The organism is Stieleria tagensis (assembly GCF_024129865.1).
GTDB lineage: Bacteria > Planctomycetota > Planctomycetia > Pirellulales > Pirellulaceae > Stieleria > Stieleria tagensis.
Window position 1 is genome coordinate 1 of record NZ_JAMYFE010000105.1, and the last position, 57,671, is coordinate 57,671.

General features: G+C 57.0%; 37 protein-coding genes (1 of these 37 running past the window's edge). 12 read left to right on the forward strand and 25 right to left on the reverse strand.

Going from position 1 to position 57,671, the window contains the following annotated elements:
* Window positions 1-500: 500 nt before the first annotated feature.
* From NHH03_RS22830 to NHH03_RS22845, 4 genes are all read right to left on the reverse strand, one after another.
* On the reverse strand, window positions 501-716 hold the full coding sequence (locus NHH03_RS22830; protein WP_253160023.1) for a hypothetical protein: 216 nt from the start codon (window positions 714-716) through the stop codon (window positions 501-503).
* 164 nt (window positions 717-880) lie between these two features.
* The gene (locus NHH03_RS22835; protein ID WP_253160025.1) at window positions 881-1,462 is read right to left on the reverse strand and encodes a flavin reductase family protein; all 582 of its coding nucleotides are present in this window, start codon (window positions 1,460-1,462) and stop codon (window positions 881-883) included.
* 1 nt (window position 1,463) lies between these two features.
* Window positions 1,464-2,264, reverse strand: a complete 801-nt coding sequence (locus NHH03_RS22840; RefSeq protein WP_253160027.1) for an inositol monophosphatase family protein — start codon at window positions 2,262-2,264, stop codon at window positions 1,464-1,466.
* A gap of 2 nt (window positions 2,265-2,266) precedes the next feature.
* A complete protein-coding gene (locus tag NHH03_RS22845; protein WP_253160029.1) occupies window positions 2,267-3,382 on the reverse strand; it encodes a serine/threonine-protein kinase in 1,116 nt (371 codons plus the stop codon).
* A 320-nt stretch (window positions 3,383-3,702) separates the two neighbouring features.
* On the opposite strand from NHH03_RS22845, the gene NHH03_RS22850 reads away from it, so the two are divergent.
* Genes NHH03_RS22850 through NHH03_RS22865 form a run of 4 tightly spaced genes read left to right on the forward strand, consistent with a single transcriptional unit; the run spans window position 3,703 to window position 10,875 of the window.
* Window positions 3,703-6,402 carry a hypothetical protein gene (locus tag NHH03_RS22850; RefSeq protein WP_253160031.1) on the forward strand — a complete coding sequence of 900 codons (2,700 nt, stop codon included), beginning with the start codon at window positions 3,703-3,705 and terminating at the stop codon, window positions 6,400-6,402.
* Window positions 6,399-7,412 (forward strand): ABC transporter ATP-binding protein, encoded by a 1,014-nt coding sequence (locus NHH03_RS22855; protein ID WP_253160033.1) that lies wholly within the window; start codon window positions 6,399-6,401, stop codon window positions 7,410-7,412. The genes NHH03_RS22850 and NHH03_RS22855 overlap by 4 nt, the downstream gene beginning before the upstream one ends.
* Window positions 7,409-9,073, forward strand: coding sequence for an ABC transporter permease (locus NHH03_RS22860; protein ID WP_253160035.1), 1,665 nt, complete (start codon window positions 7,409-7,411; stop codon window positions 9,071-9,073). The genes NHH03_RS22855 and NHH03_RS22860 overlap by 4 nt, the downstream gene beginning before the upstream one ends.
* Window positions 9,074-9,105: 32 nt before the next feature.
* Window positions 9,106-10,875 (forward strand): HEAT repeat domain-containing protein, encoded by a 1,770-nt coding sequence (locus NHH03_RS22865; protein ID WP_253160037.1) that lies wholly within the window; start codon window positions 9,106-9,108, stop codon window positions 10,873-10,875.
* A gap of 161 nt (window positions 10,876-11,036) precedes the next feature.
* Here NHH03_RS22865 and NHH03_RS22870 read toward each other — a convergent pair whose 3' ends face one another.
* From NHH03_RS22870 to NHH03_RS22905, 8 genes are all read right to left on the reverse strand, one after another.
* Entirely contained in the window at window positions 11,037-13,577 is a 2,541-nt protein-coding gene (locus NHH03_RS22870; protein WP_253160039.1) for a beta-L-arabinofuranosidase domain-containing protein, read from the reverse strand.
* Between the two features lie 89 nt (window positions 13,578-13,666).
* On the reverse strand, window positions 13,667-13,837 hold the full coding sequence (locus NHH03_RS22875) for a hypothetical protein (protein WP_253160041.1): 171 nt from the start codon (window positions 13,835-13,837) through the stop codon (window positions 13,667-13,669).
* 66 nt (window positions 13,838-13,903) lie between these two features.
* Window positions 13,904-16,201 carry a glycoside hydrolase family 2 protein gene (locus tag NHH03_RS22880; RefSeq protein WP_253160043.1) on the reverse strand — a complete coding sequence of 766 codons (2,298 nt, stop codon included), beginning with the start codon at window positions 16,199-16,201 and terminating at the stop codon, window positions 13,904-13,906.
* Between the two features lie 197 nt (window positions 16,202-16,398).
* The gene (locus NHH03_RS22885) at window positions 16,399-17,886 is read right to left on the reverse strand and encodes an NAD(P)(+) transhydrogenase (Re/Si-specific) subunit beta (protein WP_253160045.1); all 1,488 of its coding nucleotides are present in this window, start codon (window positions 17,884-17,886) and stop codon (window positions 16,399-16,401) included.
* Window positions 17,887-17,901: 15 nt separating this feature from the next.
* On the reverse strand, window positions 17,902-19,437 hold the full coding sequence (locus NHH03_RS22890) for a Re/Si-specific NAD(P)(+) transhydrogenase subunit alpha (RefSeq protein WP_253160047.1): 1,536 nt from the start codon (window positions 19,435-19,437) through the stop codon (window positions 17,902-17,904).
* A complete protein-coding gene (locus tag NHH03_RS22895; RefSeq protein ID WP_253160101.1) occupies window positions 19,434-21,206 on the reverse strand; it encodes a hypothetical protein in 1,773 nt (590 codons plus the stop codon). Before NHH03_RS22895 ends, NHH03_RS22890 begins: the two co-directional genes overlap by 4 nt.
* 47 nt (window positions 21,207-21,253) lie before the next feature.
* Complete coding sequence (locus tag NHH03_RS22900) at window positions 21,254-22,135, reverse strand: nuclear transport factor 2 family protein (RefSeq protein WP_253160049.1); 882 nt, start codon at window positions 22,133-22,135, stop codon at window positions 21,254-21,256.
* A gap of 185 nt (window positions 22,136-22,320) precedes the next feature.
* The gene (locus tag NHH03_RS22905) at window positions 22,321-24,711 is read right to left on the reverse strand and encodes an arylsulfatase (protein ID WP_253160051.1); all 2,391 of its coding nucleotides are present in this window, start codon (window positions 24,709-24,711) and stop codon (window positions 22,321-22,323) included.
* 291 nt (window positions 24,712-25,002) lie between these two features.
* Between NHH03_RS22905 and NHH03_RS22910 the strand changes: the two genes are divergently transcribed.
* Complete coding sequence (locus NHH03_RS22910; protein ID WP_253160053.1) at window positions 25,003-25,866, forward strand: hypothetical protein; 864 nt, start codon at window positions 25,003-25,005, stop codon at window positions 25,864-25,866.
* Between the two features lie 347 nt (window positions 25,867-26,213).
* Here NHH03_RS22910 and NHH03_RS22915 read toward each other — a convergent pair whose 3' ends face one another.
* Genes NHH03_RS22915 through NHH03_RS22925 form a run of 3 tightly spaced genes read right to left on the reverse strand, consistent with a single transcriptional unit; the run spans window position 26,214 to window position 30,470 of the window.
* Window positions 26,214-27,794 (reverse strand): glycerol-3-phosphate dehydrogenase/oxidase, encoded by a 1,581-nt coding sequence (locus tag NHH03_RS22915; RefSeq protein ID WP_253160055.1) that lies wholly within the window; start codon window positions 27,792-27,794, stop codon window positions 26,214-26,216.
* Between the two features lie 7 nt (window positions 27,795-27,801).
* The gene (gene glpK, locus NHH03_RS22920; protein ID WP_253160057.1) at window positions 27,802-29,295 is read right to left on the reverse strand and encodes a glycerol kinase GlpK; all 1,494 of its coding nucleotides are present in this window, start codon (window positions 29,293-29,295) and stop codon (window positions 27,802-27,804) included.
* The gene (locus tag NHH03_RS22925) at window positions 29,292-30,470 is read right to left on the reverse strand and encodes an FG-GAP repeat domain-containing protein (protein WP_253160059.1); all 1,179 of its coding nucleotides are present in this window, start codon (window positions 30,468-30,470) and stop codon (window positions 29,292-29,294) included. Before NHH03_RS22925 ends, glpK begins: the two co-directional genes overlap by 4 nt.
* Window positions 30,471-30,702: 232 nt before the next feature.
* Between NHH03_RS22925 and NHH03_RS22930 the strand changes: the two genes are divergently transcribed.
* The 3 genes from NHH03_RS22930 to NHH03_RS22940 all read left to right on the forward strand — a co-directional run bounded on the left by NHH03_RS22930 (window position 30,703) and on the right by NHH03_RS22940 (window position 37,505).
* Window positions 30,703-32,157, forward strand: coding sequence for a sulfatase (locus tag NHH03_RS22930; RefSeq protein WP_253160062.1), 1,455 nt, complete (start codon window positions 30,703-30,705; stop codon window positions 32,155-32,157).
* A gap of 443 nt (window positions 32,158-32,600) precedes the next feature.
* Window positions 32,601-36,062: an aminotransferase class I/II-fold pyridoxal phosphate-dependent enzyme gene (locus tag NHH03_RS22935; RefSeq protein WP_390895615.1), complete on the forward strand. Its 3,462-nt coding sequence runs from the start codon at window positions 32,601-32,603 to the stop codon at window positions 36,060-36,062.
* 798 nt (window positions 36,063-36,860) lie between these two features.
* Window positions 36,861-37,505: a hypothetical protein gene (locus tag NHH03_RS22940; RefSeq protein WP_253160066.1), complete on the forward strand. Its 645-nt coding sequence runs from the start codon at window positions 36,861-36,863 to the stop codon at window positions 37,503-37,505.
* A 720-nt stretch (window positions 37,506-38,225) separates the two neighbouring features.
* On the opposite strand, the gene NHH03_RS22945 is transcribed toward NHH03_RS22940, so the two are convergent.
* From NHH03_RS22945 to sucC, 6 genes are all read right to left on the reverse strand, one after another.
* Entirely contained in the window at window positions 38,226-38,939 is a 714-nt protein-coding gene (locus tag NHH03_RS22945; RefSeq protein ID WP_253160068.1) for a PEP-CTERM sorting domain-containing protein, read from the reverse strand.
* A 239-nt stretch (window positions 38,940-39,178) separates the two neighbouring features.
* Window positions 39,179-39,865, reverse strand: coding sequence for a hypothetical protein (locus NHH03_RS22950; protein ID WP_253160070.1), 687 nt, complete (start codon window positions 39,863-39,865; stop codon window positions 39,179-39,181).
* A gap of 34 nt (window positions 39,866-39,899) precedes the next feature.
* Window positions 39,900-40,352, reverse strand: coding sequence for a hypothetical protein (locus NHH03_RS22955; protein WP_253160072.1), 453 nt, complete (start codon window positions 40,350-40,352; stop codon window positions 39,900-39,902).
* A gap of 134 nt (window positions 40,353-40,486) precedes the next feature.
* Window positions 40,487-41,752 (reverse strand): M48 family metalloprotease, encoded by a 1,266-nt coding sequence (locus NHH03_RS22960; protein ID WP_253160073.1) that lies wholly within the window; start codon window positions 41,750-41,752, stop codon window positions 40,487-40,489.
* Between the two features lie 334 nt (window positions 41,753-42,086).
* On the reverse strand, window positions 42,087-42,956 hold the full coding sequence (gene sucD / locus NHH03_RS22965; protein WP_253160075.1) for a succinate--CoA ligase subunit alpha: 870 nt from the start codon (window positions 42,954-42,956) through the stop codon (window positions 42,087-42,089).
* Window positions 42,957-43,040: 84 nt separating this feature from the next.
* A complete protein-coding gene (sucC, locus tag NHH03_RS22970) occupies window positions 43,041-44,228 on the reverse strand; it encodes an ADP-forming succinate--CoA ligase subunit beta (RefSeq protein ID WP_253160077.1) in 1,188 nt (395 codons plus the stop codon).
* Window positions 44,229-44,384: 156 nt separating this feature from the next.
* Between sucC and NHH03_RS22975 the strand changes: the two genes are divergently transcribed.
* Together NHH03_RS22975 and NHH03_RS22980 are read left to right on the forward strand one after the other, a co-directional pair.
* Window positions 44,385-45,929: a UxaA family hydrolase gene (locus NHH03_RS22975; protein WP_253160079.1), complete on the forward strand. Its 1,545-nt coding sequence runs from the start codon at window positions 44,385-44,387 to the stop codon at window positions 45,927-45,929.
* 29 nt (window positions 45,930-45,958) lie between these two features.
* Window positions 45,959-48,229 (forward strand): SulP family inorganic anion transporter, encoded by a 2,271-nt coding sequence (locus NHH03_RS22980; RefSeq protein ID WP_253160081.1) that lies wholly within the window; start codon window positions 45,959-45,961, stop codon window positions 48,227-48,229.
* Window positions 48,230-48,233: 4 nt separating this feature from the next.
* Here NHH03_RS22980 and NHH03_RS22985 read toward each other — a convergent pair whose 3' ends face one another.
* The 4 genes from NHH03_RS22985 to NHH03_RS23000 form a co-directional block, all read right to left on the reverse strand.
* The gene (locus NHH03_RS22985; protein WP_253160083.1) at window positions 48,234-48,695 is read right to left on the reverse strand and encodes a hypothetical protein; all 462 of its coding nucleotides are present in this window, start codon (window positions 48,693-48,695) and stop codon (window positions 48,234-48,236) included.
* A complete protein-coding gene (locus tag NHH03_RS22990; protein ID WP_253160085.1) occupies window positions 48,692-49,792 on the reverse strand; it encodes a hypothetical protein in 1,101 nt (366 codons plus the stop codon). Before NHH03_RS22990 ends, NHH03_RS22985 begins: the two co-directional genes overlap by 4 nt.
* A gap of 1 nt (window position 49,793) precedes the next feature.
* The gene (locus NHH03_RS22995; protein ID WP_253160087.1) at window positions 49,794-50,069 is read right to left on the reverse strand and encodes a DNA-directed RNA polymerase subunit alpha C-terminal domain-containing protein; all 276 of its coding nucleotides are present in this window, start codon (window positions 50,067-50,069) and stop codon (window positions 49,794-49,796) included.
* 133 nt (window positions 50,070-50,202) lie between these two features.
* Entirely contained in the window at window positions 50,203-54,612 is a 4,410-nt protein-coding gene (locus NHH03_RS23000) for a DUF4332 domain-containing protein (RefSeq protein ID WP_253160089.1), read from the reverse strand.
* Between the two features lie 320 nt (window positions 54,613-54,932).
* Between NHH03_RS23000 and NHH03_RS23005 the strand changes: the two genes are divergently transcribed.
* Window positions 54,933-55,811 carry a hypothetical protein gene (locus tag NHH03_RS23005; RefSeq protein WP_253160091.1) on the forward strand — a complete coding sequence of 293 codons (879 nt, stop codon included), beginning with the start codon at window positions 54,933-54,935 and terminating at the stop codon, window positions 55,809-55,811.
* Window positions 55,812-55,920: 109 nt separating this feature from the next.
* Window positions 55,921-57,671: the 5' portion of an alanine--tRNA ligase gene (alaS, locus tag NHH03_RS23010; protein WP_253160093.1), read on the forward strand. It continues 1,078 nt past the right edge of the window; the window shows 1,751 of its 2,829 coding nt (coding positions 1-1,751); the start codon lies at window positions 55,921-55,923; its stop codon lies off the right edge, out of view.

Consider the following 57,671-nt stretch of genomic DNA (forward strand, 5'->3'; position numbering starts at 1 on the left):
CGAATTGAATCGCTGGGCGCCGGATTATTTCCGCACCCGCCAAGCCCAACCACAGGTTCAGTTGCTGGTGACGCCCGAGCAATTTGCCTAGGGCCGTTGCACACTATCTGAGAGCTGTTGATTCAATCTTCAGCGGCGCTGGCGTGGAGGATTTATCCGACTCCGTTGAGAGTTTCCTGTGAAGAATTAAGCCGGTCGGATAAATCCTCCACACCAACTTGCGACCGGCTAAATCTCTCGCTCACGCGTCGGGTTGGATAAAACCGCAACTTCAAAACACGCAGTCGGGATGGGCCAGTTCAATCGACTTGAACTGTACACCCACACAGCACTGAAGAAGTAACCACGACTACCACCACAGAGCTATACTATCAGTCCCAAGGGAGAAGTCAAACGATGGTGGTCGTTTTTGTTGGCGCACGCACAGGCCCTGTCGAAGCGCGCCGCCTGGACTGGCCACGGAAAAAGAAACTTGGCCGCTGTGCAACTTGGCCGTGGCCTTATTCAGTAGGCACGTCAATGGCGCGACTGATCACGCTGTGTGAAACGAACATGGCGACAATCAGCGGAAAGGCGAACGCCATGACCTTTAGAAATCCGCCTGGGCCGTCCGAGAGTGATTCTGCAATCAACGGAAGAATGAAGGCGGCAAGGATTCCAGACACCCAGACCGCAGCGTTCGTCGCTAGCAGTTTCTTTTTGTCTGAATTGGTCATTTGCACGACTCTCTATTGGGGCGCGTGCCGATTGCAATCGAGTGATTGTGTGACGGCTAACGAATCAACAGTCTAGAACATCCGCAACTGGAACTGCAACGGTTGCCTGTTTGGAGAATCGAGAGGTGGAAGAGAAGCGACCGAGACGCCAAGTTGCACCTGGGCTACTGCAGGCGAAAGGTGTCGTTGACTTCGGTGTAGTCGCGACGACCGACGCGACCGATGGTGGCGATCGCAGCTTGGTCGGCGACCGTGTCGTCGATGTGAAAGTAAACGACATTGCCGATGACCAGGTTGGCGCCGCCGGGGCCGGTCCCGAGTTGAATGGCACTGTGAAGTGTGCATTCCATGGCGGCGGCGGCAAGTTTGACACGTGGTGGTGCGACTTTGACGCTCGCAGCCTGTTCCAGGCCGGCCAATTGAAATTCGTCGCTCTCTGGAGGCACATCGTCGGCGGTACGATGCATGGCCGCGGCCAGTGGCAGGGTGACGACATTGACCACAAATTGGCCGGTACGGCGAATGTTTTCCAGCGTGTCTTTGGGACGTCCCTGGCTGTCGTTTGCGGGTGAGAAACAGACGGTCGGCGGCTTGGCACCGATGCCGGTGAAGAACGAAAACGGGGCCAGGTTGGGAATGCCATCGATCGATAGCGTCGACACCCACGCGATCGGCCGCGGCGTGATCATCTGCACCATTCGCAGATAAACTTCTTGCAATGATTGGTTGGCGACGTCCAATTCCATTTCAGTGATCCGCCAACAGTCCGACCATCGTGTCCTGCATCGGCTTGGTCGCCGTGACGCAGAATTTTGGCAGCCAGTCATCCAGATCGGTGCCATCATAGGCGGTCAAATGCGCGCCGGCTTCGCGGGCAATCACCGTTCCAGCGGCGGAATCCCAGGCGGCCACATTGGTCGCCCAGTAGCCATCCAACCGCCCCGCCGCGACGTAGCACATATTCAAGGCGCATGACCCCAGGCGACGCAGCGAGCGACACCGCTCCAACACTTTGACGAACCGAGTCACCTCGGGAGAATCGGATTTGACACCCGCCGGAAAACTGCAGGCGACCAATGCATCGGACAGGGACTCGCAATCACTGGTGTGAATCGGCATGCCATTCAAATGGGCACCCTGGCCATCGATTGCAGTGAACAATTCTTTCGTGACCGGATCCAAAATCACCCCCAACCGCATCTTGCCTGCGTGATACAAGCCGATCGAGACGGCAAAGGATTGCAGACGATGGACATAGTTGACGGTTCCGTCGAGAGGATCAACGACCCAGCATGGCGGGGCATCCAAGTCGCCGTTGCGGACAGTGGCCGGTGGATCGTTTTCGCCTTCCTCTTCACCGACAAACGCATAGCCCTCGAAGGCATCCATCAAGATCTTGCGAATCGCCTTTTGTGACGCCAAATCCGCATCGGTGACCAAATCCTTGGGGGCTTTTTCGGTGACCGTTCGGCTTTCCCAACGGCTCAGGAGTTCGGCGGCACCGGCTCGAGCCGCGGAGATCGCAATGTCCAGATGTTCTTGATTCACAATTAAACTTCAAGGCGTCGGAGTTCTTCCAGCCACAGCCGGATGTCGTTGTTGTATTCAGTGGCCATGTCGCCGATGACCAATTGCCGATGAAAGGCCGCGGCGCCGGTGTCCACATGTTCGGCGGCTTCGGCGTTGGGGAAACGACGATTCGGATCCGGTGCGATCAACCCCTGCAAAAAGTTCATCAACAGTTCGTTGCGGACGATGTCAGCCGGCAACACTTTTTCCAGTCGCCCTGGCAATTCCATTTTGGCTTGGACCAAGTCCATCAATTTTTCTTGGCCGGCAAAAATGTTCCGCCCGCTCAACAACTCGATCAGCACATAGCCAACGCTGGCCAAGTCACTGCGTGGTGTGGCGTGCTTGTTTTCCAGCACTTCGGGAGCGGCATACAGCGGCGTGCATTCACGTTCACGCGGCGGGTTTTTGTACTCGATCGCCGACCCCATGTCGATCAGCTTGGTGTGGCCGCTGCGTTTGAGCATGATATTGGCCGGTTTCACGTCGCCGTGAACAATCCCTTCACGGTGCAGCGCAGCCAGTGCCGCAAGGCATTCTCGCACGATGGCAACCGCCACCCCGGCTTTGAAACGCGAGTGATCGGGGCCTTTGGTGATGATCACTTCGTTGATGTAGCGGACGCGGCGCTTGTCCAAATGGCTTTCGAGCAGTTGCAAACAACTCGGGGCGATCAACTGCCGCAAATCGTAGCCGTCGACCCACTCCATCATCATGATGCGGATTCGGTTGCGTTCAAAAAAGTTCTGGACGGCCAACAAGTTGTCATGCTGGATCAAGGCGACTTTCGACGCGATCGTCGCCACCCGCTGCATCGCTTCGTCGTAGGCGTGGGCACTCAGGTAATGTTCCGGCGAGAAAATCTTCATTGCCACCGGAACGGTGAATCCGTCCGTCCCGCGGTACTCTGTCAAATAGACTTCGCCCTGTCCGCCGCGACCGAGCAACCGCAGCATATGGTGATGCCCGGTCCAACTGACTTTTTGGCGTTTGATCAGACGGTCATACCAATCGACCAGCTTGACATCGCCGGCAGCCTTCAACGCGCCTTGGTGCGTGATCGTTGGATTGGGTTCGAAGCGAGTGGTTGATTCCATTTTCGCGACGGTCCGTCGTGATTTGTTGAATGAGATTGGATGAACAGCAGACAGCTATCTGACCGTTTCGTGATTCCCCCTTTTCATTGGGACGGAAAAGACTCTCCGGTTTTCATACAGTTTACACAGCCCGCCTACTTACAAAAGGCGAGAGGGCACCCCCAGATCCGCACCCCCAATCGGCTGGGAAACTATTTCGGCCATCCGAACCGCTGACGGGGTGATCAGAGCCGCGCGGAGGGTTTCAGAGCGTTAAGATTGCCGCAGCGAAGCATCCGGATGGTTGATGCGGACAAAGGGATTGATCGAGTGACTTTAAAATGATTTTCGAGCACCGCGCGGCCAATCGGGTTGCGATCGTCTGCGACTGGGGATTGCCGTGCTTGATACTAGCATCGCTGGTATTATTGCATTCCAGCAAACTGTGCCCGGTCGCCACTGCCCAGGATGGTCTGGATCCCCCAGATGCAACTATTCCAGACACATCGGTGAATGTCTCGCCGACCGGTGTGCAGCGGTTTGCCAAGGGCAAATGGGCCGCCATGTCGGCTGTCGGTATCAATCCCAGCGATCAAGACACCGAAGAAGTGGTTTCGGTTTATCTGGGTGATCATCCCGACCTACAGTTCTCGCGGCGATTCTGGCTGCCCGCTCACAGTAAACGTCAAACTTGGTTGCCAATCCAAATCCCCCCCGCAACGCCGCTGCGCGACCAACAAATCACCAGCTCGATGATGCGAATCGTCGATTCCGGCGACGGCGAAGTGTTTACCGAGAATAGGCTTGGGATGCCACTGACGAAACGGTCACTGATGTTGACCAATGCCGAAATCAACACCGGATTGATACTGGAACCGCCGCAATGGGATGGATCCGGAATGTCCGAATCGTCTCGGGCCGATTTGTACACGATGCTGTACGCGGCACGCGACTCGGCGATCAATTCATCGTTGGAACTGTCGCTGGTGAATTTCCGTTCGGATTTCTTACCACCGACCCACCGCAGCCTCGATGCGTTGGACCAAATGGTGATTGCCGATGATCATTTGAAACATGACACCAGTGGTTTGCTACAACTGCGTCAATGGTTGCGCGATGGCGGACGGATTTGGATCATGCTGGATCGGGTTGCCTCAGCATCGGTTCAGACCCTGCTGGGAGACGACATGACGTTTTCCACCGTTGATCGCGTGCAGTGGAATGACTTTCAAATCGAAGCGGGCGCCGATCGCCCGGGGCAACCGTTTGAGAGCGAATCTTGGTCATCGGAAATCCCCGTCGAGATGGTGCGTGTGATGGGAGATTTCAACGAGGTTTCTTTTCAAATCAACGGCATGCCGGCCGCATTTTGGCAGCCCGTCGGCCGTGGCGAAGTCCTGTTCACCACCGCGTCCACGCGCGCCTGGATGCAGCCCGATCAAACGCCAGGACGCGCGCTGTATGAATTGTCACAGCGATTCTTCGAACCGCGAATGAAAGCACCGCGATCGGGACCGGCAATGATCCCCATGCTGGATCAAGAAATCGGTTACCAAATCCCACAACGCTGGATCGCCGGCCTGGTGCTGGGGATCAATGCACTCTTGATTCTAGGGTTCGGCTGTTGGTGGGCTTTCCAGCGGCGTCTGGAACGAATGGCCATCCTGATCCCTGTTTCAGCTCTCACGTCAGCCGTGCTGATGATCCTGGTTGGCAATCACTACGCCAAATCAGTCCCCTCGACCGTGGCCACCGGCCAGGTGGTGCGTGTGTTCGACGCCACCGACCAAGCGGAGGTGTCAACCGTGCATTCGGTTTACAGCAGTGATGCCGGCGACCTGGCACTCAAGTCGAACAGCGGAACGTTGACGTTGCCGTTGAATCTCGGTGACGCGTCCCAGCACCAACGACTGGTTTGGAACGACGATCAATCAAGTCAATCGATCGGTCTGACCCAACCGCCTGGAGTGGTGCGGCATTTTTTCTCGGATTCCACCGTTCTCCTGGATCAACCCTTGAAACTGCGAGGCACCTTTGATGCCAAAGGGTTTCGTGGCAAGCTGCAAGGATTGGGCGACCGCAAATGGGAAGATGCCGTGATCGTCGCATCGCCGGGGCCGGCGACAGCGGTCGTGGCCGATCCCAGTGAACGGGCGCCGTCGAGCCAGGATTCAGCAGACCAGCCGGCAACACTGGTTGCCACTACGGACAACCTACTCGCACCCGATCAATTCATTTCCGGCGCCCTGCTATCGGACACCCAGCGGATGCGACAGGAATTCTACCGACGCGTCTTTGCGACGCCCGAGGAACAACCATTCGGCCGCGAAACGTCGCTGTTGATTTGGACCGACCCGTTAGATTTGGGTGATCAATTTGCCGATCGCTTCGCTCGCCGTGGTACGGCACTTCTATCGGTGCCGATTCAAATCGATACGCCGGTCCCGGACGCGGATTTCCAGGTCCCCGCCACGTTCATTCGCACCGAAACCTTTGCCGGTCACCGGGGCGTGTCATTTGTATTCAACCCGCGGACCGGTCGCTGGCTGTCACAATTGACCAAGCCCACGGAAACGGAACTGCTGTTTCGATTCCCTGCGGAATTGGCAACGATGACACTGAAACAGGTGCGGTTGAAAATCAAACTCAATGCGCCGTCACGCTCGTTGATTGTCCAAGCAATGGTCGACGGCCAGCCCACCACGGTCTACGAACAATCCGATCCGTCCGGCACGATTGAATTCACGATCGATCGCGCTGACGCACTGCAGTGGCATCGCGACCATGGATTGTGGTTGTCGATTGGCATCAGCAAAACACAGCAACAGGTGGCGTCGGCCACCACCGATCCGGCCGATGATTTAGACTCGCCCGCCGACGGCAATGCCGCCGTCATCGGCGAGACAAAAGAAATCGAGAGTACGACTTGGCAAATCGATTTCATTCAAATGGAAGCGGTCGGTCGAATCGAATCCGATCCCGGCACGACAGCCTCCCTCGCCACTCCCCACGTCTCCACTCGTCTCGCAGGCACCCCGTGAATCAGGCACCACCCGTTGTTGAAATCAGTGAGCTGACCAAACGATACGACGAATTCACGGCGTTGGATTCATTGTCGTTAACTGTCGGCAAAGGCCAAATCTTGGGTTTTATCGGCCCCAACGGCGCCGGAAAAACAACGACCATTCGGATCTTGGTGGGGCTGTTAAAACCGACCAGCGGGTCGGCGCGGATCGCCGGTTCGGACTGTCTGGAGGAATCACAAAAAATCAAACGGCTGGTCGGCTACATGCCGGATGATTTCGGCAAATACAACAACATGCGGGTGAGCGAGTACCTGGATTTTTTTGGTGCGGCCTATGGCATTGGGCGTGGCAAACGGGTGCGTCGAATTGATGAAGTGTTGGAAATCGCCGGCGCTGGATACATGAAAGACCTGTTTGTCGATGCACTCAGCCGTGGCATGCAACAGCGCGTCGCGATCGCTCGCACCCTGATGCATGACCCCCAAGTCTTGATCCTGGATGAACCGGCCAACGGGCTGGATCCCCAGGCCCGGATCGACATGCGTGAGATGCTGTTGCGATTGGCCGGGATGGGGAAAACACTGATCGTGACCAGTCATATCCTGCCCGAATTGGCACGTGTCTGCGACTTGGTGGCAATGATCACCAAAGGCAAACTGCGTGCGTTCGGGACATTGGATGACATCATGCGTGACATCCAACAGCGCCGCACGTTTGAAATCCAGTTGCTCGATGCCGAACAAGTTCCGCGCGTCGTCCAATTGGTTCGCCAATGGATGAAGCAGGCGGACCAACCATCGGAAATCAGCGAAGCGACGGCGGAGACCATGGTGCGGTTCACCACCAGCCAAAGCGATCCTCAAATCACACCGCTGTTGACGCATTTGGTGAACCAGGGTGAATCGATCGCCCAGTTTCGCGAAGTCCCAACCGATCTGGAGGATGCATTCCTGTCGGTGGCCGGCAGCAACAACGAACCGCAATCTTCCGCGTCGCAGCCCCAGTCTGCCCAGGCGACATCATGAGCATGGTGATTAATCCTGTCGTTCAACGAGAATTTTTTGGCATCCTCCGATCGCCACGTTCATTTGCGACGTTGCTGGTGTTGTCGATTGGTTTTTCGGCAGCTGTGCTGATGCGTTGGCCGTCAGATGCAACGGTCGATCTAAGCGGCAGCCAATCGTTGGAAGTGTTTCGTGTTTTTGGCTACGGATTGCTGGCTGGCGTCGTCTTTTTAGTGCCTGCATTTCCGGCAACCTCGATCGTCAACGAAAAAAACAGCGGGACGCTAGCGCTGCTGTTGAATTCCCCGCTGCGACCGACGTCAATCTATTTCGGCAAACTCGCCGGCGTGTTGTTGTTTGCGGTTTTGGTTTTGTTGGCCAGCCTACCGGGCGCAGCGGCTTGCTATGCAATGGGCGGAATTGACCTCCGCGGCGGTCTGGGGTTGTTGTACCTGGTGCTGGCGCTGTTGGTGTTCCAGTACGCCACGCTGGGGATGCTGGTCAGCAGTTTTGCTGAATCGGCTGATGCGGCGGTCCGCATCACTTACTCGATCGTGCTGGCCATGTTCTTTTTGACGCTGGTCCCCGAAGCCTTCTTTCCCGGCGGTAGCGGTCTGGTCGGTGGTGCGGCGCGTTGGCTGCGTTCGGTATCACCGCTGCCGGTCGTGATGGAAATCATGGGCCATGGCGGGGTGGGATCTCGCGGCCTGATGGGGCACACCGGCGGATTGGCATTTATTGTCATCACCCTCGTCAGCAGCATCGTGTTTGCAGTCATCACTCTGTCACGATTGAACTATCGCATTTTTGATCGATCGCATGCCCAAGGGGTGATCACCGATGACCGCGGAGCGATGGCCCGCTTGACGCGACGATTGATGTATGTCGTTGATCCACAGCGCCGCAAGCCCGGGATTCCTTGGTATCTGAATCCGGTGATGGTCAAAGAGTTTCGTTGTCGTCGATTTGGTCGTTCCCAGTGGCTGTTTCGCTTGGTCGCCGTCTGTGCGGTCACCTCGATGGTGCTGACATTCGCAGCGGCAACCAGTGTGACGTCGTGGGGCGTGGAAACGATCGGCGGATTGATGGTGCTATTGCAAGTGATTTTGGTCGTGGTGATGACACCCAGTTTGACGTCCGGATTGATCAGTGGAGAACGCGACGGTGGCGGTTGGGAATTGCTGCGTCTGACGCCGTTGTCGGCCTTTAAAATCGTTCGCGGCAAACTGCTGAGCGTGTTATGGACGCTGTTGTTGGTGTTGATGGCGACGCTGCCCGGCTACCTGGTGATGATCTATATCCGCCCACAGATGTTGGCGCAAGTCAATCTGGTGTTGATCTGTTTGGCATGGACCGTGATCTACACCTTGGCCGTCAGTGCCGCAGTGGGCAGTCTGTTTCGATACACCGCGGTCGCGACAACGGTCACCTATGTCACCGTGATGACGTTGTTTTTGGCTCCAATGCTGGTCTGGTTGGGGCGTGATGCACCGTTCGGCCATTCGACCGTGCAAAACGCATTGCGACTCAATCCGGTCGGTGCCGCGCTCAACGTGATCGAAACACCAGGTTTTCAAAACTACGATTTATTGCCTGCCGCTTGGTGGGTCGCCGGGTGCATTTCGGCGTTCATGTTTCTGTTATTTGGTTTGCAAGTATGGCGTCTGACACGTCCCGTTTGATTTTCTGTCTCGTCTGGGCCTGCATTGGAGGCGTGCTAATACAGCCGATTGATGCCGGTGCGGCCGATCCGAACCAAACTGAACCGCCGATCGATCAGGTCGATTTGGTGATGTACGCTGATCCGGGATTTCCTATCCCGGTTCAGCAGATGGTTGTCCCCAACGATTCGCTACCACTGTGGCAACAGGCACTCGATACAGGTGACGTGGAATTACAGCGATTGACTCTCGATTCGATCTCGATTGCTCATCAACATGGCATGCAGGGACTGGAAATCTTTGTTGATCCGATCGTTTCATTGATTCAGCAACCTGAATTGTTAGCGGATGTCCGACTGGCGGGAATCAAGGCGCTGATCGAATTGGACCAACGTAATCAGGCCCAATTGCTGGCGACTCTTGCACGAAATAACGGTCGCGCCGCAGCCTCGATTATCGAACCGGCACTCACGCGGTGGGAATCGGACGTCTTGGCCGACGATTGGCTGAAACGTTTGGCCAGCCCCAGCGCCGGACGGCAATCGATGATCCGTGCGGCACAGGGATTGGCGGCACTGCAAGAATCGGCTGCGATCGATCCGCTGAAGAAACGAGTTGCCGATCGCTTGACGCCGCCCGATGTTCGACTGGCCGCTGCTGATTCGCTGGGGCATATCACCGACAACGGTTTGCAATCCTTGGCGACGGAATTACTGGAGCGTCCCGGCCAACCCACCTTGCCGGGCTTGTTGGCCGCTTCCCTGCTGGATCGGCACACCGATGCCGAATCCATCGACGTGCTCAAACAATTGGCACAGCGACCTCAGACCTTGGTGCAATCCGAAGCACTGGCGCGGCTCTACGCAATCGACTCCAACCTGCTATTGGAATTTGCGACGACAGCCATCACCAGTCCCGATGTAAACGTCCGCCGTTGGATCGGCCGCGCGTTGATCGATAGCAATGATGTGGATCGAATGGAGTTGCTTTGTACGCTGCTGGATGATGTGAATCCAAGCTTGCGTCAACGGGTGGCAGCCGCATTGGTTCGCCTGGCTGGAAATGACACACTGCGCGATGCAATTATCGCACACACCAGTGGCGTGCTAGACCAAGATGCGTGGCGAGGCTGTGAGCAGGCCGCGATCGTCTTGGTCAACTTGGATCATCGCGCCGCCGGCGACCGCCTAGTCGACTTGCTTCAACATCCACGTGGCGAAGTCATGACGACAGCGGCATGGGGACTGCGGCGTTTTGGGCTGAAACAACATCTGCCCGCGATGCTTGGTCGCGCGAAATCGGGTGCACAAATTCCACCACAGGATCCGCCCGCCGGTGAGATTCCTGATCAGCTGGGTCCCAAAGACATGATGGCCCAGCTGTTTATGGCGTTCGGTCAAATGGACTTTCGCGAGGCCGAAGAATTGATGCGAACTTACCTGCCCAAGAGCTACACGAAAGGCAACGATGCGCGGGCTGCGGCGGTGTGGTCGCTAGGCTATTTTTATGAAGACGAATCGCCCGATGAGTTGACCAAGATTCTCAGTCAGCAGCTGGCGGATGCCGACGGGGACCTGCCCGAATTGGAAGAGGTAAGACGGATGTCGGCGATCAGTTTGGGTCGAATGAACAGCTCCTCGGCAATCGCTGGACTGCGAGATTATGCCGGCGACGATTCCGGCATGGTCAGCCGATCGTGTCACTGGGCGATCGAGAAAATCACTGGAGAACCAATTCCTCCGCCACGCAAATCATTGCCGTTGACATACGACAACTGGTTTCTGACGCCGGTCCCAGCAACAGATGAAAACAGCAGCAAGTGATAGTTGTGGATCGCTCCGTCGATCCAACCTGTGTGATTCACTTGCTCGCACTGCGTCGGCGATCACTGCGTTGGCGAACCGGCGTACCGAAACACGAGTACGAGAAGCAGTACGTTATTATCGCTGCGAGAACGTGTTGTTCTGGCGCCCACTGCAGTCATTCATTGCGGCGTCACCGTCCATTCCAGGATGCCACCGGAGAAACCGGGCTGTAGCTGGACTTCGATCCGCAGCGCGGTTGTGTCAATCGGATCGAACGACATGCGATTCCAGCGATCGACCGCAATGGGATCGGATTGCCGTACGGTGACGGGTTTCCATTGGTTACCGTCCCGCTGCAGCACACGCCATGATTGGGGAATTCGACACTCGCCTCGACCGGTGTCGTCGAACCAATACACCGCGACTGAATCGATGGTTGTGGATTGCAGAAATTCGTACTGCACCCACTCGGCACTGCCTTTGTGATCCCACCAGGTGAACCTGGGAACGGCATGGTCGCCTGAGTGGGTCGGTGCGAGACCATCATCCATCGACGCAACGGAATCCCCTTGGTGAGTGTGGGACGCCGTGATCTTGTATGTCGATTCACGCGGTTCGGGTGGTTTGACCCAAGTGTGTGCGTCGGGCCCGCTGCCGATCACTGGAAAGGCCGAAATTCTCAGTCGAGCAGCACCCATTGGAATCAATGTCACATCTTCCTGGGGTTGATCGGAGCGCACCGGACTGTCTTGCAACACACTGCACAGGCCATAGCGATCCAGAGTCCACGATGCAATGCGTTTGGCAGTGGCGTGAATCCGGATCGGAACGTCTTGTGGGGTAAATGGGTAGTTGCTGGTCGGCCAATCTAAATATTCCACACGAAAGGACTGACTGGGTTCGCTGTCGTCCATCACCAGACCATAGTTCCAGGGTGTGGTGGGATGAATTTCATACGACGGCCATTTGCTGGTGTCAGCGCCCGATTGCCAACTGGAGTCACCGATTGCCGTTTCGGTGCTGTCCATGCGATCGTATCGGTGGCCAATCTCAAGCGAGAATGTTAACGGGCCATAGTTAACGCTTGCACTGTTGTGGTTGCGTTTCCATCGTTGCACGTCAACCTTCATGGGCAAACGCAAGCTCACGGTGTCGCCATCGTTCCATTGTCGATCGATTCGAATGTATTTCCCGCCGGACCGCGGTGTCGATTCAGCCGTGCCATTGATCGCTAATTCGGCTTGATCGCACCAGGCAGGAACACGCAGGTACAAAGGAAACTCGACCGATTGGTCAGCGTTGAACTTCAGCGTGATCGTGTCTTCGAATGGGTAATTGGTTTCGGAAACAAAACGAACCGATGTTCCATCAGCAACGCTGGCGTTGACTTCACTGGCACTGTACATCGCCGCACACAACCCGTTGTCGGGTGTGGCCATCCACAGGTGCTTGCAAAAGTACGGCCAACCATGCGAGTGGTTGTGCTGGCAACAGCGTGAACTGAAAGGATTCATCATCAAAAACGGACCGCTGTTTTCAATACCCGGCGCATGGTTTTCCGCGTCGCTCACGACCATATTGGGAGCGGTCAAATAGCGCAGCGACTTGAAGTCGGGCATCACAGCAGCGGGATAACTGTTGAAGGCGACGTTTTCACAATGGTCCGCCCAGAACGGATCGCCGCTGATCTGCATCAGCATCGCATCGGACAACATTTGTTCGACAAATCCGCAAGTCTCCGTGGCTTGACGCGGGTCGTCAAACCCTTCACGACAATTCTCGTCGCCGCCAAACATTCCCCCAGGCACTTGCCCAAACCGTTTGCGAACCTCATGGAAATTGGCATATGCAGCTTGCAGATCGGCGCTATCGCCGGACTGCTGATAGAACTGCGCGGGCTCGCGAAAACACTCGGCGATATTAACGTTATGCCAGTTCGGTAGATCGTTCTTGAGTGTCCAATCCGCAGTGCAGCGATGAATCTTCTCAGCCACTTCCAACAGTTTGGGGTCGCCGGTTCGATTGTACAGCCAATAGATGCTGTGCAAGTTGTCGCCACCACGCATCCGTTGCCAATAACCGGTCAACATCCGATCATCGGGCACCGACAGTTGGTAGTCAAAATAGCGCGTCATCAAGTCCAGCACACGTTTGTCACCGGAGTGTTCGTAGTAGCTTTGCAAACAGAACAACATCACCATGTTGGCCCAATAGTCGCGTGTGCCGTCGGCGAACCGCTGATCGGGACCAAAGTCGCCGTCGGCGCGTTGGCTGGCCAGTGTGCCTTCGATCCAGACCTGGCACTCGGCGATCATCCTGGGATCATCAAACAGATACGCCAATTCGATGTAACCCTTCAACCAATACGGCAACTCCTCCCAACCGTATTCCCCCGTGCCGTCTTTGCTTAGCCAAGCATTGTCCTTCTTTTGAAGCCAAGCGCTAATTTCACCGAGATGCCCGGTCAATCCGCTCCGCTGACGCTGCAGCATCTCTCGCAGCCACCCGCCTGGTTTGACCGAACCGACCGGCAATGCGATCAATCGGCTGGGAACCAGCGGTGCTCGATTGCCGACATACGACCGATTGGTCGAGGAAACATCGGGCGCATCCACCACCGTGGTTTCCGCCCGTAATGTCGCAACGCATTGTGCCAGCGCGGACGTCATCGACACTACAACCAAAATGGTGCAACGCCCGATGGTTGATTGGATGAACATGCAAGGTTCCTGGGCAAATTGATGACAAAGATGATCGCGACGTGAATGCAGGATCCAGTGGAGATCTGAATGTGTGGTGCACCCTGTGACTACTTTTTAGATTTCGCCGGGACGATCACAACAAAACCAAAATCAATGAATTGACCACCGCTGGTTTGGTGACAGTGGATCGCAACCTGGTTGTCGCCTTGACGCAGATTTGATGAATCGATTTTGTAAACCTCGTCTCCCCCGGTGTATCGGCCAAGTGCGACCAGCACTTAGCCGTTCAATTGGACCTGGGCATCGTGCGTGCGGCGAAGGTAGGTAACCAACGGCAAGCGCGTTTAGGGCTTGGTAAACAATTGCTGGTGAAGCTGCTTGAGTTCTTCGGCCGGAATTTTGATGACTTTACGGTCATAAGTCATCAAACCATTGATCTCTCCTTCGACATCCGTCGTCTGCGTGTAGACGCCTCCGGCGATCCCCTGTTTCCTCAACCCGTTCAAAACTTCCAAGGATTTGATGTATCGATCGCGATACTCCTGCTTGGTCTTGGGCAGACCGCCATAGCCCCAGTTGTCTCGATCGGCGTCCCACAAATGCCCCTGGACGGGATAGCCGTGGCCACCGAATTCGCCCACCACTTTGATAAAGTCTTGGTAGCGATTGGCGTCAAAGGGAAAACTGGGGTCGGGATAGCTATGCTGGTCGACGATGTCGCCGACCGGCCAGAAATTGCCACCGCTGGCGATGTTGATCAAACGGCTTGGATCACGCTGGACGCTCCACTTGCCAACTTCCATAGTGCGGTGTTGCCCCCAGGCTTCATTGAAAGGAACCCAGACAACGATCGAGGGATGATTCTCCAGTTCGTCGACCATCCACTCGAATTCCGTCATGAATTGCTGGTGTTGGTCGTCCGGCCATTCGGCGTCGTTCGGATCGGCAGCCAAATGCGTCCACTTGGGGTTCCTACCGCCGCTGACTTGGTCCTGCCAAACCATCATCCCCAGCCGATCACAGTGATAGTAGTAGCGACGTGGTTCCACTTTGATGTGCTTTCGAATCATGTTGAAACCAGCCGACTTGAGCCACTCGATGTCAAACAGCATGGCTTCGTCCGACGGCGGCGTCAGCAATCCATCCGGCCACCACCCTTGATCCAATGGCCCCCAATGAAAAATGATTTCACCGTTCAACGTCATTCGCCAATGGCCATCGGCGTCACGCGTCTTGCCAACGCTGCGAATACCGGCATACGAATGGACTTGATCCACAGTTTGTCCCGACGGGCCGAGCAGCGAGATCTCAAGTTCATACAGGTGGGGTGAATCCGGCGACCAAAGCTTAGGGCTGTCCAGCGTCACCGAGACCTGTTCGGTGGTGCCACTGACCGATGCGATTTGAGTGTCGCCGTCTTTGACGACCAACTGGATGGAACCACCGTCAACGGGATTGGCAATCTGTGATTGCACGGTGATTGTTCCGGCATCAGCGTCGGTGCGGATTTCCAGATCCGTCAGATGGTTCGACTGGACGGTTTCCAACCAAACGGTTTGCCAAATCCCCGAGACTTGAGTGTAGAAAATTCCACCGGCGTTGACCACTTGCTTGCCACGCAGCTGCCACGCTTCGGTATCGTCTTCCACACGCACGACCAGTTCATTGTCGCCTGATGTCAAAGCATCCGTCACGTCAAAGCTGAACGGGGTGTTGCCGCCTTGGTGTTGGCCGACACTGGTGCCGTTGACAAACACTTCACACTGGTAGTCGACCGCTTCGAAATTCAAAAGCGTTCGTTGACCGGGGTTCAATGCAGTCTTGAAACGGCGGTGATACCAAAGCGCTTGGTCGGCGCCCAACATCTGCTGGACACCACCAAGTTTGGATTCCAAACAGAACGGCACCAAAATCTGGCCGTCCCAGCTGGCCGGTACATCGACTTGTTTGTCTGCGGTGACCGCATAGTCCCAGTTGCCATTCAGGTTCGTCCAGTTCGATCGTGCCATTTGCGGACGCGGGTATTCGGTCCAGGCATTTTCCGCCGTCAGCTCGCTGCCCCACTTCGTGATCAATTCCGATAAAAACGGCGGCGCGGTCGGCAGCGGCGGTGGGTTGTCCGCATCGACAAAAATCACGTCGATATATTGCCCACCGGTGGTTTGTGAACAATGCACTGCCATCACGTTGCGACCAGGCTTGAGCGTTTCGCGATATTGCGGGTCAATCGAAACGACTTGATAGTCGCTAGTGAATCCTTTCATGGTCACGACTTTGACGCCGTTGATGTAAACCTGGGCGTCTTCATCGTGATGGATTTGCAGCCCGGGGTTGGTGGGCATCGAATCGATGTCAAATGTCGTCCGCAGCCAAATGTCGTTGGTTTTCCAGTGCGTGCCGACGCGTGCGCCAGGCGTTCCGCGGGTACCAAATCCGCCCGGCCCTTGTTTCCAACTGCTGGCATCAAAGTCGGGTTGCTGCCAACCATCAGCGGGTTTCTCCAGCGTGTAGTGCCACTTGTTCACCTCAGTCTGCTCTGCGACGCCGGGCGCGGAGACCAGTAGCGTGATCAGTAGCGTGGCAAACGAATGAAAACCAAGACGCTGAAGCTGGCGATTGCCAACCAGATTTGTGTGGATCATTTCGGTGTGTTGGCTGAAGTCGGTTTCAGTCGCGGGGGGGAAGGTAATTCACTTTAACCGTACACCTGCCGCTGACAATGAGAAGGTCTGTCGCCATCCTGAGAATAGTTCCCACCCGCCGTCGCCGAATTGGATCGAGATCGCGCACCTTGTGAAAGTTCCGTCGCGCGTAGGGCGGGGATCGTTCAAAAGATCCTCTACTGCGCCGTTTCCAACGCTCGCAGAATTGCGTCAACGTTCTTTTTGGCGTCGCCGAACAACATGAACGTGTTGTCTTTGTAGAACAACGGATTGCCCACGCCGGCGTAGCCGGTCGCCAGACCTCGTTTCATGACAACGCAGGTTTTGGCGGTCCAGACTTCGATCACAGGCATTCCAGCGATCGGACTATTGGGATCGTCCAGTGCAGCCGGATTCACGATGTCGTTGGCACCGATCACCAAGATCGCATCGGTATCCGACATGTCTTCATTGATTTCATCCATCTCCAACACGATGTCATAGGGCACGTTGGCTTCGGCCAATAACACGTTCATGTGTCCGGGAAGTCGCCCGGCAACCGGGTGGATGGCAAAGCGAACCTCTTTGTCACGTTTGAGCAACAGTTGAACAATTTCGGCCAGCGAGTGCTGTGCTTGGGCAACCGCCATCCCGTATCCGGGCACTATCACAATGCTCTGTGATTCGTTTAACAGGTCCACCGTCTCATCGACATTGAATTCTTTGACCGTGCCCTCAATCGCATCAGCCGACTGGCCACCGGTGTTCCCAAATCCTCCCAAGATCACGCTTAGAAAATTTCGGTTCATCGCCGCACACATGATGTACGACAAAATGGCTCCGGAACTGCCGACCAAAGCGCCGGTCACAATCAACAAATGATTCTTCAGCATGAACCCGGCGGCGGCCGCCGCCCATCCGGAATAAGAGTTCAGCATCGACACCACCACCGGCATATCGGCGCCTCCGATGGCCATCACGATGTGAATTCCGATCACGCCGGCGATTGCAGTCATCAGCAAAAGGGGTGTCATTGCCGCTGCCGTGTCGACGCGGCAAAACCAAATCCCCAGACCGATGCAGATCACAGCCAGCAGCAGATTGAATCCGTGCCGACCGGGTATCAACACCGCCCTGCCGCTAATCGTTTCACGAAATTTCAAGAACGCGACGATGGAACCGGTGAACGTGATGGCGCCGATAAAGACGCCAACAAAGATCTCGATCTCGTGAATCAACTGCTCGCCAGGCGGGACCGTGATGCCAGGCTCCAAATGGCTTGAAATCCCCACCAGCACCGCTGCCAAACCGACAAAACTATGGAGGATCGCGACCATTTCCGGCATCTGTTTGATCGGCACCCGGTTCGCCAGCACCGCGCCGATCAAGACCGCTGGGACAATTGCGATCGCCAACCACGTGTAACCGCCGCTCATCACGCCAAACAGGGTGGCTCCGATCGCCAACAACATGCCGATGATGCCGAGCGAATTCCCGCGCCGCGCCGTGGTCTGGTGTGACAGTCCGGCCAAACTAAAAATGAACAAGACCGCGGCAACGATGTAGGCGACCGTGGCCAGCGACTGGTTCACCGGCATCGACTGAGCCACCATCGGCGGCGCTGCGGCCGAAAACCAATCGCCGAGTGAATGAGAGAGATGTTCGTCGAGAGTGAAACTGCCCATCGCGTTTGCTGCGCCCTATTTTCGAAACATTTTCAACATGCGATGGGTCACCAGAAAGCCGCCGGCGATGTTGATCGTGGCAACGAAGATCGCCACGGCGCCCAACACCGCTGCCGCCGTACTGGTCGCGCCCACTTGTACCATACCACCAACGATGATGATGCCACTGATCGCGTTGGTGACACTCATTAAAGGCGTGTGCAGCGATGCAGACACGTTCCAAATGACTTGCCAACCGACAATGCACGCCAGCACAAACACGGTGAAATCAGTGATGAATCCCGCATTGCGTGTCATCGCCAGCCCGACCAACAGGAACGCCGCAACAACGACCAATGCGGCATCAATCCAGCCGAAGGACTTTTCGACGATCACCACCGGCGCGGGTTTGGCGGTCACCGCTGCGGGGGATGCGGCAGTCACGGAAACCGGTGGCGGTGGCCAAGTGACTTGGCCCTCGTTGACCACCGTGGCACTGCGGATGACTTCATCATCCATGTCGACACGAAAATGTTCCGCGCCGCCCATCTCCTCCATCAAGTGAAACAGGTTGGTGCCGTACAACTGGCTGGACGTGTGGGCCAAGCGACTGGGCAAATCACAGTAACCGACGATGTTGACGCCAGCGTGTTTGGTCACCTCATTGGGAATCGTCATCTCACAATTGCCGCCTTGCTCGGCCGCCAAGTCGACGATGACACTGCCCGGCCGCATCGATTCGACCATCTCCCGTGTGATCAACTTGGGCGCCGGCCTGCCGGGGATCAGCGCCGTTGTGATGATGATGTCGACTTGCTGGGCCTGGGCGGCAAACAATGCCATTTCGGCGTCGATGAATTCTTTGCTCATCGTTTTGGCATAGCCGCCCGATGTGCCGCCGGATTCATCGGATTCGAATTCCAGCATCAGAAAGTCCGCCCCCATGCTTTTCACTTGGTCGGCCACCTCGGGACGCACATCAAAGGCGCGCACGATGGCCCCCAATCCGCGGGCGGTCCCGATCGCGGACAACCCGGCCACTCCCGCCCCAATCACCATCACCTTTGCCGGCGGGACTTTCCCAGCCGCTGTGATCTGACCGGTAAAAAATCGACCAAACAATCCGGCGGCTTCGACCACCGCGCGATAGCCGGCAATGTTCGCCATCGAACTGAGCGCATCGAGTTTTTGCGCGCGGCTGATTCGCGGCACCGCTTCGATTGCCAAAGCCGTCGCACCGCGGTCGGCAATTTTTTGCAACAGATCCGGGTTCTGTGCCGGCGCCAAAAAACCGACCAACGTTTGCCCGGAACGTAAACGTTGAATCTCGTGGTCTTGGGGTGGGCGAACCTTTAGCAACACATCAGACTCGCTCCAGATTGTTGACGTGTCATCAACCACTCGACAACCGACGGCACGGTAGTTTTCATCCGGAAAACTAGCCGCAGCCCCGGCCTGGGATTCGATCAACACCTCGAACCCCAGTTTTTCAATCAACCGCCGCGCGGTTTCCGGAGTCGCAGCGACACGACATTCGCCGGGATAGATTTCTTTGGTGACGCCTAATCTCATGGTGTTGGATTGCTCGATGGGTCACTGGGTTTCGATTGACCGCCGGCAAATGGATCGTCGTCTGGTGCTGCGTTCTCGCCAGAGTCCGGTGCTGCGTCAGAACCATTGTCAGTGTCTTGGGGAGCTTCCATCCGCACCAACAAATAGTGTTCGGTCTTGGTGGTCCCAAAATGGACCAACAGCGGCACCTGGTCTTTGGTCAGATTGTAGATGCCCGTTTCAAACACCGTGTCGGATTTGTCGCCAACCGTGAACGCACAGCGTTGCGTCTTTTTATCGACCTTGCCTTGAATCAGGTAGGATTTTTTTGTTGCCAAATCGTACATCGAACCGCTAAGGATTCCCTGGCGATCGACGGCCAACTGCAGAATGCGAGTCGATTGTGGAGCATCCTTACTGGTGGACAGGGAAAACGTGCCCAACGGTAGGAACTGATCTTGATCGCTGCCGCTATCGTCAGAGCTCGCTGCGTCCGGGCTGTCGCTGGGCTGTGGGTCGACCGTTGCCAAATCAGCCGCGGACTGGGCGTATTCGGTTTGCGTACCGACGTCTTGACCGTTCACGTAGACCGAATTGTCTTGGTAGACAACGTTGCCCCCGTCGCCGTAGTCGTAGTAAATCGGTTGTGTCCAGTACGGGAACCAAGCGGTCATCCGCCCCCAGGCGACACCGGCCCACCAGTACCGCCAATCATGGCGTCGCCAGTCATTTTGGTAGTACCAGTTCGCCAAATTTGGATGGTCGCGACTCCACCAATCGCTGCCCGGCCGACGCCAGTTAAAATGGTTTTCGATATCATTTCGCATGTCCGGATGATACCGACTCCACCAATCACTCCCTGGACGCACGTTGCCGTTTAAGTTCGGATGATCCTTACTCCAGAAGTCGCTGCCGGGACGCGTCCCACCGCTGGTGCGGTCCTGAATCCGCTGGTCCAAGTTCGGATGGTCCTTGCTCCAAAAATCGTTGCCGGGCCGAGTCCCGCCGCCGCTGCGATCTTGAATCCGCTGGTCGATGTTTGGATGATCCTTGCTCCAGACATCACCGCCCACGGATCCGGACCGTGTGGCTTGATTGGCCCACTGCTTCAACTGGTCACTGCGTTCGGGATGATCATTTAACCAGCCAGCCAATTTGTCGGCACCACCGCTGCCGGGTTTGATCAACTGACTTAATTTATCTTGGACTTTGCCGCCGGCCTCTGAATTCGGCTTCGACCAAGCAGGCCGATTGCCTCCGTTGCCTGTCCCACCGGCAAGTCTGCCGGCGCCGTTGTCGCCGCGGATGCCAAGGAATTGTTGCAGCGTCCCAGCGGTTGGATGACCACCGCTAGGAAGATGCGCACTGATCGACGGAGTACCGGCATGGTTGGCCGAAAAATTGCCGATGCCTGATCCGATGCCTGCCCCTGATCCACCGGCTGGGCGTGAGGGCAATGACGAGGGGCGCAGCGTGTTAAAGTTCCCACCGGGGCGACTGGGGAAATTCGAGGACGGAACATGCATTCCACCGCCCGAGAAGCCGCCACCGGGAAACCCGCCGCCAGAGAACCCTCCACCGGAAAATCCCCCACCGCCATGGAAACCACCTCCGCCATGGAAACCACCTCCGCCGGAGAATCCGCCGCCGCCATGGAAGCCGCCACCTCCCCCATGAAAACCACCGCCACCGTGGAAACCGATCGCAGAGGCCAGGGTCGGCAACCAACACGAGAGGACAAAAACAGCACAGCAGCGACGAAATTTGGGGGACAGAATTTTGAAGGACATAGCAGGATACCTGTCGAATAATTTTGGAATTGAAACTGCAGGCAACGTCAATCGGCCTGGCGCAACAATTGCTCGGGACCGCTACTGGGAAGGGCTTGGCCGTCAACTTGCACGTTGACCGTGCGGAATGACAATTCGTGGCTCGATCGCTGTTCGACCACTTGGGTGAACGAACCGCGGCGACCGTCGGGGCGTTTGATCACCAAATGGCATTGCCAAGTCTGCTCGGCGGTTTGTTGCCAGACACCTTCGCCAAAGGTCCCATCGGATTCAAACACCCAACTGCGATAGACACCTTGTTCACCGTCCCAGCCGATCAACTGCATGCCCGACTGCAATTGCCCGGTCGCGGCCAGTGATTGCCAGTGGCGAATCAAGAAACTACCCCCTCGGTCCCACTCGACTCGGTTGGTGACTTGGACCGTGTCGTTGGAATCGGTCCAGGTTCCAACGAACCAGTCGAATGCCTGAAGCGCGGACTGGGGCAGCTGCTGCTGGACCGGCACATCGGATTCCCGAACCTGATCAAATAGCCAACCATCACCATCACGCACCAAGATGGCGGCAAATTTTGAATACGACACCGATTGATCTGAATGTCGAATCTCGGTCGAGCATTTCGCATCGATCACATTGTTGGTGATGGCACGAATCGAATTCAACGTGACCTGTAGAACCGCTTTGCTGTCTTGTTTGAACAACGCTGTGTAGGCATCGGAAATCGCCTGTTTACCCTGCAGCGTTTCCCCAGCGGTGATTTGTTGGTGGATCGCAGTGGGTTTCCAAAACGACAGCATCGCATTGACGTCGTGATTATTGAACGCCTGCACAAATCCATCCAACGTCCGCTGCACCGACGACTGGGTCGCATCGGATTCAGGGGTTGTTGCGGGTGCTTGGGCTGACACCGTGACAGCGGAAAACAACATCAATCCGGTCAAGCATCCCCAAGACAGACAGCGAGTCCAGGCGAAGCGATGAACAAAGCACACGATAAAACTCTCCGATGAAACGTCGTTTGATTGTTGGATGCGATACGATTGGCCAAAGCGAAGGTGATTTCATCGGGTCCGGCGGTGTCACCCACGATCCTGTTGGCCGCTAGGCGGATGAACTATTCAGTCGAGAGGGAAACATTGAAGCGGTTGATTTTGCCGTTGAATGCAAACGGGCGCTGATCGTAGTAGCCGAGTGAAACGGTCGACCCGAGATCGACGCCGACATCGAATGTTTCGCTGGCTGAAAACGCAGTGGCAACCGTTCGATTTAGTGTGGCGGTGCCGACCCGTTGGTCATCGACAAACACCGTGGCCGTGCCTTCTTTTCCAGGTCCGACAATTTCGGTCACCACCTTGATCGTGTGCTTGCCCGCAGCCAAGGGTTGTTCGCTGCGAGCGGTGTATTGTTCGATGATGAACATATTGTACAGGTAATTCAGGTGCCCCTCGTTTAGATACAGCGTGATGCCGCCACCGGCCCCGCCCAATGCATACAACACGCCGTTGGCTTTGGCGGGCACGTCGATGTCGATCGTCACCACATTGCTCTGCCGCCCAATTCCGGGCGCCGTGAACTCGGGCATGCGGCGGGTGTTGGAATTGAAATCCCAGCTGCGGTAAGACGTCTGAATGCGGTCTTCGGGGTGCAAACGTAACCACAGTCCGGCACCGATCGGAAAGTCCTGGTTGTCATCGGCCAGTGCTAGGAAATCCTGTTTGAGTTCGGCAAGTTTGTCAGGGTAGTCGTCCGCCAAGTTTTTCGCTTCCGAAAAGTCTTGGTCGACGTGGTACAGTTCCCACTCGTCGGTCGCCGAATCCCATCGGGCGACCCGCGGCACCGAAGCCGGAGTGTTCCAGGGAATGAAAGGCCCAAAGGCACAGGCGATCCAGCCGTCTTTATAAATCGCGCGACTGCCGTTGTTGTCAAAGAACTGGACATCTTTTTTCGTTCCGGCATCACCGTCTGTGAACGTGTACGCCAAACTGGTGCCATCGATCTGGATTTGTTGCTGTCCGTTGACCACTTGGGGCGGTGTGATTCCCAGAATCTCGTAAAGCGTCGGCGCGATGTCGATGACATGATGGAACTGGTTGCGAATCGTTTTGTCTGGCTTGATCGTTTTCGGCCAAGAAACAACCATTGGATTTCGCGTCCCGCCAAAATGTGAGGCGACCAACTTGGTGGCCTTGAAGGGGGTGCTACCTGCCCAGGCCCAACCGGCGTGATACATGTTGTCGGTCTTGGGGGTTCCCAATGCCTCGAGGCCGCCGATTTTATCGAGTGCCGAAAGCTGTTGTTCGACCGTGTTGGGGATATTGTTCTGTGCCAGCAATTCGCTGATCGAACCCTGTTGGCCTTCGGCGCTCGAACCGTTGTCACCCCAGATGTAAAAGATCAACGTGTTCTCACGCAGTCCCCGCTGTTCCAAACCGCTAACCAAACGTCCAACTTGAGTGTCGGTGTGCTCGGTGAAGCCGGCAAAGATCTCCATCCCGCGACGTTGGAAGGCTCGCTGGTCCTCGGGGACGTCTTCCCAGGCCGCAAGCGTTTCGTCACGCGGCGTCAATTCGGTGCCCGGCGGGATGATGCCCATGTCCAGTTGCCGTTTGTGAACGCGCGTGCGATAGGCGTCCCAGCCGTCATCGAATTTGCCTTTGTACTTGTCGGCCCACTCGGGAAAGATGTGGTGGGGTCCATGCACGGCGCCAGGCGCCCAGTACATCAAGAATGGCTTGTCGGGAGCGAATGCCTGGCGATCATCCAACCAATTGAGCGCTTGGTCAACCAGGTCTTCGGTCAAATGGTAGTTCTCGTCCTGCGGGGGTTCGACCGTGTCGTAATTCTGCACCAATCGTGGCTCCCACTGCGACGTCTCGCCAGCCAAGAAGCCATAGAAGTATTCGAATCCATACCCGTTCGGCCAGCGATCTTTGGGGCCGATGGCGGTGGTTTCGGTGGCCGGCGTGTTGTGCCATTTGCCAAACGCCGACGTGTGATAGCCATACTGTTTGAGCACTTCGGCAAAGGTCGCTGCAGATTTTGGAATCACTCCAGTGTAGCCGTCAAACGCCACCGCCCGCTCGGCAATCGTGCCCGAACTGACTCGCGTGTGGTTGCGCCCGGTCAGCAGCGAGGCACGCGTCGGCGAACAAATCGCGGTCGTGTGAAAACAGTTGTAACGAAGGCCTTCATTGGCCAACTTGGTCAGCGTCGGCGTGTGAACTTCGCCGCCAAAGGTCTCGGCGACCCCAAACCCCACGTCGTCAATCAACACCACCAAAACGTTTGGCGCATCAGCAGGCAATCGCGACTGAGGCTCCGGCCACTTCATCTTTGAATCTTGCAGTCGCGGCTCGGTGATGCTTTCCATTTCCTGCTGCGGAAAGGGAAGCACCGATCCGTCATTGGCAGCCTGTTGAGCAATCGAGATCGCCGGCATCACTGCCAACAGGAAACACGCGCCAAGCTGTCGTTTTGTGCATCGCAGCGGAAAGAACCAGAACATGGCGAAATCTCAAGACGGAGTGAAGGAGAGCGGACAAGAGAATCGTAGCTTGCCTGGGTTGACTTATCAAAGACTGTAACAAGGTAACGTATCCCCGGCTTGGGCAACCGGCCTCATACGAGGCCAGCGATAGCTGGTGGGACCACCGAGGGACATGCAACCGCGTTGAATTCATTGTAGACTGCATGTCTATGAAAACGAGAGACCAGGCCCGTTGCCGCTCTGCATCGCGCGGAGCGCACGCTGCCCCACTTAATATCAAATGCTGGAGAAACATTGATGCGACCCCCGGTGTGTTCATTCGTCTTAGCCGCTTCCATCGCGTTGCTCTGGATTCCCGCTTCGTCCCTCTGTGCCCAGGATGGCAGCGAAGATCAATTGGGCAAACCGCAGCTGGAAAAATGGTCGCAGTATTACTTGCAGCGGGCGGAAGATTATTCACTGCAGCGCGCCGATGATGGAAAGCCACTGGTATTGAATCCGAAACCGTTGATGCGATGGACCAATCTGGTCGTCAGTTCCGACATCACGCACGGTGAGTGTTTTGTTTGGACCGTTGACGGTCGGCCGGAAGCCTTTGCATCGTTGTTCTCCTACAACTTTAACGGACAGCGGAGGGTCGCCCACGCATGGAACACGTTCTCGGGGCATCCGTTGATTGCGTCCTTTGCTGGTCGCTCGTTTTGGACGCCGGAGGCAGTGGCCGGCGATCAAAGATCCGATATCGCCAAATCCGGCGCCCCGGCGGAGACACGTGCCAAGCGGTTGATCCAAATGCGGCGTTTGGCGCGTCAGTTCACCGCGCGCAGCGGTGGAACCAACGGCGACAAAGAACTTGAGTTGCGACTGTTGGCAACACCGCTGTTTCGTTACCAAGGTGAGTCTGATGAATCAATCGACGGCGCGCTGTTTACCTTCGTCACTGGAACCGATCCAGAGCTATTGCTACTGATCGAAGCGCGCCAGGTCGACGCTACGTCCCAGTGGCAATTCACTGCGCTGCGGCACTCCCATTTGACACTGCGGTTGTGGCATGACGGGGAACTGGTCTGGGAAAGCCTGCGTGACAACTATCGCAACAGCGGTGTCCCCAGTGGCCAGCAACCGTATTGTTCCCAGCATGGTGTCGATCTACAGCCACTGCTGCTACCGTAAAATGAAAAAGGACCTTCCGCGCAAATGGCGCGAAAGGCCCGATGAATTTCTAACCGCAACGGAAGTTGGATGCACCCTGTGTGCGATTAGAAATTCACCCCCAAGCGAAACTTTTGAAGCCCGCGCTGTTGCGAGGGGCATTGGTTTTTAGTAACTCGAAGCGTGAGCGAGGGATCCCGTTCACACCCTAAATCCTTCGCTGACGCGTATCCGCCATGCGGTGGGGACGTAGACTATGGTTCGGCAGCGGGGGAGAGATCTGTTCGCAAGTTTACCTATCGACCGTAAAAGTGCGTCAATCGTTAGAGAGAGCCAAAATTCCGCAACCAGAAACCCTCTAAAAAGATTCAAGTTTGTGGCGGCAAATAATGCGCGGCGGTTTCGGCCAGCGCTGCCAGTTGATCGTCGCACCACTGGGAATCGGTTCCCAGTTCGGCCGCCATCAGCGCCGCGACTTTGGGGGCTGCTTCCAACGATGCCCTGGCATTTAAAAACAACGACCGAGTCCGTCTGGCCAACACATCTTCCACCGTCCGCGCCATTTCATTGCGAACGGCCCACACCACGTCCGATCCATGCACATCAAGTTGCTCGTGAATCGGAGCGGCCAACTGCGACGATTGCTGTTCCAGTTGTGCGATTTCAGATTGATCGGAACCGTAGTAGGACCTTGGCGTCGGTTGCTCTGGCGGTTCGGACCAACCATAAATTCGCAGCCCCTTTGTGCCACAGGGTTTCGCGGTCAGGCCAGCCGTTTGAATCACATTGTCCACACAATCTTCTGCCATCTTGCGAACGGTGGTCCATTTGCCACCGGTGATCGTGATCAATTTGGAATCGGAAATGCGGATGACATGGTCACGAGAAAGCGACGCGGTCCGCGCGGATCGGTCACCTTTGACCAAGGGTCGAATTCCGGTGAACACGCTTAACACATCGCTACGTTTTGGCGGGCGAGTCAGGTAATCGCCGGCGGTGTCCAACAGAAACTGAATTTCATCTTCCTGGGCCGACGGTTCAAAACTGGCGTGGGGGATGGCTGTGTCGGTGGTACCGACGACCGCATGATCGCGCCAGGGGATGATAAAGATGACTCGCCCATCGGACGTCTTGGGGACAATCATGGCCGTCTGTCCTGGAAAGAACTCTTTGGGAAACACCAAGTGAATCCCTTGGCTGGCGGCCACCATCGGTTCACAGTTCACATCGTCGAACTTGCGGACGTCGTCACAAAACGGACCTGCCGCGTTGACGACCGATTTCCCCCTGATTTGAAACACCTGGCCCGATTCATCATCGATCGCCGAGACGCCATCAACATCACCGGCATCATTTTTTGAAAGCCCCGTGACAGCCATGTAGTTCAGCAAACAGGCGCCTTGTTGGTGTGCCGTTTGCGCCATATTGATCAACAATCGCGTGTCGTCGAATTGTCCGTCATGATACAGAACCGCCCCACGCAGCCCCTCGCATTGCATTGCCGGCGCCAACGATCGAATCGTCGCGCTGCTGATCAAACGTGACCGACCAAAATTGTTTCCTGCGGCCAACAGGTCATAGCACTTCAACCCGATCCCATAGAACAACCATTGCCAAAGGTTTTCACAGGGAATGAGAAACGAGGTGTCGTGCACCAGGTGCGGCGCGTTGTTCTTCAACAGCGTGCGCTCACGCAACGCATCACGCACCAACGTGATGTTGCCTTGTTTCAGATACCGCACGCCACCATGAACCAGTTTGGTGCTGCGACTGGATGTGCCTTTGCCGAAATCGAAACGTTCCAACAGCAGCACTTGCAATCCACGGTTGGCCGCGTCCATTGCCGTGCCGACGCCGGTCGCGCCGCCGCCGATGACGATTAAATCCCAGGGCTGCGTTCGCTCGCGCAGTCGCTGTAGCGAATCATCGCGATTGAGTCTTGTCTGCATGCTGAACCTACTGCGGTTGTTCCCAAGATTTCGAACGCTCAAGCGCCTCTTTCCAGCGTCCGCGTCGCTCCTGGACTTCATCGTCCGGCATCGACGGTTCAAACACACGTTCGGTTTCCCAGATCCCCTCGATCTCATTGACGTCTTGCCAAAAACCGACGGCCAACCCGGCCAAGTAGGCTGCGCCCATCGCGGTCGTCTCGATGACTTTGGGACGCACGACTGGAATTTTCATGATGTCGGCTTGGAATTGCATCAACAAATCGTTAGCCGACGCGCCGCCATCGACACGCAGTTCTTGGATCGGAATTCCCGCGTCCTGTTTCATCGCGTCGAACACGTCGGCAACTTGAAATGCGATGCCCTCCAAGGTGGCCCGAGCGATGTGGCCTCGATTGGTACCGCGTGTCAAACCGACGATCGTGCCGCGTGCGTAGGAATCCCAATGCGGTGCGCCCAATCCCGCCAATGCGGGAACCACGTAGACGCCATCGCTATCAGGCACGCTACGGGCGAGGGCTTCGATTTCGGACGATGATTCGATGATCCCCAATCCGTCGCGCAGCCACTGGACGACCGCACCGGCGATAAACACGCTGCCCTCCAGGGCGTATTCACGGCCGACTCCGACGTTGGCTGCGACGGTGGTCAACAACTTGCTCTTGGAAACAAGTGGTTGCGTGCCGACATTCATCAACATGAAGCAACCTGTTCCATAGGTGTTTTTTGCCATCCCATTGCGGGTGCAATTTTGGCCGAACAGAGCTGATTGTTGATCGCCCGCTGCGCCGGCAATTTTGATCGGTTGGCCAAACAGTTCAGATTCGGTTTCCCCATAAACCTCGCACGAGGAAACGACTGTCGGCAAAACCGATTCAGGGATCTCGAACAGATCCAGTAGTTCGCGATCCCACTGGCACGACTCGATACTCAACAGCATCGTGCGTGACGCGTTCGTAACGTCGGTGACATGCTTGCGACCGCCGGTCAAGTTCCAGATCAGCCAACTTTCGATCGTCCCGAATGCCAATTCACCACGTTCGGCGCGAGCGCGTGCGCCCGACACGTTTTCAAGCAACCATCGCAATTTGCTGGCACAAAAATAGGAATCGATCACCAATCCGGTTTTTTGTTGCACCATCTCGGTGTGTCCGCTGCGATGCAACGAATCACAATAGTCCGCTGTGCGTCGATCCTGCCAGACGATCGCCGGCGCAATCGGCTGGCCGGTGGAACGATCCCACAGCAAGGTCGTTTCACGCTGGTTGGTGATACCGATCCCGGCGATGTCGGCGGCTGTCAAATGGCACTCGGCCAAGACTTCGCGGCCGACTTCCAATTGGGACTGCCAAATCTCGTTGGCATCGTGTTCAACCCATCCTGGTCGCGGATAGTGTTGTGTCAATTCACGTTGTGCGACGCCACAGATGACACCGGCATGGTCAACAACGATCGCGCGCGAACTGGTCGTGCCTTGATCAAATCCAAGGATATAGGTCATGGTGATGTGGGGGTTTGATTGAGGAACAGGACCAAATTTTTGGTTTGTCGCGCGGCCGCGACGATGTCGATTCTTCCGTCACCGTCGACATCACCGGCTTTGATATCTTCCACCGCAATTTCCGCACCGGAGAGTTTCGTTTCCCGCCATTGATTGGCGGCCGGATCCAGCGGAGTAAACAACCGAATGCCCGGCACGCCGGGTTCATTCATCGCCCGCCAACCGACCACGATCTGGTCTGACCCGACGCCCAGAAAATCCGCGACCGCAAGTGCATGTCCGTCTTTCAGCTGATCACTCAAAACCGTCAACTCCGTCCACAGATCGGCCTGGTTTTCGGGTTCGACGAAGACCGCACAGACTTGGCCGTGTTTCGGTTGCACGGTTGCGAGAAAGCGTTTTCCACTGGGCAATCGCCCGTCGCGGACTTCGCCGGCAAATTGATCGGTCAATTGACGTGAGATCCATCCTGACGCGGTCAAATCGAAATACCAAACGCCTTCTTTGGCGGCGACGATCAATTCTTCCTCGGGATCGTCATCCCAATTCACACGGTGGAAGTTGTGTGACAGATGCAGAGTGTCGCTGACGACTTCATAGGTCCACTCGTCTTTCAAAGGGTCGGCTGGTTTTTCATAGGCCAGAATCTTTAACCCTGGGCCGTCGCCGTCGATGCTGCCGCGTCCCCGCAGTGGTTTGACCACCAATCGAAATTGGTCGTCTTGAACGCGTACCCAATGCATCCGATGGGTGCTCGGCTCGTTGTGTAGTTTGATCGGTTTCCACAACTGCGTTCGATCCGCTGGCGGTTCCAGGTAGAACACCGCGCCGTCTTTGACACTTTCGCGGTAGTTCCATTGGCCACCAACAGCGATCTCGCACTTCCCATCGCCATCGATGTCGCGTGCGGTGATGCACACGTTGTCTCGCTCGGTTAAATCTTTGGCGATAACGTGCTTGGTCCAACTCGGGTTCTGGTACCACTGAAACGTCTTACGATCAGCCAGCACGATGTCGGTTTTGCCGTCGCCGTCCACGTCGGCCAACTGCACTCCGTAACCGATTTCGATTTGGTCGATTTGGGTTGCCTTCCATTGGAATTCAGGAACCGATTGGGCGGTGACGGGCACAGCCAAACCAAGCACCAAGGCCAACTGGCACACGGATTTCCACATTTGAGATGTCCTGTTTTCTGACAACAAGCGACGGGGACGCATTCGATCGAAAAAGTTTTTCGCGGCCAGTATGATAACACTCCCTACAACCACCATGCATGGCGAGTGGACCTGCGACTGTTGTTATCATGTCCGCTTGACTTCCCCCCGACCGCTTGATCGATCCCCGCACCCCTCCTGCCCAGGCCAATCTCTGATGAATCTTTGCTGCATCACCGTTCCGATTCGCGCCATGTTTTTTTTGCTGTTGCTGATGCTCGTCAGCGGCATCGACCGCACATCAAGTTGCTGGGCGGCGGATCGCCCCAACGTTTTGTTTCTGATTTGCGATGATTTAAACTGCGACATCGGCTGTTACGGTCACGCTCAAGTCAAAACACCCAACATCGATGCGTTGGCCAATCGTGGCGTGCGATTCGCCAATGCGCATTGCCAATATCCGCTGTGCGGCCCCAGTCGTGCCTCGTTTATGGCCGGTTGGTATCCCGACCAAACGTTGATTCATCGCAACGCGATCCACATCCGCGAGCGGGCACCGAACGTCGTCACGATGTCACAGCATTTTCGTGCCGCAGACTACTTTGCCACACGGATTGGCAAGATTTATCACTACAACGTGCCGTTACATATTGGCACCGGTGGTCACGATGATCCGTATTCCTGGAACAAAACGATCAATCCTCGTGGGCGTGACGTGATTGATCAAGACCAGGTGATCACGCTGCGACCGGGACAGTACGGGGGAACACTCAGTTGGTTGGCGGCCGAGGGAACCGATGCCGAACAAACCGATGGCATTGCAGCGGCGGAGACGGTCGCGCAATTGAAACATCATGCGGACAACGACGAGAATTTTTTTTTGGCGGTCGGACTCTATCGGCCTCACACGCCCTATGTCGCGCCAAAGAAATATTTTGACATGTATCCCTTGGATCAGATCAACGTGCCGACGGTCCCCAAGGATTACCCGCAGTCGCTGCCGGCGCCGGCAGCGAAATCCATTTCGCGAAAAAAGGAGCAATTGAATCTGGATCCGGAAGTGGCCAAGCAAGCGATTCAAGCTTACTACGCATCAATCTCTTTTGCCGATGCGCAGCTGGGACTGATTTTGGATGCACTGCAGGAAACGGGTTTGGACAAAAACACGATCGTCTTGTTCACCTCGGACCACGGCTACCACATGGGCGAACACGGGCACTATCAAAAAACGACGCTGTTCGAAAATGCCACGCATGTTCCGTTGGTGATCGCCGGCCCAGGCGTCCAAGCGGGGCAGGTCGCCGAAACCATGGCCGAGATGGTTGATTTCTATCCGACCCTGTCCGAATTGGCTGGGCTGCCAAAACCCGCCGCCACCTCAGGCATCAGTTTGGTGCCAGCACTTCAGGACAGCAGCAACGTGGTCCGAGAGTCCGCGCTGACCCAATTCGAAAATGGCTACTCGCTGCGGACCGCCGACTTTCGTTTCACCCAATGGGGAAAGGACGGCAGCGACGGCGCCGAACTGTACGACCATCGCCAGGATCCGGCGGAGATGAACAATCTGGCGGGAGACCCAGCTTATGCCGCGACCCAGCAGCAACTGGAAAAGCAGTTGCGGATGAGAATCAGTCAGGCGGGCGAGAGCCCTGCTGGCAACCGCCGAACGACCCAAGAAATCGATCGCCAAGTCCAATCGAAACGTTAGTCCACAGCGTTTCCCTCGCCACGGAGTCACCGTCTCGTGCCGAAGAAACCTGGTTGGGGAGCACCGGCGTCCCACGGAACAACCGATGCAACCTGTTTCCACAGAATGACTTAGCGCAATGAAAGCAGGTCGCCGGGGAAGTTAAAGCGTGGACGGGAAACAGCATGGCTGCGGCCGCGCGGACGGATAACCAACAAGCCGGCCCGACTGGGTGCCGATTTAGTTCATTTGGGGCGTCGTAATGGGAGCCCCAATCAGACTATCCTGGTGGGCGGCGTTACGATCGCTTTAGCCGTTAACTTCGGATCCGAGTCGTCCCGGTTTGCCCAATCCCGGCAACTGGATTGGACCACGGTGCTGACTGGTTCCGACGATACCGATGGTCGACCGATCTTTCATCGTCGATTTATCCCACGGAGTGGGAATCATTGTCCGCAGGATGCATGGACCAATTGGCAACATGTTCTTTCGCGCTGGTTCGCTTCGTGGATTTCAAGCAATTTTTCGGCAACGCCGTCCCGCCGACTGACCACTACGTCTCGATTCTTGAACACTGGGTTCAACATCGACCTGACGAAGTGGCCTTTCGCTTCACCGATGTCGAGACTCTCGATATCGCTTTGACCTACAAACAGTTGTGGGAGGAAGTGCGTGGACTGGCCGGTTACTTGCAAGGCAAGTGTCGAATTCGGCCTGGCGACCGCGTGCTGCTGTTGTATCCCCCCGGGCTGGATTTCATCGTCGGCTTTTTCGCCTGCCATGCAGCCGGCGCGATTGCTGTGCCGGCGTTTCCACCGCGCTCCAATCGCAAGGCGTCGCGAATTCGCTCGATTGTGGTCGACGCGGATGCGAAATGGGCGTTGACCACCAGTGTGATTGCAGACCGTTTGACCGGTCAGACCTGGCACGAAGATCTTGTGGGTGTCCAAATCCTGGGCACCGATGATCCGGTCTGCCGCGACATTGATCGCTACCGCATGCCGGCGATCGATGGCAACACGCTGGGAGTTCTGCAATACACCTCCGGTTCGACCGGTTCACCCAAGGGAGTTGTGTTGACGCAGCGCAATTTGGTGGCCAATGCCGAATTGATCTGGCACGCGTTCGAACCGCAGCGAGAAACGGTCGGATTGTCGTGGTTGCCGACCTATCACGACATGGGTTTGGTCGGCGGAATCCTGATGCCGATGTTCTTGGGCTGTACCAATGTGCTGATGAGCCCGATGACGTTTTTGCAGCGTCCCGTGCGGTGGTTGCGGGCGATTACCAAATACGGCGTGACGGTGACCGGTGGTCCCAATTTTTCGTATCAATTGTGCGTCGACAAAATCGGCGAACGTGAGATGCAAGGGTTGGATTTAAAAACCCTGGACATTGCATTTAATGGTGCGGAACCGATTCGCCCTAAAACGTTGGAAGCGTTCTCGCAGAAATTTGCTCCTTACGGTTTTCGCTCGTCGGCCAGTCTGCCTTGCTATGGCATGGCGGAAACGACGCTGATTGTGACCGGTGGTCCGAAAGACCCGCGCCCGGTGATGCGTTCGTTTGATCGATTCGAGCTGGACAAAAAGACCGTTGTCGCGGTCGATCATCAGGACGACAAGGCGCGAAAATTGGTCGGCTGTGGGCGTGTGCTGCCAAATGAAACGGTGTTGATCGTCGACCCCGATAGCTGCGAGATCTTGCCCGATGATTCGATCGGCGAAATCTGGGTCGATAGCCCCTCGGTCGGCGCTGGATACTATCAACGAAAAGAAGCCACCGAGCGGACGTTTCAAGCGGTCACCCACTGCGGCCGTGGCCCGTTCTTGCGAACCGGCGACCTGGGATTCATGTACGACGAACAGCTGTACGTGTCGGGTCGGCTGAAGGACATGATCATCGTCCGCGGTGTCAATCGCTATCCACAAGACATCGAAGAAACGGTCGAACGCGTCTGTTCGATTGTCCAGGCCGGTGCGGTCGGTGCTTTTGCGATGGAACATGATGGTCGCGAACAACTTGCCATCGTTGCCGAAACGGTCCGCGTCCGCGACGTCGATTGGGATTCTCAAATCCAAGCGATTCGCCGTGCGGTGACCGCCGAGCACGACTTGCCACCCGACGCGGTGTACCTGGTTCGCAACAGCAGTGTCCCTAAAACCAGTAGCGGCAAGATCCAACGACATGCCTGTTTGCATGCCGTCCGCGACAATGAACTGAAGTTGATCGCCAAATGGGTTCGCTGGGAAGAAGTTGCCGGCGGCAATGGACTGACCATTGGCGAATCAATGCCGATGATGCAAGCCGCATCGGCCGGCGGACGTGGCGAAGTCATTGACGAATCCGAAGTCAACTCGTTGGTGGTCGCGGCCATCCAGCATCACGTCCGTGCGGTCGCCGGTGAACGGGCACAAAAACTGACGCTCGATACCAACATCGTGCTGGACCTGGGGCTGGACAGTCTGGAACGCTTGGAAATCGCGCGCAATTTGGAACGCACGTTTGGCGGTCGATTCCCCGAACAGGTGCTCGACGAAATCGAAACCATCGGCCAAACGGCGTTGGCGGTGACTCGCTATTTACCGCCGGGTGCCGACGCCCGTGCCGAAGCCATGTTGGCCGGCAGCGCAGACCTGCCGCCACAAACGGTGATGGTTTCACCTGCCTCACAACCCGTCGTGGCGCCCGCCAGTGTGACGCCGGAAAACAGTGTTCAACAATTCGCCGAATATCGTCGACTGAAGGCGACGATGGAACAGATGCGGATGACCGGCGTGCCGAACCCCTACTTCACGGTGCACGACGGCATCGTTGCCGACACCACCGTGATCGGCGGCCAAGAATTGATCAGTTTTGCCAGTTACAACTACTTGGGTTTAAGCGGTCACCCGGCGGTTTCGGATGCCGCAGCGGCGGCCGTAAAAAAATACGGCACCAGCGTCTCGGCCAGCCGTCTGGTGTCGGGTGAAAAACCGATCCATGGCGAGCTCGAAAAGAAGCTCGCTGACTGGATTGGTGTCGACGATTCGATCTTGATGGTCGGCGGTCACGCAACCAACGAAACCACCATTGGGCATCTGGTCGGCGAAGGCGATTTGATCCTGCACGACGCGCTGTCACACAACAGCATCGTTCAAGGCGCACTGTTATCCGGCGCACGCCGGCGACCGTTTCCACACAATGATTACGCCGCACTGGACCGCACCCTCAGCGAGCTTCGTTCGCAATACCGTCGTGTGCTGATCATCATCGAAGGCGTCTACAGCATGGACGGCGATTACAGCAATCTGCCCGAGTTCGTGGCGGTCAAGGATCGTCACCAAGCGATGTTGATGGTCGACGAAGCCCATAGTTTTGGCACCATGGGCGAAACCGGACGTGGGATGGCCGAACACTATGACATCGACGCGCGGCAAGTCGACATCTGGATGGGCACGCTGTCCAAATCAGCGGCCTCCTGCGGCGGATACATCGCCGGCAGCCACGCCCTGATCGAACTGTTGCGTTACACCGCACCCGGTTTTGTGTTCAGTGTCGGGATGCCCCCGGCCCAAGTTGCCGCGGCGCTGGCTGCGATTGAAACCCTGGAACAAGAACCGCATCGCGTGCAACAATTGCGCGACAATAGCGAGTTGTTTCTGAAACTGTGTCGCGATGCCGGATTGGATACCGGAGCAAGTGATGGCACGCCAGTGGTCCCCGTGATCACCGGCAACTCGATGGTCGCGCTGCGATTGTCCAATCGGTTGAAGACCGATGGCATCAACGTGCAGCCGATCCTGTATCCCGCGGTCGACGAAACAGCGGCCCGGTTGCGGTTCTTTATCACCAGCGAGCACAGCGCCAAACAAATCCAGTTTGCCGCTCAACGAACGGCGCATCACATGTCCGAACTGGGATTCGCAGCCACCACGCCGGCGTAACTTCGGGGAACGATTCCGCCACGTGTTACACCAACGTGAATTCCTTCGCACTCGATCTCTGTCCCCGTCGGCTGCCACTCAGAATCCGAAGGACGCATTGACTTGAGCTGTCCCGACTGCGCGAAGCTCGGCGAAGGGCTCAAATCGTAGACGGCCAGATTACGTTTCAAAGGTGAAATTCAAATGGTCCTTCGAGATGGCCATTATCAAGATCCGGACGTAAGTGAGACCGTGATTTGGCTCAGATGATTCGAATGCCCGTTTCACCTTAGCCCCTCGGGACAGGATTTTCTGGGAGGATTTTCTGGGGACAGAGCCAATTTGCCCGCGAGCCACCAAACGCCACCCGCACTTGAGGTCTGTCCCCGGTGCTCCTTCGTTGGATCAATCCTCCACACCAGCAATTCCCCGTCGCTGGACCGGCCACGGTTCAGATCTCCCACCTTCCCGGGGACAGACCCCGGATCCTCAACCGATTGCCCCATTCGGGTTGGATTCGGGGTCTGTCCCCCAGCGGTTGATTTCCCAGGCTGGACTGAACCCTGGCGGGATCAGCTACGTTTCAATTCCCCCGTAGCTGGACCGGCCACGGTTCAGATTCCCCCGCCTCCCCCGGGGACAGACCCCGGATCCTCGACCGATTTTCTTACCACCAAGTTTTCGTACTGTGCCGCCTCGCCGTCTGGCTGATGGGATTCCGACGGGGCTTGAACATCAACCGTCGAATACTTGATAATCCAGCGGGCTGAGTGCCGCTGATTAATTTCTTGCCTTCCCCTGCGACAAATGGATTGACTCATGGCTAAATCTGAACAGCAACGTCAAAAGAAACTTGCTCGCAAGAAAAGTAAGGAGCTTGCCAAACGCAAGCAGTTGGCCGCAGAGAAGAATGCGATGTGTTCGTTGAGTGGACAGATCGCTAGTGCGCTCCAGCATCCAATCGATAAGTGTTACGTCCATGGCAATCTGTTCGAATCCAATACCGGCAGTGGCATCGGGACAATTCTACTCAGCCGTCGCATCAAAGATGGCCGGGTTGTTTTTGCCTGCTTCTTAGTCGACCGAGACGGCCTGGGGGTCAAAGACGCGTTTGTCAGGCTGATCAACCTGAGCGAGTTCTCGGAGCATATCCAGAGGCTTTCCCGGGATTCGGTTGTGCAGCCCTGTGACCCCGCGCGTGCCAAAAAATTGGTCACGGCGGCGGTAGATTGGGCGGCTGGCTTTGGACTCGAACCGATGGGTGACTACCATCGTGCCGAAGCGATCTGGTCGGACGTGGACGAGACTCAGTGCAAAGAGAGTTTTGAATTTGGCGACAATGGCAAACCGGTGTTGATTCCGGGGCCTCACGATAGTCCCGAGTTTCTGCAAAGTGTCATGGCCAAGATCGCTCAGCATCGTGGCGACCAGCAAACTGAGCGACAGTTGACTGACGCGAGTTGATTTTTCGAAGACCCTTCTGGCGACGGACCCCAGATTCACGCCGCCGTAGCTGGACCGGCCACGGTTCAGATTCCCCGCCTTTCCAGGCCGACTGAACCCTGGCGGGATCAGCTACGTTTCTCACCCCCGTAGCTGGACCGGCCACGGTTCAGATTCCCCGCCGTCCCAGGCCGACTGAACCCTGGCGGGATCAGCTACGTTTCATTTCCCCCGTAGCTGGACCGGCCACGGTTCAGATTCCCCCGCCGTCCCAGCCTGACTGAACCCTGGCGGGATCAGCTACGTTTTGGGTACAGGAGTCCGGGGTCTGTCCCCATGCCGACCGTCCCCACGAACACTGCCGTGACCAACGTGGCCGAAGATCAGCGTCTCGTTGACCGTACCGCCGCCCGCGTCGGTGCCATGGGTCCGCTGCGCAATCTCGTCATCACCAAACGTGTAATCGACAATCAGCGTGTTGTTGTTCTCGGTTCGCGTCTCTCGAGGCGTCGACCCAAGTTTCGTTTGCCGGATCGGTTGTAAGCCCTGTTCCGTTCTGCGTGACCGATTGCACTCGGTACGAACGCATGTCGTACTCGAAGGTGGGGACAGAGCACCAAACGTCCCCCGCTTGAGGTCTGTCCCCGGTGCTCCTTGAGGTCTGTCCCCGATAGCCTTTTTGAGGTCTGTCCCCGGTGGCCCGCGGCATTCAGGTCCGTCCCCGGTGGCCGATGAATGCTGCTAACGTCGCTTTCGTCGCCCGATGCCTAGCGCGGACAATAGCCCCAGGAAAATCACCGCGCTCGGTTCGGGGACCGCGCTCAGCGTGGTCGTTGAATTGAGCTGAAAACCCTCAATGGCCCATCCCACGCGCGCAACATCTTGAGAATTAAATGTCTCATTCAATTCTGATTGAAACGCGAGTTGATAGGTTCCGGCGCCAATCGTCCCGACTTCGTTGAACGCTCCAGCGTTGGTGCCGCCAGCGACTCCCGAAGTCCTGTTGATAATCGTTCCATCGGGACCGCTAAAGACGAATCCCAACGAATCCGGGGGCGCAGAATTGCTGTTGCCGAAAAACCCCCAGGTTCCATGGAGCGAATATTCCATTTCGCTATCGATCTGAAAATCGAGCAAGAACGAACTCGCGCCGTGGTGAAATCCGCCACGCTTTGCCGAAACCAGCTTCTCGGTGGTGATCAACGAACTGGCACTCAACGCTCCGTTGGCCAGATCGAAAGAGTAGTTGATGCCGGAGGTGGTTTGTGAATTCAATTCGACTGAGGACGCGGAGATCGAATCACTGAGCGCGCTGCTGACGGCGGAATCGGTTTTGCCCTCGAAATTCGCCTGCACACTCGCCGAAACATTTGCGGTGACAACCGCTGCGGATGAAGACGCCGCTGAGTACGCGAAACAGGCAGCGATGAGCGTGAGAGAATGTGTAAGACGCATTGCTGAGATTGTAGAGAGTGACGTTCAACGCAAGTCGGACACCACAAAATGCCCGTTGATTGAAAGTACAACTCAGCTAACGTCTTGAGTGAACGATCGAACAGTCCGGCTACAGAATACTGACCAATCAAGTCAACCAATCGGGTTGTTCGTGCGTCACTGGTGATAGCGAATACGTCAGGTCTGACGCTTGGTCACGCAATGCCATGCGGATCGTTGCAAGAGCCGAATTGGCAGGTCTAGTTCCAACCGTGTTGTTGCAGCTTACTGAGAATCTGACCGCGCAACGGGCCCTGGTCCAGTGACAGCGCTCGGCGGTAGTTGGCCCGCGCCTTTCTCAAATCGCCTTCGGTATCGGCTCGAACGCCGCGCTGGAATGCTTCGGCGGCTTTGCTCTGTTTCGCTTGCAGATTGGCGTTTAGACGTGATTGCAAATACGCCGCCTGTGATTGTTGGCGGGATTGAAACAGTTCCGCACTGGCATTCTCGCGAGTCGGGTTGCCATAGGAATAGCCACCGACGACCGGATTGATTCCGGTCACAAAGGGGCGAATGGTTTGGCTGGAAATCGACCCAGGGGCGCCGTCGAGCGTCGTGATCGATGGGGTGGTCGAACTGATCGAACGATTGCTGCCTTGGGCAAAATGAAACCCCAGCGAACCACCCAACCCGTTGCCGGCAAACCCGACTCCGCCACGGAGGCCTGCGCCGGGGGCCGCGCCACCAAATGGCACGCCCAGATTTCCGTTGCCGAAACCGGCGAAAAACTGGGGGCCTCGCAACGACCAATTCACACCATTCTGTTCATAGAAGCCAGACCCGACGCGTTGCAGCGGCGTGCCGCTGTAAATCATCTGGGCCTGGCATAGGTCGGTGCCAAGCTGAACCGCAATGACGATCAGAAAGAATCTGCGTAGGGTTTGCATGAGTCGGTTCAGGTTGATGCCGTGATGGCTGAAACTACTTGGTTTCCTTCTTCGCCTTTTCGAAACCCTTTTCAAAGCTCTTGTCGTTGAAAACGATCGCTAGCTTGGCAGCGTCGTCTTCGGCTTTTTCGACTTTGCCAGAGCAACCTTCACAACAGAAACCGACTTTGGTGCCGGCCACTTTGGCGGAGATTTCGGGATTCACATCGCGGCCACTGATGGGGCAGCTTTTTTGCACGTACTGCTTGGTCGCAACCAATTGATGGTTGGCTTTGTCAGCAAACTTCTTGGTGTCTTTGGCGAACTTGCCGGCGCAGCCGTTGCAGCAAAAATAGACGTTGCCTTCTTTGTACTTGGCCGTCTTATCAAGCGTTGCGTCTTTGGGAGCGACGACACATTTGACACCTTTTAGATCCACCTCTGCGGTCAATGTCGTGGCCGAAACAACAACGAGCAGGGCAGCGATCGAAGCGATCATTTTCTTCATTTCAGTAACTCTCTTCGGTAGGGAATTCGAGTGTGGAGAGCGTGTTAGACTCTCGCAGTCCATTTCAAGATAGGCAATTCGGATGGAGAAAACAAAGAGCGGAATGCGCTGCAATCGTTATTTTCAGCAAAACATTATCCCGCTGAAATTGCGGATTCGCCTGTTTCTTGTCCCGGCGAGAACGCTTGGATGCGGTCGCTGATGCCGGGATGTAACCATGTCGGTTTTCGCGCCGCGTCGCTGTCAATCGTGACCCGCAGCAACGCTTGGCCCAATTGCTCGGCCGCAGCGGTAGCCGTTTCAGGAACATCCACACACTGACTCGCCAACCGGGGGGCCATCCGACAGGCCACCGCGTCGGCATCAAATTCCGATCGATAGCTGACCCAGCGCAGGACCAACACCGTTCCCAGAATGCTGGCCACACTGCCACCGGCTGCTGACCATCCGGCAGCTGTTGACTGGGCGATCATCCGCTCCACCCCGGCGCCCAGCAACCAAGCCGGCACCAGAGCCAAAATCCGCAGCGGAATATGAAAACGCCGCGCATGGGCGACTTCGTGCAGGATCACCATCGCCAGCTGCGGGCGTGTCAAATCGGCGACCAGACGATCACTGAGAACCAAAATTCGAAATCGTCCTGCCAGTCCAGCGATCAAGGCATTGTGAATCCGACCGGAACTGTCCCAGAGCACGATTTTGCAACGTGGCAGGCCTGCAGCGGCGACCAGCGATTCAACCCATTGCTGTGTTGCAGGCTCCATCGCGGCGGTGGGAAACACACGCCGTACCAGTGGCGGGATGCCCACGATGACCACCATGGCCAGCACCAACCAGCCGGCCCATTCCGGCAAACGTGTCCCCAAGGACGCAGCGGTGGCCAAATCAATCGCCATCATCACTCCCACAATGGGGGCAAGGAGCCATCCAGCGCTGCCGCGAAACGCGGTCCAAATCGAGCCCACCGCCACGGCGATGCCACGCGGCACCCAACCGAGTTTTGCGGCCAAACCGTATTCGGCCGCCCACAATCCAGACATCATCGCCACGGCCGGCGCGAGCAGCAGTAGCGCCTGCAAAAAAAGTGAATGCCGGATGACCGGTATTTGGTCCAGGTTTCGCGCCAAACCAAATCCGCCCAGACAAAGCGCGATTAGGGCCAGCGAGAACCAGCGCAACCACTCGGTCTGGCGATCAAACCAGTGATAACCAACGTCCACACTGACTTCGCCCTGCTGAATCAGCCCGCCAACCATTCGTACCGACAGCATGCATAATCCCCACCAGACGGCGATGATCAACAGCGTGAACGTGACCGCGTGCTGCAGCGAGTGATCCGACTGCGGCAGCGAACCGAAACTAAGCGAGAGAATGATCGCGAGGAAATAGTAGAGCTGCATCGACCAAGTTTAGAACACGTCATCACAATAGGACTGGACCAATGGCCAGTATGGTCAAAACAGTCCGTGATAGCGAGTTGAACCCTGAAGCAAGGCAGCCAATTCCACGTGTTTTGAAGTTGGGCTTTGATCGCAAACGCGACGCGAAAGCGCAACTTCAACGGCGCTGGTGTGGAGGATTTATCCGACTCGGGTGAGGTTTTTTTGCGAAGAATAAAGCCGGTCGGATAAATCCTCCACACCAACTTGCGACCGGTTAACTGAATCAACAACCCGGTGAGCGCCGGGTTGGGGAAACCAATCACTTGAGCCTAGTCGCCACCGGCCGCGGCCGTTATTTCATGGCGTCGACGACGGCCTGTCCCATGTCGGCTGGGGTGGGCGCGACAACGATCCCGGCGTCTTCGAGTGCCGCGACCTTTTCAGTCGCAGTTCCTTTGCCACCGCTGATGATTGCTCCGGCGTGTCCCATGCGTTTTCCGGGCGGGGCGGTGCGTCCGGCGATGAAGGCCGCAACGGGTTTGGTCACGTGTTCTTTGACAAACGCCGCCGCTTCTTCTTCGGCCGAACCGCCGATTTCACCGATCATCAAAATCGCTTCGGTCTGGTCATCGGCCTGGTACCGCTTCAGCAGATCGATGTAGTTGGTGCCAACGATCGGGTCACCACCCAATCCGACACAGGTGCTCTGCCCCAGCCCCAGAGCGGATGTTTGCCAAACGGCTTCGTAGGTCAGCGTCCCACTGCGACTCATCACACCGACTTTGCCGGGGTTGTGGATGTAGCCGGGCATGATGCCGATTTTACACTGGCCGGGGGTGATCAAACCGGGGCAATTGGGACCGATCAGTACCGCGTCACTGGCGCGCACTTTTTCGTACACGCGGACCATGTCGATCACCGGAACACCTTCGGTGATTGCGGCGATGACTTTGATCCCCGCATCCAAGGCTTCCAGGATCGCGTCGGCCGTGAACGGCGGCGGCACAAAGATCATGGTCGCATCGGCGCCGGTCTCGTTGACGGCTTCTTCGACGGTGTCGAACACAGGAACGCCATCGACGTTCTGGCCGCCTTTTCCGGGCGTGACACCGCCGACCATTTGGGTGCCGTAATCACGACACCCCAGCGTGTGGAACGTGCCCGCTTTGCCGGTGATCCCTTGGCAAATCACTTTGGTATTGGAGTCAATTAAGATGCTCATTGGAACAATCGTCTCTATGAATCTGGTGTGCTTGGTTTTGTTTGGGTTGAATAGCTGGGCGAGGCCGGGGTGGCTGATGAAAGCTCAGACCCCGGTCGCGGCGACGATTTTCTTGGCGGCATCGGTGATGTCGACCGCATTGATGATGTCGACATCACTGTCGGCTAGCATCTTGCGGCCCTCTTCGACCTCGGTGCCTTCCAGACGAACCACCAACGGGACGGTGAATCCGACCGTCTTGCTGGCTTCGATGATCGCGCCGGCGATGGTGGTGCAGCGGGCGATGCCACCAAAGATATTGACCAGCACACCTTTGCAATTGGGATCGGACAACAGGATTTGGAACGCTTCGGTGACTTGTTCGGTGTTGGCACCGCCGCCCACGTCCAGGAAGTTTGCGGGTTTGCCACCGTGGTATTTGATGATGTCCATCGTCGACATCGCCAAACCGGCACCATTGACCAGGCAACCGATGTTGCCTTCGAGTTTGACGTAGCTCAGCCCGGCGTTGCTGGCGCGAACTTCGCTCGGTTCTTCTTCACCCAGGTCACGCAGTTCGGCATATTCCGGGTGCCGGTACAGCGCGTTGTTGTCGAAATTGATTTTCGCATCGAGCGCGATCATTTGATCGTCACCGGTGATCACCAACGGGTTGACTTCGCACAACTCGCAGTCCGAATCCACGTAGAACCGGCACATGGCGGGCATGAATTTCGCAGCGGCCTTGGCGGCGGCGCCTGTGATGCCAAGCTTCTTGCACAGTTTACGAACTTGGTAGGCTTCCAGTCCGACGGCCGGATCGAAGTGTTCTTTGAAAATCAACTCGGGCGTTTCTTCGGCGACCGTTTCGATTTCCATTCCGCCTTCGGTGCTGACCATCAACACGGGTTTGGCAGCGGCGCGATCCAGCACGATCCCAAGGTACAATTCGCGGGCAATGTCACAGCCGGCTTCGACAAAGACTTTGTTGACCGTTTGGCCTTCGGGGCCGGTTTGGATCGTGACCAGTTTCTTGCCCAGCAGCCCGGCGGCGGCCTCACGGGCCTGGTCAGCACTTTTGGCCAACACCACACCGTGTTGCTTGGGGTCATCGATGACCGTGCCTTTGCCGCGGCCACCGGCATGAATCTGCGCTTTGACGACCGCAATGGCACCGCCCAGTTTGTCGTAGGCCGCGGCGGCTTCGTCTGGCGTGGTTGCGACGATGCCTTCCAAGACCGGGACTCCGGCGGCTCGAAAGAGTTGTTTGCCTTGGTATTCGTGGATTTTCATCGAGGTTCCGATCCGCTCTCGCGTAAGTCAGTGGTTCATAGGTTGGCTTGGGTCCGGTCCAATTCGTACCCTGGTGCTCAGACCGCCGGTGGGCGAATATACGTGCGCGACGCGAACGTCGGAACCATAGGGAACGCCGCAGCGACCGAAACAAAAATGCCAAAATTCATCCGTCTCCATGACAGCGACAACGTCGCGATCGCGACCGCGCCTTTGGGGGTGGGGGATGTGGTCCAGCTTGACCGCCAGCCGATCCGAATCCTGGATCCAATCCCCAGCGGGCACAAGTTTTCCATTTGCGACATTCCCGCCGAATCAGCGGTGCTGAAGTACGGCCAGCCGATCGGGATCGCCAACCAATTGATTTCGGCCGGCAGCCATGTTCACACGCAAAATTTGCGTGACCAGCACACGGTCGTGGCGGAGATCACCGCCACCTCGCCGCCGCCCGATCCGACACCGCTGCGGCGGACATTTGACGGATTCGTCCGCCCCGATGGTCGTGTTGGCACACGAAACTATGTCGCGGTCCTATCGACGGTCAATTGCAGCGCCACGGTGTGCCACAAAGTCGTCGAGCGGTTTGATGCCCAGCGAATGCTGAACTGGCCGAACGTTGACGGTGTGTTTGCGGCGACCCACACCACCGGATGCGCGCTGCAATACAACGGCCGCAAGCATCAAATGATCGGCCGCACCATGGCCGGCTACTCGGACCACCCCAACGTCGGCGGCTGTCTGGTGATCGGCCTGGGATGCGAGCAAAACACATCGGGCTACCTCGCGGAGCATCACGGAATTGTGCCCCTGTACGCGCCGGACGGCCAACCGCTAACACGCGACGACGGCGTGCCGACGCTGACCATGCAGACCGAAGGCGGATCGGCTGAGACGATTGACAAGGCCGAGCGGTTGCTGGAACAGATACTCGATCGCGCCAATCGCTTTGAGCGCAGCAGCGTCGATGCATCGGCATTGATGATCGCAGTGGAATGTGGCGGCAGTGACGGCTATTCGGGGATCACCGCAAACCCAGCGATTGGCGTGGTTTCCGATCGCGTGGTGGCTTGTGGAGGCACATCGATCATTTCTGAAACCACAGAACTGTACGGTGCCGAACAACTCTTGTGCGCACGCAGCCGAACACCACAGGTCGCTCAAAAATTGATTGACCTGCTGCATTGGTGGCAGCAGTACGTCGCTCACTACGGCGGCCAATTGGACAACAATCCGTCGGTCGGTAACAAAGCCGGCGGCTTGACGACGATCACGGAAAAATCCCTGGGTGCGGTTTCCAAAAGTGGCTCGACCGCATTGGAAGCTGTCTATGACTATGCCCAGCGCGTCACGACAAAAGGATTGGCGGTCATGGATTCACCGGGTTTTGACCCCTCCAGTGTGACCGGCAAGGTCGCCGGGGGCGCCAACCTGGTGCTGTTCTCCACCGGTCGAGGAAGTTGTTTCGGCTGCAAACCGACCCCGGTCATCAAGATCGCATCAAACAATGCTCTGTTCGCGCACATGCGCAGCGACATGGATCTGAATGCCGGCGAAGCAATCGACGGGAAAACCATCACACAGCTGGGCGATGAATTCTTTGAATTCGCGCTGCAAGTTGCCAGTGGGCTGCCCACCGCCAGTGAGCGGAACGGGTTTGGCGACTACGAATTCATCCCCTGGACCGTTGGTCCGACCTTGTAACGAAAGTGACTGAAACGTTGAACATAAATATGACAGAACCGACCGGTCACGACCTGACGCCCCTTTCATCTGGGACGATCGCCGCCGATCTCAAGGGCGGATTGGTCGTCTTCCTGGTCGCACTGCCGCTGTGTCTGGGGATCGCATTGGCGTCCGGAGCAACCGGTGAACCGGGGCAATTATCTTTAATGTCCGGCTTGATCGCTGGCATCATTGGCGGCATCGTCGTCGGTTCGATCAGCGGATCACACACCAGCGTCAGTGGTCCGGCCGCAGGTTTGACGGCAATCGTGATCGCCCAGGTCGCTGCCTGTGGTTCGGTTCCGGCATTCATGCTGGCCGTCATGCTTTCCGGTGTGATTCAAATCGGAATGGCCGCGCTGCGCGCTGGTGCGCTCAGCGCATTCTTCCCGTCCAGCGTGATCAAGGGACTGCTGGCCGCAATCGGCGTGATCCTGATTTTGAAACAGATTCCCCACGTGCTGGGGCACGACACGGACCCCGAGGGCGAGATGTCATTCGCCCAGCCCGATGCCGAAAACACGTTTTCAGAACTGTTGTCGATCTTCGGTGACTTTCACTGGGGCGCTGCGGTGGTGGGACTGTTGTCGATCGCCTTGCTGGTCGGTTGGGAGCGGAGCGGATTTCTGAAACGATCGCCGGTTCCCGGCCCGCTAGCAGTGGTGCTGTTCGGCCTGGGGTTGCAACTGGTGTTTGATTCAATGGGCGCGGACTGGGCGATCGCGGGCGATCACTTGGTCAAAATCCCCGTGGCCAACTCGGCCAGCGAATTTGCCGGTTTCTTTACGTTTCCGGACTTCACTGCACTGCTCAATCCGGCCGTCTACATGGCTGCGATGACGATTGCCGTGGTGGCTTCATTGGAATCACTGCTGAACCTAGAAGCGGTCGACAAACTAGACAAGCACAAGCGAAACTCGCCCGCCAATCGCGAATTGTTTGCCCAGGGCATCGGCAACATGACGTCCGGATTATTGGGTGGCCTGCCGGTGACCAGCGTGGTCGTTCGCGGTAGCGTCAACGTCAACTGCGGTGCCAAGACCAAGGTCAGTGCGATCTTCCATGGCATCTTGCTGCTGGTGTGTGTCGCCCTGTTCCCCAGCTTGCTGAACAAAATTCCGTTGTCGGCATTGGCGGCAATCCTGTTGGTCACCGGGTTTAAACTCGCCAGCCCAAAACTGTTCAAACAGATGTGGGCCGAAGGTCGCTATCAGTTCGCTCCGTTCATCATCACGTTGGTGGCGATTGTGTTCACCGATCTGTTGATCGGAATCGTGATCGGCTTGGTCGTCAGCACCCTGTTTATCTTGAACAGCAACCTGAGATTGCCTCAACGACGTGTCGTCGAAACCCACCTTGATGGCGAGATCACGCACATTGAATTGGCGCCTCAAGTCAGCTTTCTCAATCGCGGATCACTGGACAAACTGCTCAATGAAGCCAAACCGAATACGCATCTGATGATCGATGCCACCAATTCCGACTACATCGATCCGGATATCCTGAGCATGATTCGCGAGTACAAACGGAGCACCTCCAAAGCGCGCGGTGTCACGGTCTCGCTTCGCGGGTTTCGTGACAAATACAAGTTGGGCGATGAAGTGTTGTATGCCGATTACGCGACCCGTGAATTGAAAGATCGGATCACGCCCGACCAGGCGCTAACGATGCTGCGAGAGGGCAATGAACGGTTCCTCAGTGGACGGCGATTGAGGCGTGATCTGGGACGGCAAATCAATTCCACCAGCATGGGGCAAAATCCGTTTTCGGCGGTCCTCAGCTGTATCGATTCACGTGTCCCGGTGGAATTGATTTTGGATCAAGGCATCGGCGATGTGTTCAGCGTCCGCGTGGCGGGGAACATCGTTGGCACTAAAACACTGGCCAGTTTGGAATACGCCGTCGTGGTGAGCGGCGTTAAACTAGTCCTCGTGCTGGGGCACACCCGCTGCGGCGCTGTCACCGCCAGCGTTGACGCGCTCGGGAAAAACCTAGACATCGCTGCAGAAACCGGCTGCAGTCACCTGGGGGCGATCGTGCAAGAAGTCGCCGGTTGTGTCAGCCCCGAAGAATGCCGTTCGGCCGACCAGTTGCTGCCCAGTGGAAAAGAAGCGTTTGTCGACGAAGTCGCGATTCGCAATGTGAATCTGACCGTCCAAGAAATCCTCCGTCGCAGTGCCGGGATCGCCAAGGCCGTCGAGTCGGGGCAAGCAAAAGTGGTCGGCGCAATGTACGACGTGTCCACCGCAAAGATCGACTTCTTTAGCGAAGAATCCTGATCACTCAGCCAGCCGAGTCGTTGCCGGCGTCTGGTCGCTTCCGAGGTGGCTGAAATCCCAACGAAATCGCATTCACTCGGTGGCTCTTGCCCGGCTGGATCGATTTGGGGGCGACCAGGTGAAACGGTTGATCGGTGACGATTTCACGGCCACTGTTGAGAAACAACCGCATGCGGACGCACCATCGCAAACGAATCAGGCGCCCGTGGTAACTCAGCGGCGTGGCCGGCAACAGGCATGTCAAGGATTGCTGATCAGCCAATCCCGAGCGACGAATCTGCTCTTCTTCCAACCGCTGGAAATAGTGCACATGAAGATCCATGTCCCCTTTTCCTTCGGTGTACCAAAGTACAGATATCTCAATCGCACTCAGCGCGTCGAGTGTCACGCGGCTGACCCGCCAGGTCGCCTTTAGTTCGCGACCGCCTTCGTAGACACCGTCCTCGCGGCATAACGACACACTCATCGCGGGCTGCGTTTCGGCGGCAAACCCGGTGGGTGTACGACGACGGGAAAACTTCGGCAGAACGATGGCCACGGACGGGCTTCTCCAGAAACGATCACTTTCCAGCGCACCGCATTGTGCGCACCAACAAACGAATGCATCACGTTCGACGGCAGGTCCAATGTAAATTGTTGTTCCCAAGGCCCCTGCGGGTCAACTCGAACATCGCGTGCCGCACACAATTCTTCTGTGAAAACTTCATATCGTTCGACTCGAACGTCGGTTCCTTGTCGATACACCGTCTCTTCCTCACAAGCGACACGTACATTTAATCGGCGAAACCGCAGCCGACCCGACTGGGAAACGAACAGCCGATACTTGCAACCTGGATAAAGTGGATGGTCACTGATCTCAACAATTGTAGGCCCAATGCCTGCCGTACGACGCAGTTGAGCCAAGAAGAAGCGAAAGGACCAGTAGCCGATCGCGCCAAACGGGATCAATAGGCCGGTCAGAATGTAGCGTGGGCTACCATACCAAAACCCCAGCACCACGACGGCCAGCAAGACGAACCAAACGGCGTTCCAAAGCAACGCCAACAACATCGGCCCCAACAATTCGCCGCCGCCGGGGTTTTCCGCCGCCAGACGATAGGTCAGACGCTCGCCGGGACTGTCGGTCAACGAGTCACCCCGAGGAACCGAGGGCATTTTGTCGATGTCCCCAGAGGCGGGAACGATGATTTCAATCGACGAGGCCCGCGTGGCAAGTGCCGAACGACGCTCGCTGCTGGCGCCGACACGAACCAGCCGATAGATCAAACCGCCGGCACCTGAACCGATGGCTGCAATTCCCAGAATGCCAAAAACCCAGGACGCTAATCCACCGCCGTTTAATTCCGGCGGTGTGACAGCGTCGGTTTGAATCTGAGTCAGCTCCTTGAAAGCCTCCAGATGTTCCCAACTCGCTAGTTCATTGATCAGAACCAGCGACAGCACGAACACACCGACAAGAAAGACACCGCTGTAGAAAGCGGTTTCCCACAGCAGGCTTCGTAGCTCCGTGCCGATAAACCGCTTTCCCCGCTTCTTACTCCAGGGTCGAGGAAAGCGCGCCATATCAACGTGGCTGCTGCGGCCGACGACTGGGGCGATAGAAACCGAGTTCCTCGAGTTTGCCGTAGACTTCCCCGAGTGTCTTTTCACCGAAATTGCTGATCGCCAACAAGCGTTTGGGCGTCGCGCCCAACAAATCGCGGACCGTCAGAATCCCAGTCTCTTCTAAACAGTTGGTCGTGCGGACCGACAATCCCATCTCGGCAATACTCAGATCTAAACGCTCCGTGCGCAAACGAGCTTCCTCGTCGGCGCGGCTTAGTGGAATTCGCGTGCTCATTCCAAACTCCTTTTGGTCGGGCAAGATAGAAAGAAACAAAGACGGCGAGAGAGTAAGCGATCGGTTGCCGGTTGGCAAAGTGTCAGGAACAAAAATTCAGTGTTTTGGAAAAAACGGCTTTGCTTGCAAAGCTTCAGGCGGCGAGCAATTCGCGGTGCTGGCCGGCACACTGAATCCACAAACTGATCTCTTCCAAATCTGGCAGCTTGCCGCCACGTAGAATTCGTTTGCCCTCATTGCTACGGGCGATCGGATCGATCAAGACCAGTAACTCGTTGGCATCAAATGCCGCGACTTCCTCGGGTGTGGTGACACCCGCGGCGACCAACAGTTGCGCATCGTGACCGCGTAGCAATGGAACGCGGCAAACCAGAATCGCTTGATTTTGCCAGGCAATGATGGTGTCTGCATCGATTCGACGATGGTCCAGCCATTCGGCCAAATCACTGGGGTCGGAGTCCAGCAGATCGTTGACCGTGGTGATGCCCACGGCTTCCAATTTCGCAGCCATTCGGTTGCCGATCGACGGGGCATCGACGATCGGACTTTCTCGTTCCAGGTAGAACCGCAATTCGGATCCGGATTCATCGATCGCGTCGTTGGTTTCGGACGGTGAAACACGGCTTGAGCGTGGCTGATCCGGTCCGGCAGAGCGCTGTGACGATTGACGCACGACACGCTGCACCGGCTGCCTGCTTTCGCGTTGGCCTTCCGCCGCTACTGCGTCATCGGAACGACTTTCCGAGCGGTGCAGCTGACCGCTGCGTTGATAGACGGCGCGGTCCAATTGGTGATTGCGACGTGCGGTCCGAGCCTCGCGAGATCCAGTGGCAGTCTCGCCGCCGTGATGGTTGGACGAGACCTGATGCCGCGAGCCTCCGCTTCGCAGGACACGGCGGCCGGTTGATCGAGAATCACGTTGCCCGGAACTGCGTCGACCGGCACCGCGTGGTCGCGTCGAACGGGCGCGGACCACGTGGCCGTTGTCATCAACGAACTCATACTCATAGCGATCACTGTCAGTCGTGTCTTGCCCCAGCACACGTTGCTGGCGGGTTTGGCGGATCACGCGACCGTCAACGGTATGGAAATCTGCGTCGCCGATCAGCGGAGCGTCGTCGGTGTTGACGTTGGCAGCAGCGATCCAACTGGTGATACGCGACAATTCATAGCTGGTCCCGCTCAACAATATCCGTTGCCCACGTTCGGTGGCCAAAAAGGCTTCGACGCGGTCGAGCAGATCAATCGGGTCGATCGACGACAGATGCCCGGCGTCGATGATGCCACAGCCGACCAGAACACGCGCATCAAAGGCGCGTAGTTGTGGGACGTGACAAACCAACCGGCATTCGGATTGCCAGCGGCGGATCGTGGCCGCGGTCACGCCGGCCAATCCCAGCGAATCAGCCAAACGATTGGGGTCTTGGTTCATCAAGTGATTGACGTGCGTCACACTCAACCCACGCAGCCGCGACGCAGCTACGGCATCGACCGAGGGTGCTTGATCGATGGGGCTGTCGACGGTCAGGAAAAACGGCGACACCGGTGCTCGATTGCGAGCCGATTCCGGTGGAGCAGACTGCGCCAACGACTGGCCGTTGCGAGCCTGCTGGGCCGCCCCAGTGTTGACCGGACCAGTGTTGACCGGACCTGCGGTGGTGTAGGAATCGGCAAAGTAGTAACCGTCATGCCATTGGGTTGCCACCGGAGGCCCAGGATGAGCGGGCGCGACCGGCTGGGCCGGGTGCGGCTGGGCTGGGATCGGTGCCCCGCCCGTCGCATAGGGTGAAATCCCGTACGCTTCCTGCCAGATCGCATCCAAATTGCGGTTGATGTCAGCCAGACTTGCACCGACCGGCGAGTTGTCAAAGTATTGATCAACATAGACGTCACCCGGTGGCTGTGACGGCCCGGCTGCTGCGGCTACATGACCGTGCGGTCCGACGTAAGATTCGCCGGCATAGTGCGGACGCCACAAGGGGCGATGTTCATGCGCAACGCGTTCGCCGTGAATGAAAAAGGTTTGTCCGCCACGCCGCGAGATCTGATCGGCAAACGTGCGGTCACTCGCCAATAAGACGACTTGGCGACCATTTTTGGCATAGTCGTCCAGTGCCGCGATCACGGCCAAATCAACGGCTTGCTCAGCCGATTGATGGGGATGGATCGAGCGGCGATGCAGTAGTTCGCGATGCGTTTCAACCAACAATGGGATCGCACGCCCGGTTCGAGCCAACAGATCGCCGGCTGCTAAACGCAGCGCCAGTGCGGCCAAGGCGCGATCAACGGCCGGACAGTGGGCTTCATCCAGCCCATCGATCCGGGCGAATCCAGGAATCGCTGCAGCGCCAGATTGCCGGGTTACGGCATCAGCCGCAGCCGCGTTCCAATCGACTCGGCGAAGCCGTCCACCGGACAGCCGCACCAACCACTGACTGGCTTCCTCGACCAGCGGCAGCGCGTTGGATCGCACAGGCTCGGGAGCCCCCAATTTTTGGATCAGTTCGCCACGGCGAGTTTTCAACCAGGCCACACGCGAGGAAGCCTGTTCGCCGATACCGGCGCCCGCAAATTCGGCCGCCGGAACCGTTTCCACCAACTCCATGGCACGTAGTTCAGCCACGATTGAATCGATTTCAGATTGAATTGCACGCTGGTCAATGCCATCGGCATCATGCGCTCCGTAGGCGTAATGAGCTCCGTAGGCGGATGGGGCCAATGGAATGTCAATCGCTGAAAACGCATCAACCACCGGCAGCTCGCGCATTTGCCGACGCAAGCGAGACGCATCGGCGACGCAGCGGTCCAGTTCGCCGGAAACCTGTTCCAGTTCACGCGTCCGTGCGACCGCTTCGTTGTTCAAATGATCGACGTACCAAGGAGACCAACTCTCGCGGTGATAGGATTCGTCCAACCAGGACGGATAGTGAAGTTGTTGTGCCAACCGTTGATCATGAACCAACGATTCCCGATACTGCATCAATCGTTGGATCGATGCGATCACCCAGCGCTCGGACGCCCGCAATTCGTCCTGTCGCTGATCGTGTCGACTGGATTCATTGACGAATCGGAAACCCTGGCGACGAGCATTTTGCAGATCGTCACGAATCGCATGCAGTGAACGCACCAACGATGCGTCACCTCGATAGCCGTGCGATTCGGGTAGCTCGCGATACCACTGCGGCGCCGATGCATTGCTGCGATCATAATGGGTCGCCAATGAATCGATTTGGCGAATGACAGCTTCGATCCGCAGATCGATTTCGTCGGGCCAATAGGAACTGGCTGCGGCATGAGACATAAACGCCGCGGGGTGGTCGGCATAGCGATCGAGCGAACGCAGGAAATGGTTCATTCGCTCGCGCCGCAAGACTTGATCAGACAGCGGGAACGATCGATCATACCCGGACTCGGAAGCCGCCTGGTAGCGACTGTCGGTAGTGAAGTAGGCGTCACGCAATCCGTGCAATTCGGACAGCACACGACGCCAACGAATGATTTCTGCGTCCACCGCTTGCAGTCGATCACGCAGCGCCGCGTCCAATTCCGGCGACAGATTCTTGGGCACAGAGAGTCCCGACGAGAGCCCCAAACCGCGATGGCTGGCGTAGGGCGATGCGGTGACCGGCGCGTTGTAGCCATGCCGGCTGCGATCGGATTGCAGATGAGACAACCAGCGGGAGAGTTCGCTATGACGCACCCGCAACTGCCAGATTCGATCGTGCAGCTGCGACAGCTCTGCAGCCGCGGCGCGATGTTGCCGTGCCGTGATCACCGCGGGATCGACCGCAGGCGTTCGTAGTGGTGCGGGCCGGCGTGATTGCTGTGCCAGCGTTTGCAGGTAGCTCAACCGCGATTGCAACTGGCGGCGACGCAATTGAATCAACTCGCTACGCGGGGACAGCGACGGTTCGTACTGCGAGGGTGAATACGTCGCCAATTCGGCTTCGACGCGTGCCAATTCGTCACGGATCGCGCGGCGTGCGATTTGATCGGCGGATGATTCCGCCGGTGACAATCCGCTGACGGTGGATTGATTGATCGGCAGACTGGCGAACAATGCCGGGTCCATCAAGCCGCTGGCCAGACAGGCCGCGATCACTCGTGACACACTGGTCACGGCGGTGTCGGTGACAATCCCGTCAACGATGGTTTCGGGAATGCGAATGGATTCCAACGCACGCGAGGCGTCGGTTGAGTCGGCGATCCCGCCCACCCAGCTGCCGTGCAGCCAATCGAAGCGATGCGAAGCGTCGCCACGGGATTCGAATTCGATGGTGCGGCGACCGCTGTGCGTCCCATCGTGTTCGCGGCGACAATGGATTTTTCCATTGCGATCGGCCCAGACGACTCGCCCGGCCGAGGAACTCATCATTCCCAACGGGTATTCCCGTCGGATCAACGAATCGCGAACAAAACGTGCAATGGCGGTCTTTCCAGACCCCTCCGGCGCGCAGATCACGTTGAGGTGTTCGGTGAATGGCCCCAATTCCACACGGTTTAGGGGGCCATGATTATCGATGTCGATGCGATCCAACAACATGGTCGGGCTCCTCCTTGGCCACAGCAGCAATTTCATTTCCGTCGCTTGATCCGCACCAAAATTCGTTTCGGTGTTTACGGGAGGATCCAGCGGTGTCGGTTGCGAGACGGGCGAACTTTAGTGAAAGTCGAGTTTCACGGAAAGAGAGAAAATGTGCGCTCTGTCTTGACGTCGAACAGGGGAAATTCGTACGTCACAGCATGATGACAGCATCCAACGGCGGCTCCGATTCCGCCCCGCGTCGCAACATCCCTTGCCAAATCACCCCTCCACGCGACATCGTAATGCCGCCCTCCCACCGCTCCCGGACCGACGTTTCGATGGCACTGAACGTGTTCTGGTTGTGCCTGTTGGTCACGACCGGTGTCTTAGTCAGCACCGGCGTCGGCTGCACGTCGGTCAACGGCTGGTCGGATCGAGGCGACGAAAACAACGCAGCACCGGATTTGCCACTGCGAAAAATCGCACGCAATATCGAATTGGACGCCCGCTTTGTGCAGATTCAATTTGACCCCAACGACCCGGATCAATTGCAATCATTGTGGCAGTGGGTCGACGAGACGGTGTTGCCGTCAGCCACCCGCACGGTCTTGCAACAAAACGGCATGCGGATCGGAAAGGCGATCCAGACCGACCGCATGACCCAGAAACTGGAAACGTTGAAAACCAAAGAGACGACCGATGTGGTCGAGCAATTCCTGGCCTCGGCGGCGGTTTCCAGCCACCAAAGCGAGGGGTCTCGTTTGATACCGATGCGAATCGGCAAACGTTACGAATTGCCCGTGCGACTGCCGATCGAAGGCGACCATGTGGTGATGGTCAATCAGACGCCCCAGCCGGTCGGACGCACCCTGCGTGACCCCCAGTTTCTGTTTGCCGTCACCCCTCAAAACGGCGACTCATCTGCCGAGGTTCGGATTCGATTTCGACCGGAAATCCAGCACGGCGAGATGCGGCAGGACTGGGTCAAGGGCGACGGGGCGCTGCGAATCGATGTCCGTCGCCAATCCTGGTCACTCGACTCCCTGGACTTTGAAATCCGCGGCCATGAAGGCGACGTGTTTGTGATCGCCGAAACCGCCGACCGCAAGGGACTGGGAAAAGAGATGTTGGGTGGCAAAAACGTCGATCAAATGGAACAGCAAACGGTGGTGTTGCTGAAAATCGCCAACGTCCCCACCCCCGCCGAACGGCTGTAGCGTTTCGACCACGGCTGGCCAGTCGGTCTCAGCCGCCTACGAGAAACCCGGCGGGTGCGATATCATCCGCCCATCTGCATCCTGCACCAATTCTCTGTGCCCCAGATCTATGAAAACAGACGAACTACGCGAAAAGTATCTCGAATTCTTTGAATCCAAAGGTTGTGTCCGCAAACCGAGCGACGTGCTGGTCCCCACCTGGGACCCCTCGGTGCTGTTCACTCCGGCGGGCATGAACCAGTTCAAAGATCACTTTCTGGGCAAAGTGAAACTCGATTTTACTCGCGCGACGACCTGTCAAAAATGCCTGCGAACCGGCGACATCGACAACGTCGGCCGCACCGCGTTTCACCACACGTTCTTTGAAATGCTGGGAAACTTCTCCTTTGGCGACTATTTCAAAAACGAAACCATCGCCTGGGCCTGGGAATTCTTGACGTCCAAGAAATGGCTGGGCATCGACCCGGCGCGTTTGTCGGTCACGGTCTACAAAGATGACGACGAAGCCTATGGGATTTGGAAAGAATCGATCGGGTTGCCCGATGACCGCATCGTGCGGATGGACGAAGACGAAAACTTTTGGCCGGCCTCGGCCCCCAGCGAAGGCCCCGATGGCGTCTGCGGCCCCTGCAGCGAGATCTACTATCAGTTGGATGACGGCAGCGACGTTGAAATCTGGAACCTGGTGTTCACCCAGTTCAACCGTGTGGGTGATCCGCCGAACAACCTGAAACCGCTGCCCAGCCAAAACATTGACACCGGGATGGGACTGGAACGGACCGCCAGTGTCCTGCAAGGCGTGACGACGAATTTCCATATCGATTCGCTACGACCTATCGTCGATGCGGCGGCCGAAGTGGTCGGCATGCATTACGACCCGAACAGTGACAACGGCCGACGTCTGCGACGGATCACCGATCACGCCCGCGCCTGCACGTTCTCGATTCACGAAAATGTTTATCCCGGACGTGACAAAGCCAAGTATGTGGTGCGGCGGTTGATTCGTCGGGCCGTGCTGGACGGTTACCAGATGAACCTGCGCGAACCGTTCCTGTACCAGTTGGTGCCTGCGGTCGCCGAGGCTAGTCAAGCAGCCTACCCGGAGCTGGGCGAAACGCTGCAGCGCGTCGCCGAAGTGATCGAGGCCGAAGAGAACGCGTTCTTCGGGACCATCGATGGCGGCATGAAACGCATCGGACAATTGTTCGAAGAGATGCAGGAACAAACGGCCGTCATGGTTTCCGGCAAAGAAGCTGCGGAATTGAACACGACCTACGGCGTGCCACCGGAATTGTTGCAAACCTTAGCCGCCGAAAAGAACTTCACGTTCGACTGGGCCGGCTACAACGATTCGATGCAGCAACACGCCATCGCCAGTGGCGCCGGGCAAGTCGAACTGTTTCAAACCGGGCCTTTGGAAACGCTCAAAGAAGCGCTGCGAGAAACACCCTTCGTCGGCTACGACAACACCACCGCCGACGCGATTGTCAAAGGGATCATCACCGGCGACGGACGCAGTAAAGATGACGAAGGCCAACTGCTCAGCCATGTCGATCGCCCCAGTAATTTGGAGCTGCGATTGGTGATCAATGAATCGCCGTTTTATGGTGAGTCCGGCGGCCAAATCGGTGACACTGGTACGATTTCGTCTGACGAATTTGAGTTTGTCGTGAGCGACACGCAAAAGCATGGCGGACTGATCGTGCACCACGGCAAATTGGTCCGTGGTGAAATGAAGGAAGGAGCCGCTTGCACCGCGGTCGTGGATGCCGACCGCCGTGGCGCCCTGGCTCGCGCCCACTCGGCGACCCACATCTTGCATCATGCCCTGCACACCAATATCGGTGACCACGCCCAACA

Excerpts from the sequence above, each read along its gene's own strand:
- NHH03_RS22830 (WP_253160023.1), bottom strand. The coding sequence starts at position 716 with ATGACCAATTCAGACAAAAAGAAACTGCTAGCGACGAACGCTGCGGTC.
- NHH03_RS22835 (WP_253160025.1), bottom strand. The coding sequence starts at position 1,462 with ATGGAATTGGACGTCGCCAACCAATCATTGCAAGAAGTTTATCTGCGA.
- NHH03_RS22845 (WP_253160029.1), bottom strand. The coding sequence starts at position 3,382 with ATGGAATCAACCACTCGCTTCGAACCCAATCCAACGATCACGCACCAA.
- NHH03_RS22850 (WP_253160031.1), top strand. The coding sequence starts at position 3,703 with ATGATTTTCGAGCACCGCGCGGCCAATCGGGTTGCGATCGTCTGCGAC.
- NHH03_RS22860 (WP_253160035.1), top strand. The coding sequence starts at position 7,409 with ATGAGCATGGTGATTAATCCTGTCGTTCAACGAGAATTTTTTGGCATC.
- NHH03_RS22870 (WP_253160039.1), bottom strand. The coding sequence starts at position 13,577 with ATGTTCATCCAATCAACCATCGGGCGTTGCACCATTTTGGTTGTAGTG.
- NHH03_RS22880 (WP_253160043.1), bottom strand. The coding sequence starts at position 16,201 with ATGATCCACACAAATCTGGTTGGCAATCGCCAGCTTCAGCGTCTTGGT.
- NHH03_RS22885 (WP_253160045.1), bottom strand. The coding sequence starts at position 17,886 with ATGGGCAGTTTCACTCTCGACGAACATCTCTCTCATTCACTCGGCGAT.
- NHH03_RS22890 (WP_253160047.1), bottom strand. The coding sequence starts at position 19,437 with ATGAGATTAGGCGTCACCAAAGAAATCTATCCCGGCGAATGTCGTGTC.
- NHH03_RS22895 (WP_253160101.1), bottom strand. The coding sequence starts at position 21,206 with ATGTCCTTCAAAATTCTGTCCCCCAAATTTCGTCGCTGCTGTGCTGTT.
- NHH03_RS22900 (WP_253160049.1), bottom strand. The coding sequence starts at position 22,135 with ATGTTGTTTTCCGCTGTCACGGTGTCAGCCCAAGCACCCGCAACAACC.
- NHH03_RS22905 (WP_253160051.1), bottom strand. The coding sequence starts at position 24,711 with ATGTTCTGGTTCTTTCCGCTGCGATGCACAAAACGACAGCTTGGCGCG.
- NHH03_RS22915 (WP_253160055.1), bottom strand. The coding sequence starts at position 27,794 with ATGCAGACAAGACTCAATCGCGATGATTCGCTACAGCGACTGCGCGAG.
- glpK (WP_253160057.1), bottom strand. The coding sequence starts at position 29,295 with ATGACCTATATCCTTGGATTTGATCAAGGCACGACCAGTTCGCGCGCG.
- NHH03_RS22925 (WP_253160059.1), bottom strand. The coding sequence starts at position 30,470 with ATGTGGAAATCCGTGTGCCAGTTGGCCTTGGTGCTTGGTTTGGCTGTG.
- NHH03_RS22930 (WP_253160062.1), top strand. The coding sequence starts at position 30,703 with ATGTTTTTTTTGCTGTTGCTGATGCTCGTCAGCGGCATCGACCGCACA.
- NHH03_RS22935 (WP_390895615.1), top strand. The coding sequence starts at position 32,601 with ATGGACCAATTGGCAACATGTTCTTTCGCGCTGGTTCGCTTCGTGGAT.
- NHH03_RS22940 (WP_253160066.1), top strand. The coding sequence starts at position 36,861 with ATGGCTAAATCTGAACAGCAACGTCAAAAGAAACTTGCTCGCAAGAAA.
- NHH03_RS22945 (WP_253160068.1), bottom strand. The coding sequence starts at position 38,939 with ATGCGTCTTACACATTCTCTCACGCTCATCGCTGCCTGTTTCGCGTAC.
- NHH03_RS22950 (WP_253160070.1), bottom strand. The coding sequence starts at position 39,865 with ATGCAAACCCTACGCAGATTCTTTCTGATCGTCATTGCGGTTCAGCTT.
- NHH03_RS22955 (WP_253160072.1), bottom strand. The coding sequence starts at position 40,352 with ATGAAGAAAATGATCGCTTCGATCGCTGCCCTGCTCGTTGTTGTTTCG.
- NHH03_RS22960 (WP_253160073.1), bottom strand. The coding sequence starts at position 41,752 with ATGCAGCTCTACTATTTCCTCGCGATCATTCTCTCGCTTAGTTTCGGT.
- sucD (WP_253160075.1), bottom strand. The coding sequence starts at position 42,956 with ATGAGCATCTTAATTGACTCCAATACCAAAGTGATTTGCCAAGGGATC.
- sucC (WP_253160077.1), bottom strand. The coding sequence starts at position 44,228 with ATGAAAATCCACGAATACCAAGGCAAACAACTCTTTCGAGCCGCCGGA.
- NHH03_RS22975 (WP_253160079.1), top strand. The coding sequence starts at position 44,385 with ATGCCAAAATTCATCCGTCTCCATGACAGCGACAACGTCGCGATCGCG.
- NHH03_RS22980 (WP_253160081.1), top strand. The coding sequence starts at position 45,959 with ATGACAGAACCGACCGGTCACGACCTGACGCCCCTTTCATCTGGGACG.
- NHH03_RS22985 (WP_253160083.1), bottom strand. The coding sequence starts at position 48,695 with ATGAGTGTGTCGTTATGCCGCGAGGACGGTGTCTACGAAGGCGGTCGC.
- NHH03_RS22990 (WP_253160085.1), bottom strand. The coding sequence starts at position 49,792 with ATGGCGCGCTTTCCTCGACCCTGGAGTAAGAAGCGGGGAAAGCGGTTT.
- NHH03_RS22995 (WP_253160087.1), bottom strand. The coding sequence starts at position 50,069 with ATGAGCACGCGAATTCCACTAAGCCGCGCCGACGAGGAAGCTCGTTTG.
- NHH03_RS23000 (WP_253160089.1), bottom strand. The coding sequence starts at position 54,612 with ATGTTGTTGGATCGCATCGACATCGATAATCATGGCCCCCTAAACCGT.
- NHH03_RS23005 (WP_253160091.1), top strand. The coding sequence starts at position 54,933 with ATGGCACTGAACGTGTTCTGGTTGTGCCTGTTGGTCACGACCGGTGTC.